We start from the raw sequence: 53,924 nt of genomic DNA, 5'->3' as shown, positions 1-53,924 counted from the left end.
CGGCCTGCCTGTCATCGGCCCGAGGCACAACACCATCGACGTCACCAGCGCCGTCTGCCAAGTGCTCATCGAGGCCCGCACGGACCTGGTCCTGGTCGACGAGATCCATCTGCTCAACCACGCCACCATCGCCGGTGAAGACCTCTCCGACCACCTGAAGTACTTCACCGAGCACCTGCCCGCGACCTTTGTCTATGCCGGGATCAACGTCGAGCAGTCCGGGTTGTTCACCGGCATTCGCGGCAAGCAGCTCGCCGGCCGCTGCGTCCTCATCCGCACGGGCCCCTTCCCTCTCAACACCGAGTGGCGGTCCCTGATCGCCTCCATGGAGTACACCCTCCGCCTCCACCGGCACGAGCCCAACACCCTGGTGAAGATGGTGAAATACCTGCACCAGCGCACGGGCGGCATGATCGGAAGTCTCTCCCACCTTGTCCGGGCTGCGGCGATCTCCGCGATCCTGGACGGGACCGAACGCATCACCCGGACCACGATCAAGAACATCCGCATCGACCACAGCAGCGAATCCTCCGGCCACAGCCGTCCCTCATCCCTGCCCCACACGGGATGAACGTGTTCCGTCCGGCCCTGATCCGTCCTCTGCCCATCCCGCTGCCGCCGTTTCCCGGCGAGTGCGAGTCGTCCTACTGGTCCCGACTGGCCCTGGCCAACCATGTCCCTCTGGCCCGACTGCGAGCACCGTCACGCTGGCTGGAATCTCGCCTGACCAGCGTCGATGTCCTCTGCATCCTCAGCGGCCAGACTCGACAACACCTGGTCCGCACACTCCCTGACCTTCAGACCGACGAGCGCCCTGCAGATCCGCCCGCCATCCCGGATAACCACGTCCTTCGCTGGGCCTGCCGCCGTTGCGTCGTCGCGCGCACAGGCGCGACACTTCCCGCCCAGATCTGGGCACCCATCCACGACAACGTCTGCATCCGCCACAGACTATGGGTCGGTCAGCACGTCCACGCGCCCGAGGAGCAGCTCGATCTGTCCCGCACCCCCGATGTCGTTCGAGCACAGCAGAAGTACTGGCGCCTTCGCCGACATCACGGCACAGCCCTCATCGACCTCTGCGAGGAACTCACCGCAGGGCTCTGGGCCGGGCTCGCCCACCGCCACTACCGGCTCGTCCACCGAGCCGAGACCCTTCACGACCTGGTCCGAGTCAAAGGGCCCGAAGTCGAGCCGGACAGGAAGGCACCCTGGCTGACAGCAGCCGGATTCCCCGAACGCGTCGCGCTGATCCACATGTTCACGTCTCCCCACTGGAGGAAACTGGCGATGAGCGACGACTTCTACGTCTCTCTCAGCAGCATCGTCCAGTTCCATCAGCGCTTCCCCACCGAGAGCCCGATTCGCGGGACCAGCCGCATCTGGCTCACGAAGACTGTGAAGTCGTCAGCCGCGGAGATCGAGTATCGGCTCGGCAACCCCGAAGGCGTCCCCACACTCATCGCCAACTGAGCCAGCTCAGCCGCGACGGAACTATGCACAACGAGCTCAGCGTCCATCCCGACATACAAGATCACGGATGGCAACGGAGACCCGGGACATGACAGACACAGCCACTCGATACCTCTACCTCGCCCGGCACGGTGAAGCGTCAGCAGACGAGACAACCCTGACGGAAAGCGGCCGGCGCCAAGCCGTTCTGCTCGGAGAACGACTCCAGAGCACCCCACTTTCGGCGATATATCACGGGCCGCTGCCTCGGGCGCAGCAGACGGCCCAGCTGATCAGCGCACAACTTGACGCCGTCCCACTGCACCAGTCGGAACTGGCCGGCGACTACATCCCCTACCTGCCTGCGAAGGAGGAGCTTCCGCCGGATTCGGCCGAAGCCATGCTCAACTTCCTCGCTCAGGTTCCCGAAGAAGAGCGCAACCGCGGTCCTGCAATGGCCCGGGAGGCACTCGCAGAATTCACAGGCCCGGTCGACGGCGATCGCCCCCGCCATGAACTGGTTGTCACGCACAACTTCCTCATCGGCTGGCTCATCCGGGCTGCCCTCGACGCGCCCGAGTGGCGCTGGATGGGCCTCAACCACGGCAACGCAGCACTGACGGCCATCCGATACGCACCCGGCAGGCCGTCCTCCGTGCTGTTCCACAACGACATGCGGCACCTGCCCGCAGAACTGCGCTGGACCGGCTTCCCGCCCGAACTCCACATCTGACCAAGAAGGCCGTTTGCCCGGACTTGAGCGAGACGACCTTACGAAATGCGTCTCACTCAAGTCCGGGCACCGCAGGTCAGGGGCTCGCCTCGCCCGGACTTATCTGAGACCGGACATCTGCGGACTTGAGCGCAAGGACGCGTTGGGCGTCAGCGCCTGCACGCAGCGCTGCGCGACAACGTCCGCAGGCGGTTGAGCGCTTGCCGGGTGACGACCCGGACGAGGTGCGCCCGCGGGTCACGCACCTGCGGGCGGTCGACGCCGGCCCACCGCAGCCAGGACTCCTGCGGCACGTCCTCCGCGTCGGCCGCAGACCCGAGCATCTCGTAGGCGACCGTGAACAGCACCAGCTGCAGCCGACCCGTGCCGCGACGGGGTCCGTTCCTGCCCGACCCCCAACAAGGACGACCAACAAGGGCGACCAGCACGGCCGTTACCCCCCGTGACCCCGATCAGCCCACCCGCTCCGCGAGGAACTCCTCCCCTGCCCGTGCCGCCGGTGACCATCACCGCTGCCCGAAGCCGATCTGGCCCGGCGCCACCGGGTCGTCGACGCGTTCCTCGCGGCCACCCGGGGCGGGAACTTCGACGCGCTCGTCGCCCTCCTCCACCCCGACGTGGTCCTGCGCGCCGACAAGGCCGTCATCCCCACCCTCGAACCGATCGTGGTCCGCGGGGCCCAGACCGTGGCCAAGGGCGCGATGGCCGCGACCGGACGCGCCGCGTTCACCGGGGTCGCGCTCATCGACGGGACGGTCGGGCTGGCGATGGCCCCGCGCGGCCGCCTCTCCGTGGTGCTCGCTTTCACGATCAGCGGACGGTCTGGTCACCGAAATCGATGTGATCGCGGAGCCGGAACGACTGGGCGGACTCGAAATCGCCGTTCTCGACAACTGAGGGCCAGAAAATCCGTCGAGGCAATCCCGTATTTCCCTTCATACGGGATTGCCTCGACGCGCGTACGGCATTACCGTTGCGCCCATGACTGCCGGGTCGGCCCTGCGCCGTGAGCGAGTTGGTTGCCCGGCCTCCGAGTGAGGCCGAGGCGGGGTAGAGCCCCGCCCACCCCGACCACCCCCTTCTTCACGTCACCGCGCGTCTCCACCTCACCGCGCGTCTCCACCTCACCGCGCGTCCGCTTCTTCCGGAATTCCGCGCGCTCTCCAGCATCCCCTCACCGCGCCGCGCCCCAAAACGCGCCGCGGCAATTCACCCTGCCCGAAAACAAAAGAAAGCAACGCATGCCCAACCCCTTCAACCAGCAAGTCATCGACGAGTTCCGTGCCCACCACGGGAAAGTCGGCGGATATTTCGAAGGAGCCCGACTCCTTCTCCTCACCACCACCGGCGCCCGTACCAAAACCCCGCACACCACCCCCGTCGGCTACTACCCCGACGGCGGCGACCGGGTCATCGTGATCGCCTCGGCCGGGGGCGCGCCCCAGCACCCGGACTGGTACCGCAACCTCGTCGCCCACCCGCGCGTGCGGGTGGAGAGCGGCGTCTTCACGTACGACGCGCAGGCCGTCGTCCTCGAGGGCGCCGAGCGCGACCGGCTCTTCGCGCGGGCGGTGGAAGCCGATCAGGGATGGGCGGAGTACCAGGCGAAGACGGACCGTGTGATCCCCGTCGTCGCGCTTCGCGAGATCCCGCAGGACGGTCCGCCGCACATCGAAGCGGGCTCAATGGGCAAGGCGCTGAGGCTCGTTCACGACGGCTTCCGGCGCGAACTCGCGATCATCCGCGAGGAGTTCGCCTCCTCGGGCAGCTCCCTCGGCGCCCAGCTCCGGGTCAACTGCCTCACCATCTGCCAGGGCTTGCACCGGCATCACGCCGGCGAGGACCTCGGCCTGTTCCGCGCCCTCGCCGGCCGCCGCCCCGACCTCACCCCGGTCCTGGACCGGCTGCGCGTCGAGCACGAGCGGATCGCCGTGCTGGTCGAGGAGTTGCGCCGGGTCGTCGGCGAGCGGCACGCGGACCCGACCCTTGTACTCCCCGAGGTGGTGCGCCTCACGGAGGAGCTGGAGGCCCATCTCGCCTACGAGGAGGAGCGGTTGATCCCGGTCCTGGAGGCGGCGGCCGCCCCCTGACCCTCGCCCGAGCGGCGTGGCCGGTGACCGGACCCCTGCCCTGGTAGCCGCCGGGTCACCAGGGCAGGGGACGCGCGTGCACGACGTCCAGCCGCGACACGGCCCGGGTCAGCACCACGTACAGCCGGTGCGGTCCCCGCTCCTCCGCCTCGGCGACGGCCGCCGGTCGACGGCCACCACATGGTCGTACTCGAGCCTCTTGGCGAGGGCGGCGGGCACCACCGCGACACGTGCGCCCAGTTCCTCGGGCCCGGCGGCCTCGATCCCGGCGGCGCCGAGCGCCTCCCGCACCCCTTCGACGTCCGGGTCTGCCGCGACGTCACCCGACCGAGGATACCGAATGACGTTACCTAGTAACATTATTTACTTGGTAACTCACCTCGATGAGGTTACGCGTATCGCGGGAGACCCGCCCCCAGCTGCGTGAACGCCTCCTCGGCCGCGGCGACCGCATCGGGGCGCACCTGCTCGACGGTCTCACCAGCGGCGATCCGCCGCCAGTTCTCCAGAGCGAGGATGCGCTGTACGGCGATGATCTGACCTGCGGCGAGCCGGGCCCCGAGGTCGTCGCCGAGCGCCTCGGCGAGGGCGGCCTCGGACCGCTCCAGGTATCCGGACAGCCGGGCGGCCAGAGAGGGCGTCCCGTAGAGCAGGCGGTGGTAGGCCAGGACCTGCGGGGCGTCGTTGAGGCCGGTGATGGGATCGGAGCGCTCCAGCCCGTCGAGGAAGTGGCGCCGCAGCGCCGCCACCGGGGACGGGCCCCCTACGGCCACGCGCGCGGCTTCGTCCTCGTGATCGGCGAACCGGTGCAGGACCAGGTCCTCCTTGGTCGGGAAGTACCGGAAGAGGGTCGGCTTGGAGATCTCGGCGGCGGCGGCCACCTCCGCGACGGACACGGCGTCGAACCCCTTCTCGAGGAACAGTCCGATCGCGATGTCGGAGACAGCCCCGTACATCCGCTGCTTCTTGCGCTCGCGCAGTCCGATCTCACCCATGCCCCGAGCCTACGCACGTCCCGGCAGCACCTTGACCTCAACCGAGGTTCAGGTCGAAGACTGTCCGGCGTTCGGCGACACCTCTCTTCGGCTTTGAGGAGCATGCGATGCGAGCAGTGCAGGCGAAGGAGTTCGGCGGCCCCGAGGTCCTCGTCTCCGTGGAGCTTCCCGATCCGGTTCCGGGGCCGGGCGAGGTCGTGATCGACGTGGCATACGTGGACACGATCTTCGTGGAGACGCAGGTGCGGGCGGGGTGGGGGAGTGACTGGTTCCAGGTGACCCCGCCGTACGTCCCCGGAGGTGGCGTGTCCGGTGTCGTCGGCGCCCTGGGTGCGGGCGTTCCCGCCGAGTGGCTTGGCCGCCGGGTGACGTCCCTCGTGTCGGACGGTTACGCGGAGCGCGCGGTGGCACCGGTGTCCGCCCTGACCGTCGTACCCGATTCCGTGGACCTCCTCACCGCGGCGGCCCTGGTCCACGACGGTCTCACCGCCGTCGGCCTGCTGGAAGTGACCTCCGTGGGCCCCACCGACCGTGTCCTGATCCTGGGCGCCTCCGGTGGCATGGGCACGCTGCTCGTCCAGCTGGCCCACGAGCGCGGGGCACGGGTGGTCGCGGTGGCGCGCGGAGACGCCAAGCTCTCCCTGGTGCGGGACCTGGGGGCGGACGCCGTGGTGGACGCCGCCCTGGACGACTGGGTGGCCGCCGCCCGCCGGGCGCTCGGCGGGACCGCCGAGGGGGCGGACGTCGTCCTGGACGGTGTGGGCGGCGACCTGGGCGCCGCCGCCCTGCCGTTGACGGCCGACGGAGGCCGGTTCTCCGCCCACGGGGCGGCGTCGGGCGGCTTCTCGCCCCTCGACACGGAGGAGGCTGCCCGCCGGGGGATCGAGGTCTTCGGCATCGGCGACATCCAGTTCGCCCCCGCCGACCTGCGCCGCTTCACGTCCGCCGCCCACAGTGAGGCCGCGGCGGGGCTGCTACGGCCGGTGATCGGGGAGGTGTTCGCGCTGGAGCGGGCGGGGGATGCGCATACGGCGGTCGAGGGGCGGGGGCTGGTGGGGAAGGTGGTGCTGAAGGTGTGACGGGGGCGGACCGCCGGGGGCGGACGCTCAGGCCGTCGGCCCCCGTCGCCGGCTCGGCGGCGCGAACAGACTCCACAGGTCTTCCAGAAGCGGAAAGGTCACGCGTCCGCGGAGCCTCCGGCTGTCCGTTGACCGCCATGGTCTCCCTGCGGCAGCGCACGGGCAAGATAGGGGTTGGCCGTCAGTTTGCCCGGGAGCCCCAGCGCCGCTGTCGCTTCCGCCAGAGTCATCGCGTAGGCATCCACCGCACGGCGGACGTTGGGGGCATCGAGGCTGTCACCGGTCACCAGGCGGTCGAGGTCCACGAAGGCCGAACGGATGACCTCCATGGAGCGATAGACGCGCCAGTCCTCCAGCCAGCCCTTGGTGCAGTCCTCCGGCAGCAGACGGGACCAGCGGGAGAACAGCCGCGCACGGATCTCGGGCCGCGTCGGGGTGAGATGCATATGGCGGACCAGGTCGTGCAGCGGATCACCGACCGTCGCCATCTCCCAGTCGATCAGCGTCAGACCGCCGTCCTCCCGGCGCACGAGATTCCACGGATTGAGGTCGCCGTGCAGGAGTACGGACCTACGGGGGACCAGGGTGTGGCGGTCGAGGAGCTCACCCAGCCGGTAGCCGCTGGGCAGCCCGAGCTCCCGCGCCAGATCCCGGGTGGCCTTGGGGAGTTCGGTCACCATGTGGACCAGCTCGTCCCGTAGCCCAAGGTAGTAGTCGTGCCCTCGCATCTCGGGGGCCAGCTCGTCGCAGTCGACGTGGGTCAGCGCCCCGAGCTGGTTCACGAGATCGTCCGCCTCGTGCGGCAGAAGTCCCTCCTCCGGGTGCTCCGGGGGACGGAATCCGGCGCCCGGGCCCTCGTAGGAGTGGATCGTGAACTGCTCCTTGAGGCCGCTGCTGCCCAGGGCCAGCACTTTCGGCGCCCGTACCGCGACCCCCGACCGCTCGATCGCTCCCAGCACCGAGTGCTCGTTCAGGAACCGGCGTTCCCTGGGGTTCACCGACCCCACCTTCCGGCGCACCATCACCGGGAACGGGACCCCCGAGACCCGCACCGCCGTACTGAGATGAGCCGTTCCCTTGAACACCCGGTCCGCCGCGGCGGCACCCTCCTCGAACAGCGCTTCTCGCACCGCCCGTTCGGGGAACCTGGGGTGCTCGGCCACCCGCGTGTCACGCTGCCAGACGATCTGCGAGACGGACCTGTCGCGGCTGTGCCGGCCCCCGTGGGACTCGTTCCATCGAAAGAGAATGCGTTCGATGGCGTGCTCCCCCGGCACGCTCTTGAGCCGCAGCGGCTCCTCGGCCGCCACCAGCGCCCGGTGCACCGACCGCGTCGCGGCGTCCAGGTCCCGCTGGTCGAAGGAGTCGCCCAACGAATTCGCGGCGCGCATGACATCGGGATAGACCGACTGGGCCCTCTCGAAGGCGACGTAGTGCTTCAGGTCCCGGTCCATGCCGTAGACGGCCTTGCTGCGCCGGGCGCTCATGGCCTCACGCCAGGCCTCGACCACCTCGTGCCACTGATGGTCGGGGTACTGCATCCGCACCAGATGGGTGGCGAGGTCGTGCAGCGGGTCCCCGTAGCTCGCGAGCTCCCAGTCGACGCAGATCAGGGGCGGGGCGCCGTGGTAGGAGACGATCACGTTGTCCCGGTGCAGGTCCGTGTGGAGCAGACCGAAGGGACGGCTGATGAGGTTCGGCACCCGCTCCGCGAACCGCACCATCGCGTCCTCGGGAATGCCCAGCATCGCGAACAACCCGCCGAACAGCCCCCAGTTGGGCTGTCTGATCTGTTCCTCTGCGGCGAACGCCAAGGCCCGCAGAAAGGCCCGGCTGTCCCGGCTCGACCGGGGCCAGGACATCGGCAGGGGCGGCAGTTGCTGCCTGCGCACCTGCGTCATGTCCGCGAGGAGACCCGCCAGAGCGGTGATCAGGTCGGAGTCCACCGGCTTGCCGTTCGGGCAGATGCTGGAGAGGGGCACACCGTCCACATAGCTCAGGACGGCCGTCCCCCGGCGCTTGACCAGACAACGCGGGACGTGCGGAAGAACACCACAGATCGCGTTGAGGATCTCCGACTCGTCCTGCCAGGTCCTGATGACCACGGGCAACACCGATCGAATCCGCTCCCGCACCGTGACCGGCTGCCCGTCGTCGCAGGCCACGAGACGGGCATCGCCCTCGGTGAGCGGCCGCACCATGTAGTTGAGATTGTGGTGCCCACGACTGAACGACCCCAGCATCCGGGCATAGCGCACGAATCTGTCGTACGCCTCGTCGTCCGCCCTTGGCAGAGCGGGCTTACCGAGATTTAGCGGACCGCCCACGGGTCACTCCTGAATAACTGTGCGTCGCAGCTGATGCTCATGCGCCGCTAGAGAGGTGAGCACACCTTAGTGCCCGCACACGAAGGCCGCCGTGCGGACCGGGGCAATCGGTGGTCACCTGAGAGAGATACCACTCGTGGGCGTCAGGACTTCTCGGCGAGGAGGTTCCAGCACGAGTCGAACCAGGCCTGCATGCTCTCCATGAACACCGAGCCCGTGGAGTCCGGGTCGCCCTCGTCATTGACGTGCCGCGTCAGCGTGGATCCGAGGCCGAGCACGTCAATGGCATCGACCTCCGTCTCGTCGTCCAGGAGGATGGTGCGCTCCAGGACCTCGTAGGGCCCGAACAGCGCCTCGACACCCGGCCGCAGATAGAGCTTGAACGGCGGGGCCAGCGGTACGTACCGGATGTCCACCCGCACCTCGGGCACCAGGCCCTCGGTCTTCAGGTCACGCAGAGCCGTGCGCAACGAAATCGTGTGCCGGCCGGTGATGGAGCGGAACCGCTCCCGGAGCTGCTCCTGCAACTGGTCCAATTGTCCTGGATGCTGCTCCGGGTCCGGCTTCCGCTCCTGCTCATGCCCCGGTTGCGGCTCCTGCCCCTGCTCCCGCCCGACGTCCTCGTCCGGCTGCTTCGCGCGGGGATACGGAAGCTCGAGCGACCTCGAGGGCAGCAGCATGCGCAGCTCGATGCGCTCGGGCTGCACCTCGCCGAGGCGGATGCGCTCGGCCTGCAACCGGATGTGGGCGTTCAGGGACTCAGAAGTCAGGGTGAACACGTCCAGCTTCACGACCTTTTGAGCGAAGGCCCGGGCGATGAAGGTGCCCAGCGCCGCGCGCACCCGGGGCTCCTCCTTCTTCGGCGCCCTCAGATGGATCGGGGTGACGACCCGTGTTCCGCTGCCCTGACGGGACTTGACCCAACCCTCGCTGTTCAGCTCCCGTATCACACGCTGCACGGTGTCGCGGGAGACCTCGAACTCCTCCGCCAGTTCACGCTGCGGCGGCAGATGGGAGTCCGGTGCATAGGTGCCGTCGGCGATACGGGAGCGCAACTGTTCCAGGACACGCGCGAACTCGGTACCACCTCCGTCACCGCGTTCCTCGCTCACATCGCGACCGTACCTCGCCCGGTCCACCGGCAAACCGTTTCCCGTCGGATTGGCGGCGGATTCCGAAATTGACAGGACTGGAAGTTGACTGGCCGTTAAGGGATCAACCAGGCAGGGGATACCTACCTCAAGTCAACCAGTCCAATTGGACAGCAAGTTGATCGATTCACGGAAGTGGACGGGTGAGAATCATGATCATCTACCAACCGGTCCAGGCGAACGCCGAGTTACGGACAGCAAGGATCACAAGGGCGACCCGTACGACCAAGACGACCAAGACGACCCGTACGACCAGGACGGCGCCACGAACCTCGGCGCTACCCCCGAAGCACCCGCAGAACCGGCTCGAGCGACCCCACCACAACCTCGGCTCCCGCCTCCCGCAGCAGCTTTTCCTTGTAGCCGTTACGCGCGTAACCGAGGAACGGAACGCCGGCCTGCCGGGCGGCTTCGTAGTCCGAAGGAGCGTCGCCGATCATCAGGGCGGTCGAGGGGGCGGCGCCCAGGGCGTTCAGGGCCCGGTTGAGGCAGTGCGGGTCCGGCTTGAGCTGGTGCAGGTTCTCGGTGCGGCCGTAGACGTTGGGGGCGAAGCAGCCGATGAGGTCGCGGCCGGCCAGGTAGCCGGCTGCGGTGCGCGCGGAGTTGTTGGTCGCGATCGCCAGTCGCGCGCCCACGGCGCTCCAGGTCCGGATCAGCGGATCCGCGTACGCGGTGGGCCAGGCGGACGGCACCGCCTTGAGCTCCTGCTGGGTGAGCCGTTCCTCCAACTCGGTCACCAGGTCGCTGTGCGGATGGCGCCGGTGGACGGCGTACAGGACGACCATCGGGTCCGGATGGACCTGCTCCTCCTCGGTCAGCAGCCCTCGCAGCCCCTGCCGCTCCAGCCACTCCACCAGGTCCTTCGCCACGTCCTCCGCGGAATGCCCCGCGAACAGCCGACAGATCGGCCCGTCGAAGTCGAAGAGCACGAAGCGAGCGCGTTCGATCACTTCCCGCAAGTTCTCGGTCTCTGCTGCCACCAGTTCAGTCTGCGCCGTATCAGAAGTCACTAGGAGAGTGTCAGGTCCGTGGTGATGGTTTCCCAGAGGGCGTCGAACCACTTCTGGGATTGATCCACGAACGCGGCGTCCCGCTGACCGGTCCGTCTGTCGAAGGAGAAGAGGAGGGACTCGGATCCGAGAGCGTCGTACATGTCCAACGTGCCGTTGCCCACCTCCTCCTCACGCCGCTGAACCATGTAGTAGGCGATTAAGGCCTCGACACCGTTGAGCAGGTACAGCTTCACGGGCGGGGTGAAGGGCAGGGCCCGGAAGGCCACCCGTACGTCGATGCCGTGCGAGGAACGCAGGGCGCGCAGGTTGTGCTGGAGGACGTGGACCTGGGCGTTGCGCTGGGCGAGCCAGCGCTCATGGACCGGGTCGTCGTCACCGCGGCCGTCGACGGGGACCGGGAAGGCGAGGTTGATGTCCCGGGACGGGAGCAGGATGCGGACGTCGATCGACTCCGGGCGGATGCGGCCCTCGTGGATCTGGCGGACGGGTTCACCGAGCGCGAGCATCAGGGTCTCGGCGGTCAGGCAGGCCGCGTCGACCCGGACGTGCGGCGCGGAGAACGCGTCCGCCAGCCGGGGGGCCAGTCCGACCATCGTCGTCTGCGGCTCGTCCCGGGTCGGGGCCGGCTCCGCGATCCGTGGTGGGCTGCCCTTGCTGACGTTGCTGAGCAGTCCGTCGTCCTGGAGCGCGCGCAGGGCCTGGCGGACGGTTCCTCGCTCGACACCGAACTCCTCTGCCAACTCCGCCTGAGTCGGCAGGCGGTCGCCCGCCTTGAGGTCTCCAGCGCGGATCCGGTCCCGCAGGGCGTCGGCGATCTCCTGGGGCGAGAGCCTTCTGCTGCCGTTCACTGCAACGTTCTCCTGGGTCACGACCAAACGCTACAACTCGCATCCATCTACGGGGAGTTGTTTGAAAGTTGTTTATGACTACTAGCCAAGTGGGGACAACTTAATCAGAGTTGGCGACCAACTTGGCCAAGTTGGCGGAAGTTTTGCCTCCCCCACCCGAGTCCCGTCGCCGACTCACCCGGGCTCGCCCTCGCACACCCCAGAGGAACCACCACGCCACAGTAGAAGCAGGAGAACCGCCCATGCCCGCCATCGCCCTTCTCTCCGCCCTCTTCGTCGTCGGCTTCGACCAGTTCGTGCAGTGGCAGTACGGCACGACAGGCGTCGTCGGCCTGCTGCTCCTCACCATCGGCATCAAGGCGAAGAGCCCCACCTGCAGCTCCATCGGCGCGGTCGTCCTCGCCCTGATGGTCGCGGGTCCTGCCCTGTGACGTGCAGGGGAGAGTCGGTCAGCTCGAGAGCAGCAGCTTGGAGCTGATGGTCTCCCACAGCGCGTCGAACCAGAGGTGGGACTGCTCCACGAACGTGGTGTCCCGCAGCCCGGCCCCGTGCGCGAAGGGGAACAGCATGGACTGGGTGCCCTGGACGTCGTACATCTCCAGGTACTCGTGGTCCACTTCCTCCTCGCGCTTGGTCAGCGTGTAGTACGCGAAGAGCGCCTCGACCCCGTTGAGCAGGTACAACTTCACCGGCGGGGTGAAGGGGAGCGCACGGAAGGTGACGTTGACGTCGATGCCGTGCGTGGCACGCAGGGCGAGCAGGTTGTGGCGCAGCACCTGGCCCTGGGCGTTGCGGTTGGTCAGCCAGTTGCGCTGGAGCCGGCCCGCCGCCGACGCGTCCACGGGCGCGGGAAAGGCGAGGTCGATGTCACTGCTGGGAAGCAGCACACGGACGTCCACCCTGGCCGGTTTTATTCGGCCTGCGTGAATTTGCCGGAGGGGTTCGCCCATGGCAAGCGTGAGCGATATCGATGTCAGGCACAACGCGTCGATCTGCACGTGCGGGGCTTCGAAGGCGGCCGTGATCCGGCCGCCGAGCGCCACCGTGGTGGGCTGCGGCGGGGCTTCCGGGCCGGTCAGGCCCCGTTCCAGGGTGTCGGCGACGGTCGCCGGGCTTCCCTTGGACACATTGACGAGCAGACGTTCCGACTGCAGGATGCGCAGCGCCTGCCGGACCGCCCCGCGTTCGACGCCGAACTCGTCGGCCAGCTTGGCCTGTGTGGGCATGCGCTCGCCCGGCCGCAGCTGGCCGGACCTGATCCGGCTGCGCAGCTCGTCGGCCACCTCGCGGTGTGACCTCTGTGGCCGTGGTGACCTGTTCCGCCCATTGACGGAGGCGTGTTCCGGTTCCACGGCCAAACACTACAACTTCGCGCCATCTTTGGGCAGTTGCCGGATAGGTGGTTATGAGTCGTCCCAACGCGGAGATAACTACCAGTGAGTTGGTTGCCAACTTACACAACATGGTCACACTTCCGGAGGGTTGGCCGCCAGAGTCGTCCTCCCCAGGACCCCAAGGAGGGAACGTCATGCCGCTCATCGCCCTCGCCGTCGCCGCCCTCGCCCTCGGATTCGAGCAACTCATCCAGTGGAAGTACGGGCCGCTGGGCATCATCGCGTTCGTCGCGCTGTCCGTCGGCCTCAAGGCCAAGAACACCACCATCAGCGGCATCGGAGCCGTCCTGCTCGTGATGCTGCTCGCCCAGTCCGGCTGATCGGACGCCACCGTCCGGCAGTCCGGCTGACCGGGCTCCCCTCCGGAGGGGAGCCGGGAGCTCGGTCAGTCCGTGTCACCGCACCACCGCACGGCTACGGATGCAGTACACCACCACTATCCGACGCGACCGGAGGGAGCGCCCGCAGTACACCGAGCACCACCACACCACCCGTACAGACCACACCATCCAGAATCAGAATCGGAATCGGAATCGATCGGAATCAGAAGAGGTCCGGGCACCACGGTCGCCTGGACGTACGGAGCAGGGCGTCGGCGACGATGGCGGCGCCCTCTCGTTCTTCCCGCACCCGCCCGAGCGCGGCCAGCCGCACCGCCGACTCGTCGCCCAGCCACAGGGCCGCCAACTCACCCACGTCCAGGGTGAGATCGGCGGTCGTCGTGGTCTGTGCACAGGTCGCCCCGTCGGGTCCGGCCTCCAGGCGGTAGCGCCCGGCGGACAGTCCGTCCCCGTCGGTGACGTCCAGGACCAGGGTCCCGGACCCCGCGTACGTCCGCGCCTCCAGAGCCCGTACGACGTCCAGGATCCGTACCCACAGCCAGTCCGCCTGGGTGGTGATACGGGCGGCGCGCGGATCGGGGAGGAAGCCCGGCAGCAGGTCGTCCGGGGCGCGCCAGCCGGTCTTGACGTGGGCGATCCAGTCGATCGAGCAGAGGTACTGCCACAGGGCGCGTTCGGCCGTCGGGGTCACCGTGATCAGCCAGTTCACTTCCGCCGTGTTCAGCGGTTGCTTGGCGTCGCCCCAGTTGTCGTCCGACTCGTAGGAGACCAGGCCCTCGACCTGACCGTTCGCCGCGCGGTACACGGCGTAGAAGGGCTCCTTCCAGGAGTCGCCGCTCAGGCTCAGTACGCCGGTGTTGATCTGCCACCAGCGCTCGTCGCGGCTGACCGCGCCCGGCTGGGTGCGCCTGAGCCGCTCGTGCAGCTCCGGGCCGAGCTTGCGTACGTCGTCGCCGTCCACCAGGTCGATACGTGCGCCGTCGGGCGGGCCCGACCAGCGGGGGTCCAGGCCCGACCTGGAGACGTCGATGGTCCACTCGGTGGCGGTGGTGGCCTGGCCGAAGCCGTACCGCCCGTAGATCGCGTACTCCGCGGCGATGAGGGTGGCGACCACGTCACCGCGGTCCTTCGCGGCCGTGAGGTCGGTGGCCATCATGCGGGTGAGGATGCCTCGACGGCGGTGGGTGGCGGTGACGCTGACGTTGGTGATGGCATCGGCGGGGACGGGGGTGCCGCCGACGGTGGTGAGCCACTGCGGGAACGATCGGAAGGTGGCGACGATGGGGGTCCCCCCGCTCGAGCGAAGTCGGGAGTGGGCGAGGTCGGTGTCGAATGCGCCGAGGGTTCGGTGCGGCAGGATGTTCGCACCGCGGTTGGTGATCTCCTGTTCCGACGCGGCCGGGGAGCGGAGGAACCCCGTGTTCAGCGCGCGGATCCAGTCCGGGATCTCGGTCTCCGTGATCGTTCGTATGTCGATTTCCTCGCGACGGCTCATGGGCTCACGCTAGGGCGACGACTACTCCCCTGTCGCACCTTTTTCGCCCCCGCCGCCCCTACCCGTCCCATCCCCGGGGGCTCCGCCCCCGGACCCCCGGGGTGCGTTCTTCGGCTGCGAGCGGCGGGGGGCTGGGCGCGCAGTTCCCCGCGCCCCTTAGGAGCGCTGGCGCGCATCCTTCAGCCCGTCCGGCGTTTGAGGACGAGGCCGTTCAGGCCGAAGGGGGGTCTGGGGCGCAGCCCCCAGGTAGGGATGGGACGGGTAGGGGCGGCGGGGGCGAGGGACGTGCGGTCGCTTAGAACACGGCCCGGATCTCGCCCACCTCAACGCCTCCGCCCGTCAGTGGAGCGTGACCGATTCTCGAGATCACCGGGGATCGCATGCCCAGGAGGGACAGGGCGCGGGCGAGGACGGGACCGAGCGCTCGGGTGGCGCCGTCGTCGATCTTGAAGGCGAGGGCCCGGCCGTCGGGGAGGGCGACCGCCTGGACGCCCTCCGCACCCATTTTGGAGAGCGCGCCCGGGATCTCCCGCATGAGCCACGTGTCGGGCCGGCGCGTACCGGCGACGTACTCGGGGTGGGCGCGCATGGCGTCGGCGACACGGCGTTCGGCGGAACCGGGTACGGCGAGGACGAAGGAGCGGAAGGCACGGGCGAGGCCCGTGAGGCTGATCGCCATCAACGGCGCACCGCACCCGTCCGTACCGACCGCCGCCACCGACTCCCCCGCCGCCTCCTCGACCACCGTGTGGATGAGCCGCTGGAGCGGATGGCCGGGGTCCAGGTAGGAGTCCAGGGGCCAGTCCCGTAGCGCGCACACCGCGAGCATCGCCGCGTGCTTGCCCGAGCAGTTCATGGTGACCCGGTCACGGACCGCGCCCCCGGCGAGATACGTCTCCGCCTCCGCCGGGTCCAGCGGCAGATCCGGCGGGCACTGCAACTGTCCGGCGTTCAACCCGTGCTCGGCCAGCATCTTCTGGACGAGATCGCGGTGGAAGGTCTCCCCGGAGTGGCTGGCGGCGGCGAGAGCCAGCCGTTCGCCGGCCAGCTCCAGCCCCGCCCGCAACACACCCGCCGCCTGCATCGGCTTGTTGGACGAGCGCGGAAAGACCGGCGTGGTCACCTCGCCCAGCGCCAGTTCGACCGACCCGTCCGCGGCCAGCAGCACCAGGCTGCCCCGATGACGCCCCTCGACGAATCCCGAACGGACGACCTCGGCCAGAACCGGGGGTATGGAGGGGTCTGCGGCGGTGGCAGGGGCGGCGGCGGACATCGGCGGTGGCCTTCCATGACGGGGACCGGCCTGGTGATCGAACCGCGGCCCCGTACGGGAGGTTCCCCGTCGGCGTGGCCCCGGCCGAGCCCCGCGACCGCATGCCCGGGCCAACCCCGGACGCGGCCGCCGCGACCGCGGAACCGGGCGGAGCCATGGGGCCCGGCCCCGGATGTCCCGGGCCGCCGGCGCCGCCGCAGCGTCGCACGTGCCCCGGGATCGCCGGGGCCACCGCGTCACATGAGCAGGTCGTCTACTTGTGCTTCCCCATCACGGTACCTGCGGGCGATCTCGGCGCTGCAATCGTCGGCGGTGCGCTGCAGGTGCTGGCGCCGCCGGGAGACCTGCCGCTCGTAGCGCACGAGCCGCCCCATCCCCGCGCCGAGCTCGTCGTCCGTACGTGCTTCCAGGTCCGACAGCTCCACCTCGGCGAGCATGTCCGAGGCCAGCCGCCGGTACTCCTCGCCGTACGGTGTGCCCACTGTCACATGGCGGGCCGAGGAACGGTGCCGGGCCGGCGCGTCCGTCAGGATCTCGGCGAGCCGGTCGACGACCGACGTCGCGCCGACACCCGCTCCCCTCCCCCCGGCCGGACGCAGGCCCGGACTCGTCCCCAGGCCCGAGACCAGCGGCGATCCCGACGTCGCGGAGGGCGCCCGCAGTCCCCCGCGGCGCGCCAGCTCCGCCCGCAGGATGTCGATCCGCCCCTGGAGCAGGCGCCGCACATAGCTGAGGTCGGCCTCGTCGCGCTGTGCGTCGCGCCGCAGTGTCCGCAGTTCGGGCAGCCGCAGCAGGGTCAGATCGGGTGCGGGCGGGTCCGGGTGCAGCGGGCTGTCGGTGCGCTGCACGGGAGGACGATGAACCCCCGTACGACCGCCTCCTGCCCGCGGACTCGTACGGGTCAACGACACAGCCCCGGGCGGCTGCTGCCCGGTACTCGGTGTGCTCATGTGCCTCTACCGTCCCCTCGACCGGCGCGGTCCACCCCACGGTTGCACCGCAACACACGCATCGTGCCACCCCAAGTGGCCGCTATGTGACCGAGTGCCCCTGATACGCCCCAGATGGGGGGTAAGGAGCAAAAAGAAACCCTCGAAGGACCCCTCGATAGAGGTCCGGGGATCACCTGCGGAGGCCTTGGGCCCCCTGAGGGTGGGCTACTCCGCGCACGGCATGATGGTCCCCATGCGTGCGGTGGTGCAGAGGGTGGACGGCGCGAGCGTCGTCGTGAACGGCGAACACGGTCCGGAAACGGTCGGGGCGATCGACGGCGAGGGGCTGTGCGTCCTCGTGGGCGTCACGCACGACGACACCAAGGAGAAGGCGGCCGGGCTCGCCCGCAAACTCTGGTCCATCCGGATGCTGGCGGACGAGAAGTCGTGCTCCGACATCGACGCGCCGCTGCTCGTCATCAGCCAGTTCACCCTGTACGGCGACGCCCGCAAGGGTCGCCGCCCCACCTGGAACGCGGCCGCCCCCGGCGATGTCGCCGAACCCCTCGTCGACGAGGTCGTGGCCCAGCTCCGCGCGCTGGGTGCCACGGTGGCGACGGGCCGGTTCGGCGCGCAGATGCGCGTCTCGCTGACGAACGACGGCCCGTTCACCGTGCTCCTGGAGATTTGAACCCTCCCCTCGTAAACGAAGGGGATTCCTGGCTCACGCCGCTCGGTCGCTCAGCGAACGATCGAGTCTTACGCGATCAGCACCAGCCGGGTTGGAACCAGCCCGGACAGCTCACCCGCTGCAAGGTCACGCAACAGCAAAGAGACTCCACGTGCTTGGCTCTCGCAACGCTTCATCTGCGTTTTACGCTACCAGCACGCCGGTTCGCTCCAGGGGCGAACCGACTTTTACGGCTCGACCACGACCTCCTGCGCCGCCGCCGTCGTGTCCGCCAGCAGCCGCGCGTCCAGCGGCACGTTCCGCTTCACCAGGGCGAGCGCGATCGGGCCGAGCTCGTGGTGGCGTACGGAGGTGGTGATGAAGCCGATCTTCCGGCCGTCGGGGCCGTCGTCCGCGAGGCGGAGTTCGGTGCCGTGCGGCGGCAGATGGACCTCGCTGCCGTCCAGGTGCAGAAAGACCAGCCGACGCGGGGGCTTGCCCAGGTTCTGTACACGGGCCACGGTCTCCTGGCCCCGGTAGCAGCCCTTCTGCAGGTGCACCGCGCTGCCGATCCAGCCCAACTCGTGCGGGATGGTGCGGTGGTCGGTCTCGAAGCCGAGCCGCGGACGGTGGTGCTCGACGCGCAGCGCCTCGTAGGCCAGCAGCCCGGCCGGCGGACCGGCCTTCTCGGCGTACGACTCCAGGTCCGCACGCGGCAGGAAGAGATCACGCCCGTGCGGCGTCTCGCGTACGACCACGCCCTCGGGCACCTCGGCGATCGAACCGGCCGGCAGGTGCACGACCGCGAAGTCGTCCGTGCGGTCGGCGGTCTCGACGCGGTAGAAGAACTTCATGGACTCCAGGTACGCGAGCAGCGCGTCCTGGGTGCCGGGTTCGACGTGGGCCCAGGTCGTGGTGCCGTCGTCGACGAGGTACAGCGCGTGCTCGATGTGGCCGTGCGCGGAGAGGATCAGCGCCTCGGTGGCGCGGCCCGCCGGGAGGTCCGTGACGTGCTGGGTGAGCAGCAGGTGCAACCAGCTCAGCCGGTCCTCCCCGGTGACGGTGACGACACCGCGGTGCGAGAGGTCCACGAAGCCGGTGCCGTCGGCGAGGGTGCGCTGCTCGCGGAACAGGTCGCCGTAGTGCGCCGCGACCTGTTCGTCCACGCCTTCGGCGGGGACGGCGCCGGGCAGGGACAGGAGAGGGCTCTTCATACGCCTAGCCTACGACTTGGTAGTTGAACTCTTGAGAGAGCAGTCCTTGCACCGGCCGAAGATCGCGAAGTGCTTCATGTCCGTCTCGAAGCCGAAGGTGTCCCGCAGCTTCGCGGTGAACTCCGCGGCGACCGAGACATCCGCCTCGATGACGTTCGTACAGTCCCGGCAGACCAGGTGGATGTGATGGTGCCGGTCGGCCAGGTGGTAAGTCGGCGCGCCGTGCCCGAGGTGCGCGTGACTGACCAGACCGAGCTCCTCCAGAAGCTCCAGGGTTCGGTAGACGGTGGAAATGTTGACCCCCGACGCCGTCTTCCTCACCTCGATGAGGATGTCGTCGGGGGTCGCGTGCTCCAGGGTGTCCACAGCTTCGAGGACAAGCTGGCGCTGCGGCGTCAGCCGGTAGCCGCGCTGCCTCAGGTCGCTCTTCCAGTCGGTGCTCACCACACTGGAAGTCTAGGACCATTCCGGGATGTGACGACCTGAGGAGAGCCGCCGAACCGGCCGGACCACTTTTCACCTACGTGCCGGATCACTTTCCGACTACGTGCCGGACCGCTCTCCGACTACTTGAAGAACGCGATCCCGTCGTCCGGCATGTCGTCCGGCAGGGCCTTGGCCCAGCGTTCGACGTCCTCAGGGGTGACGACCTTCTTCAGGTGCGCGGACATGTAAGGGCGCAGTTCGACCTCGGGGGTCTGCTTCTCGCCGACCCACATGAGGTCGCTCTTCACATAGCCGTAGAGGCGCTTGCCGCCGGTGTGGGGACCCGAGGCCGCCGTCCGTGCCACGGCGTCGGTGACCAGGTCGATCTGCGGCGTCTTGGCCGCCAGGTCGCCGTACCAGATCTCGACGACGCCGTCGTCGCGGGTCATAACGACCTCGACCTTGCGGTCGGAGTCGACGCGCCAGAAGCCGGACTCGGTCTCCAGCGGCCGGACCTTGTTCCCGTCGGCGTCGAGCACCCAGGTGTGCGAGTGGTACTCCAGGAAGTCACGCCCGTCGTGGGTGAAGGTGACCTCCTGCCCGAAGTTGCACTTCTCGGAGCCGGGGAAGTCGTGAACGCCCGCACCGGCCCAGTCGCCGAGCAGGAAGGCAAGAGGGAGCAGGTCCTTGTGCAGGTCGGACGGGATCTCGATCATGAGCTCGGCAGTTCCTCGATGGGGGTCAGCGCTGGCCCTGGTACAGCTTCTTCACGCTCAGCCCGGCGAAGGCGAGCACGCCGACGCAGACCAGGACCAGCAGGGTTTCGAAGAAGATCTCCACGGGGTGCTCCTCGGATGAGCGGGGTGGGCGGTACAAGAGCCGAGCCCCACTCTAGTCGGGTGGGGCTCGGGACTCGCTGCGAGGTACTCCCCCTGGGTCAGCCGAGCAGTAGACTCTGCAGGACCACCGCCTGCTGGAACGGGACGGCCTTCGCGGTGCCCTTGCGGGACTGCACGATCACGGCGAGGGTGTCCCCGGCCGAGAGGTACGCCTGGCGGACCTGCTCAGCGCCGTACGGCTTGGTCTCGTCGTACGCGTGACGGGTCACGTCGTCGACCGCGGCGCGGCCCGGGAACCGGTCGTCGGCCATCATCCGCTCGGCGCCGCGCACCGCGTAGTTCGGCATGTTGTAGCTGGTCAGCCCAGGCGAGTTCACCTCGTCCGCGACGGTGACCGAGTCGAACTGCAACAGGTAGATCCGCGTGTGCGTACCGTCCGGCGTCGTCCAGCCGCGCGCCGCGATGTGCCGCAGACCGTTGTCGGTCAGCTGCTGCCCGACCGTCTCCCGGTCGTCCCGCGTGGCGTACTCCGCCAGGAACGTCTTCGTCGCCAGCCAGCCGTCCGCCCCGCGCAGCGCCGGGTCGATGTGCGCGCCCTTCGGGGCGGGCAGTACGAGCCGCCGCAGGTCGGCGTAGTGGGTGCCGGTCCTGTTCGACTCGGCGAGCGCGCGCGGGCTGCCGGAGGGCAGCGGCGGCCGGGTGATCGTCGGGTAGTCCCAGCGCCCGTCCGACTCCGTCGCCAGACCGGGTACGTCGGTGCGGTCCATGCGGGTGATGCCGTACGCGACCGATGTGCCGACCACCGCGAAGACCACCGTGGCGGCGGTCCAGCGCAGCACGGCCCGCAGCACCCGACGGTCCTTGCGCACCGGGACCGGCGGCACCTCGGGCCCTACGGTCGTGGACGGTACCTCGGGGTCGGCGACCGCGGCCGGCACCTCGGGCACGGCGACCGCGGCCGGCACCTCGGGCACGGCGACCGCGGCCGGCGCCTCGGGCACGGCGACCGCGGCCGGCACCTCGGGCACGGCGACCGCGGCCGGCACCTCGGGCACGGCGACCGCTGGCCGCTCCTCGACCGGCGCCGCGGTCCCGTCCTCCACGGAGCTCGTCCGCTCGGTCATACCGCCTCCCCCGGCTCGGCGATGCGGTCGAGCTGCTCGCGCAGCAGCATCGCGACACCCTTGGTGTCCAACGGCTTGGCCCCGTAGGCGGTCGCGCTGACCAGCACGTCACCCTGGTAGGCGGAGCAGACCATCATGTCGAGCTTCTCGTCCTTGTCCTTGGTCGGCAGGAAGCACTTCGCGTTCTTGTGACCCTTGATCTCCGGCCCCTTGCGGAAGATCTTGAGGGCGTCGAGGAACTCGTTCTGGAACGTCGACATGCCCTTCACCGCCGCCTTGTCCTCGATCTGGGCCAGCTCGACGCTCATGGTGAAGGCGCCGTTGGCGTACAGCGTGGAGTTGATCCCGCTGGAGGTGCTGAGGTAGCTGCGCATCGCGATGCCCTTGGTGTGCTGCTCGTCGATCCGCTTCTCCAGGTCCCGCCGCTGCGAACGCGGCAGGTCGCGCAGCGCCTCCTTGCGCAGAGCGGTGGCCTCGGGCCCGCTGAGCGAGGCGTCGGAGCCGAACTCGCCGATGTCCGGGCCCCGGCTCCAGCCCTCGGTGCCGTACGGCACGAGCATCGCGGCGAGCCCCGAGGGGGCCTTCGCCGTCTTCGTGTCGTCGGGGGCGGGAACCGGGAAGGTCCAGGAGGGCGCGCCGGGGTCCCGGTCGGCGTCCTGGACGGTCACGACGGTGTAGCCGGCACCGCCGACGACGGCCGCGACGAGGAGCACGGAACCGGCGACGGCGGCGATGCGCCCCCGGCGGCGGGGCTTCTTGAAGGGGGCGGCGGTTTCGGGCGCGACGGTTTCGGGCGCGACGGTTTCGGGCGCGACGGCTTCGGGCGCGGCGGCTTCGGACGCGGGCTCCTGAACGGACTCCTCCACGCGCTCCGGCACAGGCTCCTGAACGGACTGCTCGCTCATCGGTCGCTCATCGGTCACAGCCGCTCCATCTGCCGCTCGGCCAGGTCCATGATCTTGGCCTTGGGGATCGGCTTGGTGTCGTAGATCCAGATCTCCATCGCGATGTCACCGCGCCAGGCGTGTGCCTCGGCCCCGTACACCGGGACGTAACCAGGCTTCGTGTCGGGCTTGGTGTGGACGTAGGCCATGCCGTCGCCCGTACCCGGGATCGCCCAGACATGGGTGCCGCTCTTCGTGTTCGCCCAGTAACGGCCGTCGGCGGCCGCGTCGGAGGCACCGAGCTTCTCCTCCTGCCGGTACTGGATCAGGCGGACCTCCACGCTGTACGCGCCCACCGTCCAGCCGGTGGCAGCCGCACGCCGGAACTCGGCGCCGATCAGGTCGCCGAAGGCACCAGCCGGCTTGTTGTACTCCTCCGCGTAGTCCGCGATGCCCATCCAGCCCTTGTCGCCGGCCACGTACTCGGCCTCCTGCGTCCCCTTCGGCCGCTTGATCAGCAGCTTGCGCAGGTCGCCGTCGGTCTTCACGCGGCGGTCCTGCGCGGCGGACAGGGGTTCGGGCCCGGCACCCTTGGCCTGGGCGACCACGGGCTGCGAGAGCGACGGCAGTTTGGTCGGCTCCCGGTCGGCCTGGATCAGATAGCCGGCGCAGGTGCCCCCGGCGAGCCCCAGCACGGCGGCCGTGGCGATCAACAGGGCCGTACGACCTCGCCGACGTACGCGAGGCGTTTCCTCGCGTGTCTCCTCGTCCGTCCCCTCGCCCATCTCCCCGCGCGTCTCCCCACCCGTCACCTCGGGTCCTGGCACGGGTACTTGCTCGACTTCCACGACATCCCCCCACGGAACGCGACGCACGGATTCCGTATCCGCGCGCACAGGAGACCCATGGGAATCTCATGAGGTTGTAAGGGACATGATCACGATTCGGACTCTCCCCGAATTCCCCCGGACTACCATGCGGCCATGGCGAAGAAGCTCGTGATCAAGGTGACGGCGGGGGCCGATGCCCCCGAACGCTGCTCGCAGGCGTTCACGGTCGCGGCGGTGGCCGTGGCCAGCGGGGTCGAGGTCTCCCTGTGGCTGACCGGCGAGTCCGCGTGGTTCGCGCTGCCGGGCCGGGCCGCCGAGTTCGAGCTGCCGCACGCGGCGCCGTTGCCCGATCTGATCGACTCGGTCCTGGCCGCGGGCCGGCTCACCCTGTGCACCCAGTGCGCGGCACGCCGGGACATCACGGAGAAGGACGTCATCGAGGGCGTACGCATCGCGGGCGCCCAGGTGTTCGTCCAGGAGGCGATGGCGGACGAGACGCAGGCGCTCGTCTACTGAAGGTGCCGCGCGTACCGAAGGTAGCCGCGCGCCCTCCTACGAGCGGGGCTTCTTGCCGTCGAGCTCGTCCCACCACTCGTCGGACTTCTGGTCCCCGGACGGGTCGTCCCACCAGCGGTCCTCGGGCCCCCGCCGGTTGGCGACCATCGCGGCGAACGGCGGAATCACCATCGCCACCACACACATCCCCACGGCCACGGGAATCGACCAGATCCGTACGACTCCCCAGGCCAGGACGAAAAGACCGATGCACGTCCCCATCATGGCGAAGTAGACGTGTCGCCGTCGTGCGTACATACCTCCAGCGTAGGCCCGTACACGCCGAAGGGCCGCACCCCGAGCGTCCAACCCGGAAGTGCGGCCCTTCGGCCACTCAGAGGTGCCGTCAGACGGCGATCGCGACCTCGGCGAGGCCGCCCGTCTGGGCGACGACCGTGCGGTCCGCGGTGCCACCGGGGACCAGGGCGCGTACGGTCCAGGTGCCCTCGGCCGCGTAGAAGCGGAACTGGCCCGTCGCGGAGGTGGGGACCTCCGCCGTGAACTCGCCGGTCGAGTCCAGCAGACGCACGTAACCGGTGACGGGCTCGCCGTCGCGGGTCACCTGGCCCTGGATGGTGGTCTCACCGGGCTTGATCGTCGAGGCGTCGGGGCCGCCGGCCTTCGCTCCACACATATTTCGATTCCGTCCTTCAGGCCTTGAGGGTTACTTGTTGGCGCCGAGCTCGATCGGGACGCCGACCAGGCTGCCGTACTCGGTCCAGGAGCCGTCGTAGTTCTTGACGTTCTCCACGCCGAGCAGCTCGTGCAGCACGAACCAGGTGAGCGCGGAACGCTCACCGATGCGGCAGTACGCGATGGTGTCCTTGGCGAGGTCGACCCTCTCCTCGACGTAGAGCTCCTTGAGCTCGTCGTCCGACTTGAAGGTGCCGTCGTCGTTGGCGTTCTTCGACCACGGGATGTTGCGGGCGCTCGGGACGTGGCCCGGACGCTGCGACTGCTCCTGCGGAAGGTGCGCCGGGGCGAGCAGCTTGCCGCTGAACTCGTCGGGCGAGCGGACGTCGACCAGGTTCTGCGAACCGATGGCCGCCACGACATCGTCGCGGAAGGCGCGGATCGCGGTGTTCTGGGCCTTGGCCTTGTAGTCGGTCGTGGCGCGGGTGGGCACCTCGGCGACCAGGTCGCGGGAGTCGAGCTCCCACTTCTTGCGGCCACCGTCGAGGAGCTTGACGTTCTCGTGGCCGTACAGCTTGAAGTACCAGTAGGCGTAGGACGCGAACCAGTTGTTGTTGCCGCCGTAGAGAACCACCAGCGTGTCGTTGGCGATGCCCTTCTCCGACAGGAGCTTCTCGAAGCCCTCCTGGTCGATGAAGTCACGGCGGACCGGGTCCTGGAGGTCCTTGGTCCAGTCGATCCGGATCGCGTTCTTGATGTGGTTCTTCTCGTACGCGGACGTGTCCTCGTCGACCTCGACGATGGCCACGCTCGGGTCGTCCAGGTGGTCCTGGACCCAGTCGGCGTCGACCAGGACGTCGCTGCGGCTCATGCTGTTTCTCCTCCGGGGCAGTTGCGGCGGGGCTGTGCGTTAGACAGAGAGTGCGCGGTCATGCCTGTCGAGGCTGCGCGGCGCGCACGGGGATCCTGGCGAAGAGAGGCCAGGGAGGGCGGACGGACGAATGTCCCGCTCAGAAGGTGCGACAGAGCATGGCGGCGACGCGGCACAGGTCTACTGCCCGCCGCTTCGTGAGATCCGCCTGTCGCTTCATGGGTCCGATCGTAGGGACGGACAGGCGGGCATGTCACCGGTGTGTCGGATGTTGAGATGCGATCGTCCGGCATGTGGGACAGGTTGACCGGCGCGGCCGCCCCGGCGCGGATTCCGGGCAGCGGCGTCCGGCACCGCATGACATCGCGTCGACCGCGCATCTGCGGTACGGACGGGCTCGTCTCGCCCCTCGGACAGCCCTCCGGCGCCTGCCGTCGACGTCGCCCGGCCGCTACCCCTTTTACCCGACCAGCTTGACGTTCGAACCCTTCACCGAGATGTCCACGCCGTTCGCGGCCGCCTGGACCGTGTCCAGCTGGATGCCGCCCGGCAGCTTGTCGATCTTCTGCTCGAAGTCGGTGATCGCGCGCACTCGGTTCTCGGCGAGGTCGACGCCCAGCTTGGGCAGGGAGTCGGCGTGCACCTTGACCGTGTTGCCGCCGACGACCGTGACCGAGCCGAACACGGAGACCGGCTGGGGCACCTTGGTGCCGCCGACGCTGACCTCGATCGCCACCTTGATCTTGCCGTCGCCGCCGTCGGAGAGACCCACGACCCGGGCGGTGACCTTGGGGCCAACCTGCGTGGCCTGGGACTTGGCCGTCTTGAGCAGCTCGGCGTACCCGATGGACGCGGAGCCGGTGGCGCTGTCGGCGGTGGCGGAGGTGTAGTCGCCGTTGAAGACGACGCCGTGCATCTCGGCGTTCAGACCGTCGATACGAACGGTGCTGGTGCCGCTCGTGCCGCCCGTCGACGCCTCGTAGTCCTTGATACCGATCTTCACGTCGTCGAGTTCGCCGCCGACGACCTGGGTGAGGAAGGGAAAGCCCTCGATGGACACGTCCGGCGTGCCGGCCAGGCCCTCGGTGCTCTTGATCCGGTCCGCCGCCTTGTCCTCCGCGAAACCGACCGCCACCCGGTCCGCGATCACGAACAGGCCGCCCAGGATGACGGTGACGATCAGGATTATTCGCAGTGCTCGCATGCTCGGTGTTCCCCCACCTCGAACGGGCCGGGTCGACCCGCATGGCCGTCCCCCCGCGAACCTAACTCTGAAGGGCCCCACAACGGGGGCCCTTCAGAGAACGGAGTGGTTGTAGATCACCTTTGAACCCTCCCCCCGCCGAAGGGGCAACGGCGACGAACGCGGCGAGCCCCTAGCCGAGCGCGCGTCCCAGCAGGTACACCGCCGGGGCCGCGGCGGCCAGCGGCAGCGACACGCCCGCGGTGAAATGGACGAAACGGGACGGGTAGTCGTAGCTCGCGACCCGGTGGCCGATCAGTGCGCAGACCCCGGCGCCGAGGCCGAGGAAGGCGCCCTTGCCGCCCAGGTCCGTCATCCCGCCGACCGCGATACCGGCGCCCGCGGCGGCCAGCAGCGCCACCACCACGGAGGCCGCGGTGGGCAGCGGCAGGGCACGGGCGAGGACCGCGACGGCGACCGCGGCGGCGCCCACCGTGACGGCGTCCGGCTCGGCCGCGAGGTGCCCGGTCGCGACGATCGCGAGCGCCGCCGAGGTGACGGTCGCCATCAGGCCGTACATCCGGGTGTCCGGGTCGGCGTGGCTGCGCAGTTGCAGGACGAGGGTGAGCAGGACCCACACACCGAGGGTGCCGAGGATCGCGGCGGGCGCGTTCTCCCGGCCGGCCGCGAGCAGCGCCACGTCCGCGGTGACCGCGCCGAGGAACGCCAGCGCGATGCCCTGGCGGGCCGGCCACATCCCGTTCAGCCGGAACCAGCCCGCCGCGGTGACGGCCTGCAGAAGGACGAGGGGGACGACGAGGGCGTACTGCCCGATCGCCGCCGTACCGGAGAGCAGCAGCCCGAGCACCGCGGTGAGTGCGGCGGGCTGGATGCCGGGTTCGATGATCGGGGAACGGCCCTCGGCGCGGGCGCGCTGGGCGTCGGTGACGCGGGTGTTGCCGGTGACGGTCGGGGGGCCGTAGCCGGAGGCGGCCTCAGGGGCGACCGCGCCGCCGGTGCCGGTGCCGGGGGCCTGCTGGGCGGGGGGCCGGTACGCGGGCGCCCACTCCCGGGCCGGTGCCGACGCCGGTGCCTCCTGCGGCAGCGGCTGCCCGGCCGTGCCGTACGTCTGCGGCTCCGGGTACGCCTGGTAGCCCTGCGGCGGCAGGTACCTCGGGTCCGTAGTCGGCGTCGAGGGCTGCGCCTGGGTCTCCCAGGTCTGCCCCTCCCACTGCTGGGTGTGCTGCTGCCACTCGGGCGGTTGCTGCTGAGGCGGTTGCTGCGGCGACTGCCGCTGCGGCGGTCGCTGCTGCGGTTGTGCATACGGGTCGTATCCCTCGTACTGACCCTCGTACGGCTGGTTGCTCATCGTCTCGCTCACCCTCCTGCGAACGGCGGGAGCACCTCGACCGTGCCGCCCTCGGCCAGCCGTACCGTCTCATGTTCGCGGGTGCCCACGGGGTCACCGTCGATGAGGAAGGAGCATCGCCGCAGGACGCGGACGAGTTCGCCGGGGTGCCGCTCGCGAGCCGCGTCGAGCGCCTCGGAGAGCGTGCCCGCGTCGTACGGCTCCTCCGCGACACCCGCCGCGGCCTTGGCGGCGGCCCAGTAACGCACCGTGCCCTTTGCCATCTCGTTCCTCAATCGGTGTGCTCCGTGAACACGGATCGGTCGTCAGTGGTTTCTGTGAACACGGTCAGGCTAGCCCGCCGCCGCGACGGCCCACGCCCCGATACGGCCGAGCAGCTCGTCGTCCGCCGCGTGCTCGGCGTGGCCCATGCCGGGCTCGATCCACAGTTCGGCGTGGCCTCCGGAGGCGGCGGCGAGCATCTTCGGGTGGTCAACCGGGAAGTAGCCGTCCTGGTCGCCGTGGACGATCAGCAGCGGGGTGGGCGCGATGCGCGGCACCGACTCGACCGGGGAGACCGGCACCGGGTCCCAGTCACGGTGGTGGATCCGGGTGCGCAGGCCGTAGCGGCCGACCGCGCGGCCCACCGGCCGGGTTACCAGCCAGTGCAGGCGCCGCATAGGGGCCGTACCCCGGTAGTACCAACGGGCGGGTGCGCTCACCGAAACCACGGCGTCCGTACGCGCCTCGGTGCGCCCCTCGTGCTCCATCTGCGCGCCCCGGTCCGCGCCCCCGGCCGGGCCACGGTGCAGCGCCGCGTGCCGCAGCACCACCGACCCGCCCATCGAGAAGCCGACGGTGGCCACACGCGTGTGCCCGAGTTCACGGGCCCAGGCCACCGCGGCGGCCAGATCGTGGACCTCCCGGTCCCCGACCGTGGAACTGCCACCGGAGGCGCCGTGACCACGGAAGGAGAAGGTGACCACCGCGGCGTGCCGGCCGAGGACGGCCGCCGCGTGGCGCACGTGCGGACGGTTCAGATCGCCGGTGAAGCCGTGCGCGACGACAATGACCACATCGTTCGAGCCAGTGGCCGAGTCACCAGAAGGCCGTGTTCCGGGGTCGTACGCCGCATCGATCGTCACCCCGTCGACCGTGCGCAGAAACCTCCGCAAAGGGGTGCGCGAGGGCGTCTCAAGGGGTGGACGATCGTAAGATCCCGTCGCTTGACCTGCCGGACCTGAGCTCATGTGGGCTATTCTGCTGGGCAGAGGACTCGGGCAGCGTAGCCCCCGGGTCCTTTTGTGCTTTCTGAAGCGTTGTATACGAAACGGGAAACCGCAGGTGTACGAAGCCTACGAACGCATAGAACGTGTGGCGGCCCCCAGCGGGCCGCCCGGCGACTCCCAGGGGCGAGGGAGCCGCACCGTAGGAAGCAGTGCCGCAAACGTCCTCGCAGGGACCGAGGAGGAACCAGACGTTATGGGCGAGCGAACCTTGCATGACCGTAGGACGACCCAGGCAGGTGGGGCGCGATGAGTTCTCTGCTGCTCTTGACCAATGCCCTTCAGCCGTCGACGGAGGTGCTTCCCGCTCTCGGCCTGCTCCTGCACAACGTGCGAGTGGCTCCGGCGGAAGGCCCCGCTCTCGTCGACACCCCCGGTGCCGACGTCATCCTGATCGACGGCCGGCGCGACCTCCCGCAGGTGCGCAGCCTGTGCCAGCTGCTGCGCTCGACCGGGCCCGGCTGTCCGCTGATCCTGGTCGTGACGGAGGGCGGTCTCGCGGCCGTCACCGCCGACTGGGGCATCGACGACGTGCTCCTGGACACCGCGGGACCGGCGGAGGTCGAGGCGCGACTGCGGCTGGCCATGGGCCGCCAGCAGATCGTCAACGACGACTCCCCGATGGAGATCCGCAACGGCGACCTCTCGGTCGACGAGGCGACGTACAGCGCCAAGCTCAAGGGCCGGGTCCTCGACCTGACCTTCAAGGAGTTCGAGCTCCTCAAGTACCTCGCGCAGCACCCGGGCCGTGTCTTCACGCGCGCCCAGCTGCTCCAGGAGGTCTGGGGCTACGACTACTTCGGCGGCACGCGGACGGTCGACGTCCACGTACGACGGCTGCGCGCGAAGCTCGGACCCGAGCACGAGTCGCTGATCGGTACCGTCCGGAACGTCGGTTATCGATTCGTTACACCTGAGAAGGTGGACCGCGCCGCGGACGAGGCGAAGGCCAAGGCGGCCCAGCCAAAGCCGGAGGATGCGGACGAGACGGCGCACCTGGACGCCGTCGAGGCGGTCGAGGCGGCGGCGGAGGCGCAGTAGGCGGTAACGGAGGCGCAGTAGGCGGTAACGGAGGCGCGGCAAGCCTCCGTACGCCCTGCCCAGCGGCGGGTCCATCCGCGTAGACTCCGCGCGTGGCCAAGGTGACGAGGGACGATGTAGCGCGACTGGCGGGTACGTCCACCGCCGTTGTCAGCTATGTCATCAACAACGGACCGAGGCCGGTTGCCCCGGCCACGCGCGAGCGCGTTCTCGCCGCGATCAAGGAACTGGGGTACCGGCCCGACCGGGTCGCCCAGGCCATGGCGTCGCGGCGGACCGAGCTCATAGGCCTGATCGTGCCGGACGCGCGCCAGCCCTTCTTCGGGGAGATGGCGCACGCGGTCGAGCAGGCCGCCGCCGAGCGCGGGAAAATGGTGCTCGTCGGCAACTCCGACTACATCGCCGAGCGCGAGGTCCACTACCTGCGCGCCTTTCTTGGCATGCGGGTCTCCGGCCTGATCCTGGTCAGCCACGCGCTCAATGACAACGCTGCCGCGGAGATCGACGCGTGGGACGCCCGCGTGGTGCTGCTGCACGAGCGCCCCGAGGCCATCGACGATGTCGCCGTCGTCACGGACGACATCGGCGGCGCCCAGCTCGCCACCCGTCACCTCATCGAACACGGCTACGAATACGTGGCCTGTCTCGGCGGTATCGCGGAGACCCCGACCGTCGGCGACCCGGTCTCCGACCACGTCGAGGGCTGGCGGCGCGCCATGCAGGAGGCCGGGATCCCCACCGAGGGCCGCCTCTTCGAAGCGCCGTACAACCGCTACGACGCGTATCAGGTCGGCCTCCAGCTGCTCGGCGGCCCCGACCGCCCGCCCGCCATCTTCTGCTCCACCGACGACCAGGCGATCGGCGTGCTGCGCGCCGCGCGTGAGCTGCGCATCGACGTTCCGGGGGAGCTGGCCGTGGCCGGTTTCGACGACGTCAAGGAAGCCGCGCTGACGGATCCGCCGATGACGACGATCGCCTCCGACCGGTCGGCGATGGCGCGTGCCGCGGTGGATCTCGTCCTGGACGACGGGTTGCGGGTCGCGGGGTCGCGGCGCGAGCGGTTGAAGGTGTTTCCGTCAAGGTTGGTCGTCCGGCGTTCTTGTGGGTGTGAGTAGCTCAAAGACAGAACGCGCCGACCCCGCGGGATCGCAGGGCCGGCGCGTCTTGGTCATGCGCTAGAACAGCAGGTTGTACTGGTTGAAGCCGCTGCCCAGAGCGATCCGTGAGCCGAAGAGGCTGCTGGAGGCCTTGTTGGTGCCGGGGTAGAGCCAGAGCTTGCCGGCGGAGTCGCGGGTGATGACGTCGGCGATGCCGTCGCCGGTGACATCGCCGTTGGAGACGTACGAGGTGAAGTTGAAGCCCGTACGCGCCTGGATCCGCGCCGCGAACGGGGTCTTCTCGACCTGCGTGCCCCGGTAGAGGTACAGGACGCCGGAGCTGTTGCGGACCAGCAGGTCGGCCCTGCCGTCGCCGGACAGGTCGCCGTGGCCGAAGATCTTCACGTTCTTCCAGGCCTTGTCGACGACCTTGACCTTGCCGTAGAACTGGCCGTTGCCCTTGCCCGGGTAGAGGTAGACCGAGCCGTCGGCGTCCACCGCGACCAGGTCGGGGCGGGCGTCACCCGTCATGTCGCCGGGGACGGCGTACGACTTGTAGCCACCCCACACCGAGCTGATCTGCATCCACTCGAACTCGCCGGAGCTGTGGTTCAGGTAGCTGCGGTACAGCTTGCCGTCGCCCTTGTCGCGGACGATCAGGTCCTGGTAGAAGTCTCGGTCCAGGTCGGCCTGGAGGACCCAGCTGGCGTTCTGCCAGCCGTTGCTCTGGTAGGCGCGGGTGGCGAGCGAGGTGCCCTTGCTGGCCTGCTGGAAGAGGCCGCCGGACGGCGTGCGCTCCAGCAGGTCGGCCTTGCCGTCGAAGGTCATGTCCGCGTCGTCGATGCGCGGCTGGGCCGCCCAGGTGTACGAGGACACCTTGGTGAACACCGGGTAGGCGCCCTTCGCGGTGCAGCCCGCGACGCCCCACGAGACGATGCCGACGACCTTGCCGTCGACGATGACGGGGCCGCCGGAGTCACCGTTGCAGGGGCTCTTGGTGCCCTCGTCGGTGCCGGTCGCCGGGGTGCCCGCGCAGAACATCGAGCCCTCGACGAAGTCGTCTTCGCCGAGGACCGACTGCATCGCGGAGTTGCAGGTGGAGTCGGCGACCAGCGGCAGGGTCACCGTGCGCAGGGTCGCCGACAGGTCGGCGCCGTCGGCGCCCGAGGTCAGCCCCCAGCCGTAGACGGTGGCGGATTTGCCGGCCTTGTAGGAGGCGCTGTCACTGGCGGCCACCAGCCGCTGCCACTGCTGGTCCAGCGGGCGGTCGAGCGTGAGGACCGCGATGTCGTTCTGGACGGTCGTGGAGTTGTAGCGCGGGTGGTTCCACTGGCGGTAGACGCCCGCGACCGTGCCGGTCGTGTCGTCCAGCAGACCGGTGGCGCCGGCCAGCACCGCGCCGTTCTTCACCCAGTCCAGGCCCGCGACACAGTGGGCCGCCGTCAGGACCTTGTTCGGGGCGACGAGGGTGCCACCGCAGAAGTAGCCGACTCCGGCCGTGCTGTCGTAGTAGGAGAGCTGGACCATCCACGGTGCGGAGGAGATCGTCGTCTCGCTGCCGCCGATGATGAACGGTGTCTTCTTGGGGGCCGTGTCCGGGGTCGCCCGGTCCTTGACGGCCGCGGCGACCCGGCCGCGCAGTTCCTTGTCGGAGACGGTCGGCTTCGCGGGCTGGGACTGGTTCACCTCCGGCAGCGAGGGTCCGTCCGCCGCGGTGGCGGGCTGCGCCGCGAAGGCGCCGGCGCAGGTCAGCGCCAGCGCGAGAGCGGCCGTGGGCAACGCCGTGACGGGGCGTCTCCAGCGGTCGCGCAGAGCACGTATCACTCAGGGCTCCTGGTGTGGGTGCGTGTGGTGTCCATGACGTAGGAGGCCCGAGAAGGGCGTACGACGCACCGGCCCGACCGACAACAGCGGTCACTGGCCGTGGCCGAACAACCGCCTGCATCGATTCAGGCACCGCGGAGCCCCCCTCCGGCGCGGTGATCGTAGGTCTCATCCGCCCCAGAACACATGTACTGCACAGCAGACAGACAAGTATTCGTCCGTCGCCTTCCGTGACATCACCCTCACGCAACCCGCCGTTTCCCTTGTCTGAGCGGACCCCGGGCGGGTTCGGGGTGGTTCCTGAGTGACTCCTGAGCGTCTTTATATCGGGCATACGAGGTTCTGTCGGGCTTCTCAGCGGGCACTCAGGGAGCTCTCATGATCGGGGGACAAGCTTTTTCCATGACCGAGAGCTTCCGCCGCAGCGGCGAGTACCCCCAGGGCGACGACCACCGGGCGACCGACCCCATGCGGGCGGCGTACCCCCAGCAGCAGCCTGTCTCTTCCTCTCCCGTCAACCCCGAGTGGCCCCCGCCGCCGGCGTACGAGCCGGTCGCTCCGGTCGCCGTCGAGCCGGGTACCACCGTGTGGCCGGGCTCCGGTCAGGGTGGCGACGGCGGTGCGGGCGGTTACGGCGGGGGCGGCGCCTACGCCGGTTACCCCGAGCCGGACGCCGTCTCCTCCACCGCGGTTCTCCACACGCAGCCGGTGGCTGCCGCCCCGGCCCCCGCTCCGAAGAAGCGTGCGAAGGGCACGATCGCCCTGCTCGCCGCCGTGGCAATAGTCGCGGCCGCCATCGGAGGCGGCACCGCGTACGGCATCCAGGAGCTGACCGCCAAGAACACCGCGTCGAGCAGCACCAGCACCACCGTGGTGCCCGCCGCCAAGAAGGGCACCGTCGCCGGTGTCGCCCAGGCGGTCAGCCCGAGTATCGTCGAGATCGGCGCGACCTCGAACGCGGGTTCGTCCACCGGCTCGGGCGTGATCATCTCGTCCAGCGGCGAGATCATCACCAACAACCACGTCGTGTCGGGCGCCTCCCAGATCAAGGTGCAGCTGAGCAGCGGCAAGTCGTACACCGCGCAGGTGGTCGGCACCGACAGCAAGAAGGACCTCGCGCTCATCAAGCTCGAGGACGCGCCCTCCGGCCTGAAGGTCGCCACGCTCGGCAACTCCGACGGCGTCCAGGTCGGTGACGACGTCGTCGCGATCGGCTCCCCCGAGGGCCTGACCGGCACCGTCACCAGCGGCATCGTCTCGGCGCTCAGCCGTGACGTGACCGTCTCCACGGACGAGAGCCAGGGCCAGCAGCAACAGCAGGGCGGCGGCAGCGGTCAGTGGCCGTTCTCCTTCGGCGGCCAGCAGTTCAACGGCGACACCGGTTCCTCGACGACCACGTACAAGGCGATCCAGACCGACGCCTCCTTGAACCCCGGCAACTCCGGCGGCGCCCTCATCGACATGAACGGCAACATCGTCGGCATCAACTCCGCGATGTACTCGGCAGCCGACTCCTCGTCCACCTCGTCGAGCGCGGGCAGCGTCGGTCTCGGTTTCGCCATCCCGATCAACACCGTCAAGTCGGACCTCGCCGACCTGCGGGCCGGCGGCTCCGACAGCTGAGTCCTTCTCGGCCCAGTCCTTCTCGGCCCAGTCCCTCGGAGGTTGAAATGATCACTCGCATCTCCCACAGCATCGAAGGCACCGACCCCGCCGGCCTCGACCTGGCCCTCTCCGTCGCCCTTGAACTGCACAAGCCGGTGCCCCGGGCTCCGGAAGTGATCGTCCCGCAGCCGCAGATGATGGGCCTGCGCACCTCCGCCGAGCACCCCCACCGTCGCAAGGTCCCGCTGAGCCGACTGAGCCGCCTGAGCCAGCTGACCACGATAGGGGCCTGAGCCGGCGAAGCGACCCCCGCCGGTCCCCGCTGATCCTTTCTGCTCCGGCCGGAACGTGCGAGGCTGAATGCGTCCGGCCTCGTCCCACCGCACCCCGAGGAACCCACGCCCATGAGCCCCGCCGAAGGCGACCGTGAAACCCAGCGCATCCTGATCGTCGACGACGAGCCGGCCGTGCGCGAAGCACTTCAGCGCAGCCTCGCCTTCGAGGGATACGACACCCAGGTCGCGGTCGACGGAGCGGACGCGCTGGAGAAGACGACCGCGTACCAGCCCGACCTGGTCGTCCTGGACATCCAGATGCCCCGGATGGACGGCCTGACGGCCGCCCGCCGGATGCGCGGCGCCGGCACGACGACCCCCATCCTCATGCTGACGGCCCGCGACACCGTGGGCGACCGCGTGACCGGCCTCGACGCGGGCGCGGACGACTACCTGGTCAAGCCGTTCGAGCTGGACGAGCTGTTCGCCCGGGTCCGGGCACTGCTGCGGCGCAGTTCCTACGCGACCGCGACGGTCGGCACCCCGGACGACGACGCGCTCACCTTCGGCGACCTGCGGATGGACCTCGCGACGCGCGAGGTCACCCGGGCGGGCCGGGCGGTCGAACTGACCCGCACCGAGTTCACGCTGCTGGAGATGTTCCTGGCCCACCCGCGCCAGGTCCTCACCCGCGAGCAGATCCTCAAGGCGGTCTGGGGCTTCGACTTCGAGCCCTCCTCCAACTCCCTCGACGTCTACGTCATGTACCTGCGCCGCAAGACCGAGGCGGCCGGCGAGCCGCGCCTCGTGCACACGGTGCGGGGCGTGGGGTACGTCCTGCGGTCGGGCGGCGCGGAGTGATGCGGGTCCTGCACCGGTTCAAATCCCTGCCGATCCGCTCCCGGCTGGCCATGCTGGTCGCCGCGGCGGTGGCGTTCGGGGTGGCGGCGGTCTCGGTGACCTGCTGGTTCATAGTGCGGGGGAAGTTGTACGACGAGATCGACGGCGGCCTGAAGAGCACAGCTCGCATGCCCGTGTCTGCCACCAACATCACCAACCTCATCAACAACTGCACACAGACCCCCGACGCTCAGACTGGGCGCAACGGTTTCGGTCCACGGCCCAGATCCCTGTACTTCGAAGTCATCAACAGCGACGGGACCGTGTGTGTCTTCTCGGACTCCGCGGGCCTGGTGAAGGCCAGCGAAAGCGACAAGTCCATCGCCAAGAAACCGACGTACGGTCAGGGATCTTTCCGCAACGGAACTGACAGCCAGGGCAATTCCGTGCGGGTTCTGACCGTGCCGCTGATAGTCGGTGCGGGCCTCCCCAATGATCGAACCCTGTTCCAAGGCTATGCCCTTGCCATCGCCAGCCCGCTCAAGGGCACTCAATCCACCCTGGACGACCTCTCCCTCGTCCTCCTCCTCGTCTCCGGAATCGGAGTCGTCGGCGCCGGAGCCGCCGGCCTGGCGGTCGCCCGCGCGGGCCTGCGCCCGGTCGACAAGCTCACCGAGGCGGTCGAACACGTGGCGCGCACGGAGGACCTCTCCATCCGCATCCCCGTCGAGGACGACAGTGAGGACGAGGTCGCCCGTCTCTCCCGCTCCTTCAACTCGATGACGTCCGCCCTCGCCAACTCCCGCGAACTGCAACAGCAGCTCATCGCCGACGCGGGCCACGAACTCCGTACGCCGCTCACGTCGCTGCGTACGAACATAGAGCTCCTCACCCGCAGCGAGGAGACGGGCCGCCCGATCCCCCCGGCGGACCGCAAGGCACTGCTGGCGTCGGTGAAGGCGCAGATGACGGAGCTGGCGGTGCTGATCGGCGACCTGCAGACGCTGTCGCGTTCGGACGCGGGCCAGTCGGGCGACCGCATCCAGGTCGTCGACCTCCAGGAAACAGTGGAAGCGGCCCTGCACCGCGCACGTCTCCGTGGCCCCGAGCTGACGATCACGGCGGACCTCCAGCCCTGGTTCGTACGGGCGGAGCCGTCCGCGCTGGAGAGGGCGATCGTGAACATCCTCGACAACGCGGTGAAGTTCAGCCCCGAGGGCGAGGCCATCGACGTCATCCTCAAGGCCGGCGAACTGACCGTCCGCGACCACGGCCCCGGCATCCCCTCCGAGGAACTCCCCCACGTCTTCGACCGCTTCTGGCGCTCCCCGAGCGCGAGGGCCCTCCCGGGCTCGGGTCTGGGCCTGTCCATCGTGGCCAGGACCGTGCAGCAGTCCGGCGGCGAGGTGTCCCTCCAGCCGGCGCAGGGCGGCGGAACGGTGGCGACGCTGCGACTGCCGGGCGCGCCCACGCCGCCACCCGAGCTGGGTCAGGACGGGGTCAGGGATCAGTAGAAGCCGAGCATTCCTGGTGAGTCGATGTCCACGGTGACCACGCCGGGCGGATACGCGTTGTCATCGCCGGTGAGCAGGATCGACATCCCGGTGAACTCCGGACGTGGCAGCGCGCAGTACAGGGCGTGACAGGTGTCCGCACCACCGTAGCCGTCGCGGATCATGGTGCCGACGGTGACGGAGGCGACCGTGTCGAGGGTGTCGACGACGACCGAGGAAAAGGCCAGCACCCGGCGGGAGAGGTCCTCGTCCCCCGCCTCGGCCTGCATCAGGCACAGGGCGGGCACGTTGAGGCGGTCGCCAGGGGTGCGCGCCATGTTCCCGGCCAGCAGGTTCAACGTCTTGTGGCCGTCCGCGAGCGCCCTGACCGCGCTGGTGTCGAGGATGATCACGCGGCGGCGCCCCGAGCGGCTCGGACCTTCTCAGCGGCGATCTTGTAGATGTTCGCGAGCACGTCGGGGGCCCGGTCGAACTCCTCGTCGCCGATGTCCACACCGATCATGCCGCGCACAACCTCCCGGTCGGCCAGGAGCCGCTCGGCCCGCTGCTCGGCGGTCAGCTGCCCAGCCGCGAGCTGCTCGACGAGTTGCCCCAAGGTCACCCCACGATCCTTGGCGACCTGGGCGAGGTGATCGCGGACTTCCTTGGTCACCTGGATGGTGGTGTGCTGTGCCATAGAGAAACCGTAGCCCGACCAGCGTCAGTCCGGGAGGCGTCTCACACGAAGGAGTCGCCGCCGAACACCTCTCCGTTTTTGACCGCCCCCACGAAGGGCGCCCACGCCCCGGCCGAGAGCACCAGCGCGGGACCCTGCGGGGCTTTGCTGTCACGGACGGGTACGAGGCCGGGGTAGCCGTCGGCGACCTCGACGCAGTTGTTGTCTCCCCCGTCGCTGTAGCTCGACTTGCGCCAGGCGACGGTGGTGGGATCGGGGTGTGGCAACACATCGCTCACTGCCAGAAGATCTCTTCCACCACGATCTGAGGATCTTCGGTTCGGCGTACGAAGGTGTACTTCAACCATCCCTTGCCGCTGTCGAAGAAGCAGAGGTGGCGGCCCTTCGGAACAGTGGACTGGTCCGGCATGGCCCTCATGCCGTCGGGAAGCCCGGCATCAGTATCGATGCCTCGAAAGTACGGGTCTTTCGCCGTGACCAGTTCGGCGCGCGCGGCGAGGACCATCTCACGAGCGTGGTCGGGCAGTGCCTCGAAGGCAACGAGAGCATCGATCCGCCAGTCCGCTTGCCAAGGCGGCCCCATGAACCCATCAGTCACTCGCCGGGCTCCAGTTCTCGGACCCGGTAGTGAATCTTCGCCGCCTCTTCAAGGAGGGCTTTGGCTTCGGTGATGTCGGTGCACTCGTACCCGGCTCGGTGTTCGAGATCAAGTACGTGCGCGTTCAGTTTGGGGTCGCGGGCGATGGCGTACTGACCCCACCAGCGGGCCATGAACGCCGGCACCGGACCGAGGTCGTAGGCGTCGGCGATCGCCCACTTCCAGTGCTCGTCGAAGTCGGGGAGGAGCTGGGGGGCATGCTCGGCGATGGCCTCGCGCAGCGCCTTCGGGGTCCGCTCGGGCATGGGAGGGACGACCGCATCGGGTTCCGCAGCGTGGGCAGCCATGATCGATGTCCTCCTTCGACGCGCCATGTCTACGACCATAGCCGCGCTCACCGTCCCCGCACGGATTGTCCGCGCACCGGCTCCGGCCGAGACAGCAGGCCCTGGGCGCGGATCTTCTCGGCGGCCAGCGCGTACAGGTTGGCCACTGCGTCCGCCACGGGGTCGATGGTCATGTTCTCTGCCATGACGTCACCGTGGCCGGATCCCACCCCTTCCCGTCCCGGTTACCCGCACGCTTCACCCGACCGTGTTCACACCCGCCCCACCCTTGACGCCCTCCATGAACGCGGACCAGGACACCGCCGAGAAGGCCAGCGGGCGGCCCGTCGGGGTCTTGCTGTCACGGACAGGGACTATGCCGGGGTAGCCGTCGGCGACCTCGACGCAGTTCGATGCTCCCCCGTCGCTGTAAGACGACTTACGCCACACAACGGTACCGAGGTCCAGGGTTCGGTTCATGATCTGCACTCCTCCAGAAGGCGCTTGATGAACGCCGTCGACTCCACCGGAGGCAGAGCCGCGTCCCTGACGAGATCGTAGGACAAGCGGAAGGCCAAAACCTTGTCCGGGTTGTCGATCAGTTCGCCGAAGCCGTTGCCTTCCACGTATGCAACGGGATTGCCGACTCGCTGCCACAGCAGGATGAGGTCGCTGCTCATGAGGTCATGCACGCCGACGGTGAAGGGCAGCACCTGAAGGGCGACCGACCGCAGTTCCGCCGCCTCCACCAGGTGCGACAACTGGTCCGTCCATACCTTCGCGTCAGGAACCGGGCGCCGCAGCGCCCCCTCGTCCAGGATCACGCGCACCCGCGGCGCCGGTTCGCGGTACAGCAGCTCCTGCCGTCCCATGCGCAAGGCCACCTGCTCCTCGACGTCCTCGTCGTTGCCAGCCGTTGTCTGAGCTCCAGACAACCCTGACAACACCGCTCGGGCATAGTCCTCGGTCTGCAACAGGCCCGGCACTCGCAGTTGGAACATCAACATGACCCGCGCGGTCGACTCCAGCTCCATGAACGCCTTGTATTTGTCCTTGATGACGTCCTTGCGCGCATCCCGCCACAACCGAACCAGCAGGTCACCGGAGTCGTAATACCTGTCCAGGTCCTCCATGACCGCCTGCTTGGAGAGCCGCTGCCCCACCTCCAAGCGGTACAGATAGCTCTTGTCGTACGACGTCTCCTCGGCCAACTGCCCCAGCGTCTTTCCGGTCTTCTCCCGCAGAAGCCGCAGCGTCCGCCCGAGCGCGGCACGCCCCGATTCCCCTTCTGCGTCAACCCGTTCGGCCATGTCACCCCTCCCCGTTGCCTGGCGCCCAGACAACACCGGCCCTCTTCCGCAGCGTACGACGAAGCAGTGACGATCGAGACACGAACGGTAATCACCGCTCGTCAGGACGGCACCCACGACAAACCCCCGCAGCCGATAGCAGGTCGGCCCGGGGGCGTGGCCAACGCTGCAAAGGAGCGCCGACATGGCCGAACCTATCGCGAGGTTCTGCGAGTTACTACTGCTCGCACTCGTGCACGTATTGCTTCCCGCCCGGGGCCGCCACCGAGCGGTTCCGACCCAACTGCCGGACGCAGGCAGGGCTCCGGCACCCTCCACCCCCGTGCACCGCCCCGTGGACGTATGGCCCTTCGAGCGGGACACCCACCTCGTACGCCCGTACCTCCTCACCCCAGACGAACGCCGCGAGCGTCGGTCGCAGCGGCAACGGCGCCACGCCCTCTGGCTGGCCGTGCACGGAATCGACGTCGGACCTCGCCACATTCACGGAGTGGAGGTGTCCGCGTGAACAGCGCCGCCGGAACGCCCGAGCGACTGCGACTACTGCCGTGGACAACACCCGACGGCAAGCCCTGCTACCTGAGCACCGACAGCGGCGGCAGTCGTCTCTCCCTGCTCGCCGACGACATCGAAGCGGCTCAGCTGGACTCCGGCGAACAGGTACTGGCCGGAGCCAAGGCCGTACTCGCCGACCCCAAGGCCGGCGAAGGAGCGGTGCGTTTCGCGCTCACCAGGGCGACGGAGTCACTCGCCGATGTGCTGCGTGTCGCGGTCAGCCGAGGCGAACGCATCCTCGGAGACGAACGGTGACCGTGACAACAACACACCGTGACCACCCCACCCCGCCAACACGGCAACCTTTCCCGCCCCGGTGACAACTGCCTTGTGACGGACCCCCTCCACAGCACTCGAACTCCCCTGGAGGCCGGGGGGCCTCCCGGGGATGGCCGGGTCTTCCCGGCCGGGGAGGCTGGGCGCGGACACCGCCCAGCCTCCCCACACCCCACTCCAAGCCCTCCCACAGCGCCCCGTTACACGTTGGGGAGATGGCGCGGAAGATCCTGCTGGCCGATGACGACGAGGCCGTACGTGAGGGGCTCGACCGGCTGCTCAGGTTCGAGGGGTACGAGACCGTCCTCACCGGGGACGGCCGCGAGGCCCTCGAACTGGTGGCCGGGGTGGACGAGCGGCCCGACCTGGTACTGATGGACGTCACCATGCCCGGCCTCGACGGGCTGGCCGCGACACGCCGGATCAGAGCCTCCGGGTCCACCGTCCCCATCCTCATGATCACCGGCCGGGGCGCGGTCGGCGACCGAATCGTCGCCCTCGACAACGGCGCCGACGACTACCTCATGAAGCCCTTCGCCGCCGAGGAACTCCTCGCCCGGGTCAGGGCCCTGCTGCGCCGCAGCCCACAGCCGAAACAGTGCGCTCCCCGTCTCGACGACCGGCTCGCCTTCGGGGACCTCGCCATGGACCGGCCCACCCGCATCGTCACCCGCGCCGACCGCGCCCTCGACCTGACCAGGACCGAGTACGCCCTGCTGGAGTTTCTGCTCCGGCATCCGGCCAGGGTCCTCAGCCGTGCCCAGATCCTCAAGGAGGTCTGGGGCTATGACTTCGAGCCGACGTCGAACACGCTGGACGTGTACGTGATGTACCTGCGCCGGAAACTGGAGAGCCGCGGCGAACCACGGCTCATCCACACCGTGCGGGGGCTCGGCTACACGCTCCGCGCCGCCAAGTAGACGTAAGTAGCCGCCAAGTAGCCGCCAAGTGGTCGGGGACCACCGGCCGGGCTACAGGCTCCGCGCCGCCAGGTGGTCGAGTTCCGGCGTCGCGAGTCGGGCGTACGCCCCGCCCCACGCCATCAGCTCGTCGTGCGTGCCCGCCTCCACCAGCCGGCCGCCGTCCACCACCAGGATCCGGTCGGCGTCGGGGGCGAGGCTCAGATCGTGCGTGATCATGATGGTCGTACGGCCCGCCATCAGGCGCCGCAGCGGCTGTACCACCCGGCGCGCGGCGATCGAGTCGAGCCCGGCGGTCGGCTCGTCGAGAACCAGGACGGGCGCGGCGCGCAGCATCGCGCGGGCGATCGCGATCCGCTGGAGCTGGCCGCCGGACAGGGTGGCCGTGCCGGGCGCGATCTCGGTGTCGTATCCGTCAGGCAGTGCGCTGATGAAGTCGTGCGCGACCGCGTCCGTCGCCGCCCGCTCGATGTCCGCCTGGGACGCTCCCGGCCTGCCGCACTCGACGTTCTCGCGGATCGTGCCGTGCAGGATCAGTGTCTCCTGGGGCAGCAGCGCCACGTTCTCGCGCAGGAACTCCAGGGACACGTCCGGCAGCGGGACGCCGTCCAGGCAGACCACGCCGGCCGTGGGGTCGTAGAAGCGGGTGAGGAGTTTGGAGAGCGTCGACTTTCCGGCGCCGCTCGGGCCGGTGACGATGACGAGTTCGCCGGGTCCCGCGGTGAAGGACACGTCGTGCAGGGACTCGCGCTCGGCGCCGGGGTAGCGGAACGACGCGCCGTGGAAGCTGACCCAGCCGCGCACGGGCCAGTCCGGGACGGGCTCGGCGGGGTCGGTGACGGCGGGTTCGGTGTCCAGGATCTCCTGGATGCGTTCCGCACCGGCGGTCGCGGCGGTGAGGGTGAGGCCGAGCTGGCCCAGATTGCGGATCGGCGGGTACAGGTACCCGAGGAACGCGGCGAAGGCGAGCAACTGGCCCAGCGACATGCGCCCCTGCGAGATCTCCCAGGCGCCGAGGCCGATCACCGCGAGCACGCAGAGCGTCTCGACGACCTCGACGAACTGCTCGTACATCTCGCTCGCCCGTGCCCCGCGCACCGACGCCCGCATCCAGGCGCGCGCCTCGCGGTCGAGCCGCTTCTCCTCGGCGCGGCGCCGGTTGTAGGCCTGGGTCAGCACCACGTTGCCGAGGGACTCCTCGACGACCGAGGTGATCGCGCCGTCGGCGGCCCGCTCCTCCTGGGAGGCGGTCTTGATGCGGCCTGCGAACCGGCGGGCGGAGACGAGGAAGAGAGGGGCGAGGAGGAAGGTGACGAGGGCGAGATCCCAGCGCAGCCAGAGCGCGGCCGCGGCGTAGAACACGGCGGAGAAGGCGGCGGAGACCGTGCCGACCACACCCGACACGACCATCTGCTCGATGGCCTCGACATCACCGGTGAGCCGTTCGACCAGGTCGCCCTGGCGGTGCTTCTGGAAGAAGTCGGGCGGCAGGTCCTGGACGTGCCGGAAGATACTCGCGCGCAGGCGAAGGACGAATCTCTCCGCGGTCCACACGGCCAGGGAGTTGCCGAGGTAGCCGACGATCGCGCCGATCACGGCGACGCCCAGCCAGGCTCCGGCCGGCCCCCAGAACGCGGAGAGCGAACCGGCCTCCAGGGCGTGGTCCGTGAGCTGTGCGAAGAGCAGGATCGAGGCTGTCTCGGCGAGCGCGGCCACGACCACGCAGCCGATGATCAGAAGCAGCCATTTGCGGTCGCCGCGCGTCAGCGGCCAGAAGCGTGCGAATGCCTCCCGTACTTCCCGCATATCAAATCAACTTCCCTTTCCGGTCCGGAACATGGCCGAGGCGGGGCCACCGGAAACCTCTAATTCCCGGGGACCCCGCCTCGCGCGGGCTGCTACTGGCCCTGTCGGCTGACCGGGCGCTTCTTCGGGGCGGCGACCTTCTTCGCGGCAGGCTTCGGCGCGGGCTGGGCGACGCGCCTCGCGACCGGGGCGGCCTTGTGGTGCTTCTTGACGGGGGCGATCTTGTGGAAGCTCATGAGTGTCCCTCTCGTTGCTGGGATTGGTCCGCTGAGTGCGGGTTGATCTGGCGATTTCGGGTGGATCTTGCTTACTTGTTGCCGACAGGGCGGCGCCCGGGCTTCTTCGCCACCGGCGCCGGCTCGGCGGGCCGGCGCTGCGCGGGCTGCTTCGGGGCCGGAGCGGGCTTGTGGTGCTTCTTGACCGGGGCGATCTTGTGGAAGCTCATGGGTGTCTCCTTGTTCCCTGCGGGTGAATTCCCTTTGTCGTTCGCGCTGTTCGCTTTCGACATGGAAAACACTACGGGGCCCCGGAACCTGAAATCGCCAATTCGGATAAGACCTCAATGAATTGCGCCTGAAGCAAATTTTCAGATGAACCCTGGAACCAATCCACTACTCACACAGAATTTAGGTCGAAAAAAGTGGGGCCGGTACGCATCCGCGTAACAGCCCCACCCGTTCCCTAAGGAACTGAGGAACTACTGTCCGTGAAGAACTACTGCACGACCGTGATCCGGTCCGCCGTCGGCACCGGGTACGGCGCCGTGGCCGAGGAGTTGGCCGTCAGGTAGGACTCGAAGGCCGCCAGGTCGTCGCCGCCGACCAGGACGTCTCCGCCCTTGCCGAGTTCGGTGAAGCCGTCACCGCCGCCCGCGAGGAAGGAGTTCATCGCGACGCGGTAGGTGGCGGTCGGGTCGATCGCCGTGCCATTGAGCTTGACCGAACCGGTGACCACCCGGTCCGCGCCCGACTTCGTCAGGTCCAGGGTGTAGGTCAGGCCCTTGGAGATCTGCAGGATCTTCGGCGCGGCCCCGTTCGCCCCGCTGACCTGCTGCTGGAGTGCCGTGATCACCTGGGCGCCGGTGAGGTTCACCAGGTTGACGGTGTTGGCGAACGGCTGGACCGTGTACGCCTCCCCGTACGTCACCACCCCGTCGCCCTCACCGCCGCTCGCGGCGTAGGTGAGCCCGGCGCGGATGCCACCCGGGTTCATCACCGCGAGGTCGGCCTCCGGGTCGACGGACTTGGCGTACGCGAGCTGCGCGTCGGCGATCATGTCGCCGAGCGGGGACTCGTTACCGGCGTTGCCGATCTCGCCCGCGATGTAGCCGATGGGGCGCGAGGCGATCGGGGCGGAGAGCGTCTTCCACTTGCTGATCAGAGACGTCATGTCGGTGGCCTTCGCCACGTCACGGGTGACCACGTGGTTCGCGGACTTCACCGCCGTACGCGCGATGTCGCCGGTCCAGCGGTCGTACGTCAGCGTCGTGTCCGTGTAGAGGCGGCCGAAGGACGAGGCCGACGTCACCATGCGCGGGTTGCCCGACGGGTCGGGGATGGTGCACGCGTACGCCTGGTGGGTGTGACCGGTGACCAGGGCGTCCACGGCCGGCGTGACGTTCTTGGCGATGTCGACGATCGGCCCGGAGATGCCGTCACCGACGCCGGGGCTGTCGCAGTCGTAGTTGTACGCCGTCGACGCGGGCGCGCCGCCCTCGTGGATCAGCGCGACGATCGACTTCACGCCCTGGCGCTGGAGCACCTTGGCGTACTTGTTGATCGTCTCGACCTCGTCGCCGAACTTCAGTCCCTTGACGCCGTCGGCCGACACGATGTTCGGCGTGCCTTCCAACGTCACGCCGATGAAGCCGACCTTGACGCCGTTCTTCTTCCACACCCAGTAGGGCTTGAGGATCGGCTTGCCGGTCTTCTCGTCGGTGACGTTCGCCGCGAGGTACGGGAAGTCGGCGCCCCGGAACTTCGCCTTCTTGTCGTAGCAGCCGTCCGTGGGGTGGCAGCCGCCGTTCTGCAGGCGGGCCAGCTCCTTGGCGCCCTCGTCGAACTCGTGGTTGCCGACGCTCGTCACATCCAGGTCGAGCTTGTTCAGCGCGTCGATCGTGGGCTCGTCGTGGAAGAGCCCGGAGATCAGCGGGGAGGCGCCGACCATGTCTCCGGCGGCGGCCGTGATCGAGTACTTGTTGCCCTTGCGGGCCTCGCGCAGATGCGTGGCGAGGTACTCGACACCGCCCGCGTCGATCGACTTCGTCGTGCCGTCCGCCTGGAGCTCCGCGACCCGGCCGGACGACCCGGTCGGCGGCTCCAGGTTGCCGTGCAGGTCGTTGAAGGACAGCAGCTGTACGTCCTGGTAGCGGCCGCTGCCGGGGTGGTGGTGCGGGGTCGACCTGTCCTGCCCTGCGCTCGCGGGCATCGCGGCCGCCAGGGCACCGACGGTGGCCAGTCCAGCGGCGGCGGCGAGGATGCGATGGGGTACGTCTGTGCCGGGGCGTCGGCGGCATGGGTTCCCCCCTGGGAGCTGTCGGAGCCGTCGGAACTGTCTGAGCCGTGGGTGCTGCATGAGCTGCGAGAACTGTGGGACGGCTGTGGTTTTACGCGCACTTTAGAATCAACGCGCGTAGCGCAACAGGGGGTTAGTACTGCAACCGCATCTGCCGTGACAGGTGCTGGGTTGGCTCGTTGTTCCGACTGTGCGATGAATCGTTGACGGTTGAGCAGGTCGAGTCGTGGTCCGAGGGGATAGCCGGGTTCCATGCCCGGTTCGCCCACCGTTTCGGCAGGTCGGAGCCCCGCGAGCGGGCGTCGGACTACCTGAACGGGTTGCTCGCGCCGCTTGAGAAGAAGAACGGGTGGACGCTGTCGGAGCAGGTCGGGCAGTTGCGCCCCGACGGCGTCCAGCGCCTGCTCAACCACTCCGACTGGGACGAGAACGCGGTCCGCGACGATGTCCGGGACTTCGTCGTGGAGACCATCGGCGCCAAGGACGCGGTGCTGATCGGCGACGACACCGGCTTCCTGAAGAAGGGCACCAAGTCCGCCGGCGTCCAGCGGCAGTACACCGGCACAGCCGGCCGCACGGAGAACAGCCAGATCGGAACATTCCTGGCCTACGCCTCCGCCAGGGGGCGGGCGTTGATCGACCGCGAGCTCTACATCCCCGTCTCCTGGACGGATGACCGTGACCGCTGCCGCGCGGCCGGGATCGACGACGAGGTCCCCTTCGCGACCAAGAACGAGCACTTCAAGTGGATGCTGCAACGCGCCATCGACGCGGGTGTCCCGTTCGCGTGGGTCACCGCTGACGAGGCATACGGGCAGGTCAAGCACCTGCGAGTGTGGCTGGAGGAACGTCGGGTCGCGCACGTGCTGGCTACGAAGGTCAACGACACTGTGATCACCACGCACGGGGCGGACACGCGGGTGGACCAGTTGGTCGCCGCGCTGCCCCGCCAGCGGTGGAAACGAATCTCCGGCGGGGCCGGCGCGCACGGTGAGCGGATCTACGACTGGGCGCGTGTCGCGATCCGCCCGTCCTGGGAAAACGGCTTCGGGCACTGGGTGCTGGCCCGACGCAGCGTCAGCGACCCGAGCGAGATCGCCTACTACGTCTGCTACGGCCCGGTCGCCTCCCGACTGAAAGACCTGGTCAAAGTAGCTGCCGCGAGGTGGGCGGTCGAGGAGTGCTTCCAGACCGCGAAGGGAGAGTGCGGTCTGGACCACTACCAGGTGCGGCTCTACCGGGCCTGGTACCGCCACATCACCCTGGCCATGGCCGCCCTTGCCTACCTGACCGCCGTCCGCGCCGCAGAAGCCACAAAGGGGCACTCTCGACGACGAGCAAGACCTCATACCCCTCAGCGTCCCGGAGATCCGCCGGTTGATGGGCCACGTCGTCGTCACGCGCCACTGTCACAGCAACGAGCACCATCTGCACTGGTCACGCTTCCGACGACGCAGCCAAGCCCGAGCCCGCCGCTCCCACTATAAACGCCGAGGCCACATTCTCCAGATGCGGTTGCAGTATTAGGGGTTACAGACTGGTTGCCATCGCCTCACCACCACCTGACAAAAACCCCTCCGCACCCCGCCACGCCCCACATCGACTCGGCGCAACTCCTTGTCCGCAAAACACCGCGCCGTACCCTCGTATCCATGACCAGCGACGACACCGCGCCCCACGCCCTCACCCGCTCCATCGAGACACACACCGCGCTCTCCCCGGCCCAGGCCGAGGACGTGCTCCGGCTGCTCGCGGAGGCCGCCCGGGCCGACGGGCAGCAGGCGGTCTCCGAGCAGGGCCGGCTCCAGCTGAAGGGCGGCGCCCGCGAGGGCGTGCGCCATCTGCTGCTGACCCTCGGCGACGAGCTGGTCGGGTACGCGCAGTTGGAGGACACCGACCCGGTGGAGGCCCCGGCCGCCGAACTGGTCGTGCACCCGGCGTACCGCGGCCACGGCCACGGTCGGGCCCTGGGCTCGGCCCTGCTCGCCGAGTCCGGCAAGCGGCTGCGCGTGTGGGCACACGGCGGCCACTCCGCCGCCCGTCATCTCGCCCAGGTCCTCGGCCTCACCCTCTTCCGCGAACTGCGCCAGCTGCGGCGGTCGTTGACCGACCTCGACCTGCCCGAGCCGAAGCTCGCGGACGGCGTGAGCGTCCGCACCTTCGTGCCCGGCCGGGACGACGCGGCCTGGCTCGCCCTGAACGCCGAGGCCTTCGCCCACCACCCCGAGCAGGGCTCCCTCACCCAGCGCGACCTGGACGACCGCAAGGCCGAGGCGTGGTTCGACCCCGCCGGGTTCTTCCTCGCCTTCCGCGGCGACGAACTCATCGGCTTCCACTGGACGAAGGTCCACGCCGAGGAGGGCCTAGGCGAGGTGTACGTCCTCGGGGTCCGCCCCGGCGCCCAGGGCGGTGGCCTCGGCAAGGCCCTCACCACGATCGGGCTCCGTCACCTCGCCCGGCAGGGCCTTCCGACCGCCATGCTCTACGTCGATGCCGACAACAAGGCGGCCGTGACCGTGTACGAGCGGCTCGGCTTCCGCACGCACGAGACGGACCTGATGTACCGAAGCGAGTCCTGACCGTCGGTCCGCAGTCTGTGGCGGTCCGCAGTCCTCGTCGGTCCGGAGTCCTCGTCGTCCGCTGTCCCTGCCCGCCCGGTGTCCCTGCCCGTCCGCGCCCGCGTCTTCGTGTCACCGGTGAGCGAAGGCTGCGGGCCGCCACCTCCGTAGGGGTTCCACGCAGGACCACGCCCCGGCCAGCGCCGCGGCGACCAGGACTACCGCCCATGTCTCGTGGGCGCCGTCCCAGCGCGGGTCGGACGGCACGGGGAAGAGCGTCCACCGGTCAGGGAGCAGCAGGGGCGCAGCCACCGCCGTGGCCAGTAGTCCGACGCACACCACGCCCCCCGGCTCGGCCCGATCGCTGAACCGCACCATGACCGCCGCGGCCGCCGGCGCGAGCACCGCCGTGGCGGTGGCCTCCAAGGTCATGGCGCCCACCGGCGGCCGGGCCTGCTCCGGTATGAGGAACAGCGCGGCCGTCCACCAGAGCACGGCCGACGGGGCGACGAGCGCCACCCGCAGGCCGACCCGCACCGGACGCCGGGTCGGCACCGCCGTGGTGATGTGGCGGGCCGGATCGTCCAGCAGGAAGGCCAGGCCCAGAGCGAAGGTGAGCGCGGCGGCCCGCAGGAGGTTGAGGCCGGCCCACCCGTCGATCGGGAGGGCGAACAACCGCGGGATCCCGGTGAACAGCAGCCCCAGTACGGCACCGGCCACCAGGGTGCGCCGGGGGAGCGCACGGAAGAGGGGACGGAGAAGGGCGCGGACCACGTCGTAGGGGCGCCCTCGGGACGGGATGCCATCCGCGGTCCTCCCGCTTCCCACAGTCACCCCGCTTTCCGCGGTTCCCACGCTCCCGGCACTCTCCGCACCGCCGGCCGTACCTGCGTTGTCGAGCACGGTCACTCCTCGCATGTCTTGACGTTCAGCGCGCCCGGGCCGGTCGGCGCCCGCACGCCCAGCAGCTGAGCCACCTGGGCCGTCGTCGTCCTGGGAGACGTGAGCTCCGCCCAGTGGGCCTTCACCCTGGGGATGACGCTGTAGCGGGGCTTCTGCAGCAACTCCTTGATCACCTCTGTCTGTGCGGCGTTCATGGAGACCGGGTTCGTGGGCGCGAGGGCGACCCCTCCGCCGCTGATGGAGTCGTCGATACGGACATGGCGCAGCACGGTCAGCGGGTGGGACTCCGAGGCCAGCGCCAGCCACATGATGATCACCGCGCGGGCGTCACACACTTCGCCGCTGGACGTCTCGTCCCCCGTCACCAGAACAGAGGCCACCCCCACGGCGAACTCCGGGATCCGGTTGCCACCCCAGCGTGTGGTGACGGTCACCACCCCCGGCGCTTTGGCCGGGTCGAGCGCGGCGTCGCCCTCCAGGCCGTAGCCGGCGTCGACCCGCTGCCGTACGGTCAGCCGCTCGGCCGCGGCCGGCCCGCCCGCGAGGGACTGGACACGCTGGACCACCTCGGCCCAGTCGGCGGTCTGGCCGGCCCACTCGGGGTAGGCGCAGTACGTCGACCTTTCGTGCGCGACGCAGGTCTGCACCTTCTCCGGGGTGACCGACGCCTTCACGCGTGCCTCGGTCAGCGCGGCCGAGTCACCCGGGGCCTGCCCGGCGATGCCCAGGGCCATGGCAGCGAGGGCGAGAGCTGTGACCACCTTGATCCTGAGCGTACGACCGCCGTTGATGAGCAGCGCGATGCACAGCAGCAGCACGATGAGCCCCACCAGATACAGCACGTGCCAGGCGGCCGGGCGGCCCAGCAGGTCGGAGGGGAACGGGTGGGCGCCTTCCTCGGTGACCACCGGCGCCAGCCATCGCACCCAGTGCGTGCCCTGTGTGCTCGCGGACACGAGGGCCGTGAGGACGTACACACCGAGGAGGAAGGGCGGGACGACGAACGCGAAGGGGATCGACCGCGCGAGAAGGACGCCGAGGACTCCGGCGAGGAGTATCGACAGCGGGCCCACGAGCAGTTCGGCGAGCGAGCCGTGGCCGACCGCGCCGGGCTTCAGGGCCGCCCAGGTGAACTCGAGCCCCACGACCAGCGCGGTGAACACCGCGTACGGCACCGCCGACAGGGCGTGTGCCAGCGAGCGCCGCCACGGCTCCATGACCAGCACGTCGAAGTGCCGGTCGGTGCCGTGTCTGCGGGAGCGGAGCACGGCGCGGTTGACGCTGACGAACAGCACGAGGGCGAGGAGCAGGGGGGCGGTCTGGGTGGACCGGTCGACATCCTGGAGGACCGGATAGCCGTCCATGCCCTCCCCGCCGAAGAACATCCTCCGGCCGATGTAGACGATGTACAGGAGGAGAAAGACGAGCACCGGGATCTGCATCAGCAGTTCGCGTGCCTCGAAGCGGGCGAGGGCGATGACGGCCCTCGTCCTGTTCGGGTGCGGGTCCTGGGTGGGCGGCTCCACCCCCGTGGGGGCCGCCTCCTCCACGACCGTGCGGGTCACCAGCTCGCTCATGCCGCCACCTCCGCCGGCTCGCCGTCGAGAGTGAGCAAGTAGCCGTCCTCCAGGGTTGGTTCGAGGAGTTCGGCGCCCTTGGGCGGGTCGCCGACATTGCGGAAGGAACCCGTGCCCGTACGCCAGCCGGCTCTCGCGCCAGGGTCGCGGGCCGTACTGCTCCACACCCGCCCCGCCGCCCGCGCGGTCAGCTCGGCCGGGGTGCCCTCGAAGCGGATGCCGCCGCGGACCATGACGATCACGCGGTGGCAGAGCATCGCGACGTCCTCGGTCTGGTGGGTGGAGAGCAGGACCGTGCGTCCCTCGCCGGCCTCGGCGATCATTTCCCTGAACCGCATGCGCTGTTCGGGGTCCAGGCCGACGGTCGGCTCGTCCAGGACGAGGAAGCCGGGGTCGCCGACCAGCGCTGCGGCCAGCCCGACCCGCTGGCGCATACCGCCGGAGAGCCTCTTGATGCGCTTGCCCCGTACGTCGGACAGGTCGACGGTCTCCAGCACGCGCCGCACCTCCCGGTGCCGGGCGGAGCGGTCGGTCAGCTCCTTCAGGATCGCCACGTAGTCGACGAACTCGAAGGCCGAGAAGTCCGGGTGGAATGCCGGGGTCTGCGGCAGATAGCCCAGCGCGCGCCGCACGTTCAGGCGCCCGGTGGGCGTGCCGGGGTCGTGCCCGAGCACCGTGAAGGCTCCCCGGTCGGCGGGCACGGCGGTGGCGAGCACCCGCAACAGGGTGGTCTTGCCCGCGCCGTTGGGCCCGAGCAGCCCGGTGACGCCCTCGCTCAGGCGCAGGGAGACGTCGTCGAGGGCGACGGTCCCGCCGTACCGAAGGGTGAGCCCGGAGGCGGAGACGGTGGGGGTCATGCGGCGCTCCTGTCGGAGAAGTCGGTGTAGTCGGCGAAGGGGGCGTGCGCGGGGGAGAAGTCGAACCGGTCCCGTACGAGATAGAGCAGCCCGGCGGCCAGTGCCGCGACCGCGCCGGCGACGCCCTGGCCGAGTGCCGTGAACGGCGCGAGGGTGCCGCCGTGGGCCTTCGCCTGGGCCACCAGCAGCAGCGTGACCCACGCTCCGCCGACCAGGCAGGGCGGGAGGACCGGCCCCCAGCGGGCCGTCAGGGCGAGCCCCGTCCCGGTGAGGGCGAGGGCGGGCAGCAGCCAGGCCAGCGCGCGCAGCCCGTACGCGGGGAGTGCGAGGCTCGCGAGTCCGTTCAGGACGAGGCCGGTGGTGAGCACGGCCACCGTGCGGATCATCAGCAGCCGGAATCCGTGCAGCGGTGACACCACGGCCATCTCGTACGTCGGGTCGAGCACCGGTCCGTACGACAGCGCGACCCCGGCGAGCGGGAGCAGCGGGGCGAGGGCCAGGAAGAGCGTGGGTGAGGCCGAGACCCGTCCGGCGTCGGTCGCCACCACCGTCATGAGGAGGACGAGGGCGACCGCGGCCAGCCAGGAACGACGCAGCACGGGCGTGGCGGCCAGCAGCCGTGCCGTGTGGTCGGCGACACCGATCCGCACCAGCAGCGACTCGAACAGCCGTGGTCGGGGCGCGTCCAGCTCGGCGTCGAGCCGCTCCCATCCGGCGTCCAGCACGACCGGATCGCTCACGGTGGCGAGCACCTCCCGGCAGGGCGCGCACGCCATGAGGTGGGTGTCGACGGACCAGAGCCGGGGTGCCGCCAGCCCGCCCCGCGCATAAGCCCGGAGATCCTCGGCATCCGCGTGCCACCGCCCGTCCGAGGAACCGTCGACCGTGTCCTCGCCCAACCCGCTCACGTTCTCTCCACCTCCACCCCTGTCCTCGCGGTCTCCGCCGATGCCCTCGCCGTCGTTGCCGCTCATGCCAGCTCCTCCCGCAACTGCTTGCGCGCCCGCAGGGCCCGCGTCTTGACCGTGCCGGGCGGAATGCCGAGCAGGACGGCCGCTTCCCGGGTCGTGAGTCCGTCGATCACCGTGGCCTGGAGGACCGCGCGCAGCTCGGGCGAGAGCCGTATCAACGCGCCCGCGAGGTCGCCGTGTTCGACCCCGGCCAGGACGCGCTCCTCGGCGGAGGCCTCGTGCCGGTGGCGGAAGCGGGCCAGTGTCTGGCGCAACCGGCCGCGTGCGCCGTCGCCGCGCAGTGTGTCGATCAGGCGTCGCGAGCCGATGCGCCACAGCCAGCCCGCCGCGTCCCCCTCCTCCCGGTAACTCGCGGTGCCGCGCCAGATGGCGAGGAAGGTCTCCTGCACGACGTCGTCGACGACCCCGGCATCGGCGCACCGACCGCGCAGCCGCGCGGTCAGCCACGGCGCATACCGCCGGTACAGCTCCTCGAAGGCGCGGCGGTCCGCGTCCGCCGCGATGGCCCGCAGCAGCTCCCCGTCGCTTCTCGTTTCCCTCACATCCCCTCATCGGACGAGCCCCGCCGATCGGTTCACACATCCGGCATCGAATTTTCTGGCGTGCCTCCGCACCCCTCAGGCCTGCCCTCGCACCCTTCGGACTTGACTCCGGACACCCCCTTACACCACCCTTTCACTACTCAATTAGTGAAAGGGTGGTTGTCCGAGTGGTCGAGTACCGCATCGACCGGCGCAGCGGTGTCGCCACCTACGTCCAGATCGTCCAGCAGACCAAACAGGCCCTGCGCCTGGGCCTGCTCGAACCGGGCGACAAGCTCCCCACGGCCCGCGAGGTCGTCGAGGCCACGGCGATCAATCCGAACACCGTCCTGAAGGCCTACCGCGAGCTGGAG

At 69.4% G+C, this 53,924-nt stretch carries 61 protein-coding genes and 4 pseudogenes (2 of these 65 only partly in view); 22 read left to right on the top strand and 43 right to left on the bottom strand.

Annotated elements, in window-relative coordinates; genetic code table 11:
* The 3 genes from OG819_RS15240 to OG819_RS15230 all read left to right on the top strand — a co-directional run.
* Window positions 1-571, top strand: partial view of an ATP-binding protein gene (locus OG819_RS15240; protein ID WP_266649863.1) — the 3' portion only. It extends 485 nt beyond the left edge of the window; 571 of the gene's 1,056 nt are visible here — the last part of the coding sequence; its start codon lies beyond the left edge, outside the window; its stop codon occupies window positions 569-571.
* On the top strand, window positions 568-1,473 hold the full coding sequence (locus tag OG819_RS15235) for a hypothetical protein (protein ID WP_266649861.1): 906 nt from the start codon (window positions 568-570) through the stop codon (window positions 1,471-1,473). Before OG819_RS15240 ends, OG819_RS15235 begins: the two co-directional genes overlap by 4 nt.
* A gap of 88 nt (window positions 1,474-1,561) precedes the next feature.
* Entirely contained in the window at window positions 1,562-2,185 is a 624-nt protein-coding gene (locus OG819_RS15230; protein ID WP_266649859.1) for a histidine phosphatase family protein, read from the top strand.
* A 167-nt stretch (window positions 2,186-2,352) separates the two neighbouring features.
* Here the strand turns inward: OG819_RS15230 and OG819_RS15225 are convergent.
* Window positions 2,353-2,541, bottom strand: a pseudogene (locus OG819_RS15225) (sigma factor); the annotation flags it as partial.
* 153 nt (window positions 2,542-2,694) lie between these two features.
* Here OG819_RS15225 and OG819_RS15220 point away from each other — a divergent pair.
* Together OG819_RS15220 and OG819_RS15215 are read left to right on the top strand one after the other, a co-directional pair.
* A pseudogene (locus OG819_RS15220) lies at window positions 2,695-3,082 on the top strand (RNA polymerase subunit sigma-70); the annotation flags it as partial.
* Between the two features lie 344 nt (window positions 3,083-3,426).
* Entirely contained in the window at window positions 3,427-4,275 is an 849-nt protein-coding gene (locus OG819_RS15215) for a nitroreductase/quinone reductase family protein (protein ID WP_266625931.1), read from the top strand.
* A gap of 55 nt (window positions 4,276-4,330) precedes the next feature.
* Here OG819_RS15215 and OG819_RS15210 read toward each other — a convergent pair.
* A pseudogene (locus OG819_RS15210) lies at window positions 4,331-4,599 on the bottom strand (AAA family ATPase); the annotation flags it as partial.
* A 65-nt stretch (window positions 4,600-4,664) separates the two neighbouring features.
* Window positions 4,665-5,270, bottom strand: coding sequence for a TetR family transcriptional regulator (locus tag OG819_RS15205; RefSeq protein WP_266649857.1), 606 nt, complete (start codon window positions 5,268-5,270; stop codon window positions 4,665-4,667).
* Window positions 5,271-5,377: 107 nt separating this feature from the next.
* On the opposite strand from OG819_RS15205, the gene OG819_RS15200 reads away from it, so the two are divergent.
* Window positions 5,378-6,349, top strand: a complete 972-nt coding sequence (locus OG819_RS15200) for a zinc-binding dehydrogenase (RefSeq protein ID WP_266649855.1) — start codon at window positions 5,378-5,380, stop codon at window positions 6,347-6,349.
* 98 nt (window positions 6,350-6,447) lie between these two features.
* Here OG819_RS15200 and OG819_RS15195 read toward each other — a convergent pair whose 3' ends face one another.
* The 4 genes from OG819_RS15195 to OG819_RS15180 form a co-directional block, all read right to left on the bottom strand.
* Entirely contained in the window at window positions 6,448-8,550 is a 2,103-nt protein-coding gene (locus OG819_RS15195; RefSeq protein ID WP_323137159.1) for an aminoglycoside phosphotransferase family protein, read from the bottom strand.
* A 269-nt stretch (window positions 8,551-8,819) separates the two neighbouring features.
* Entirely contained in the window at window positions 8,820-9,788 is a 969-nt protein-coding gene (locus OG819_RS15190; protein ID WP_266649853.1) for a GntR family transcriptional regulator, read from the bottom strand.
* Window positions 9,789-10,105: 317 nt separating this feature from the next.
* Window positions 10,106-10,888, bottom strand: coding sequence for an HAD family hydrolase (locus OG819_RS15185; RefSeq protein WP_266433186.1), 783 nt, complete (start codon window positions 10,886-10,888; stop codon window positions 10,106-10,108).
* Window positions 10,837-11,715: a GntR family transcriptional regulator gene (locus tag OG819_RS15180; RefSeq protein ID WP_266649851.1), complete on the bottom strand. Its 879-nt coding sequence runs from the start codon at window positions 11,713-11,715 to the stop codon at window positions 10,837-10,839. The genes OG819_RS15185 and OG819_RS15180 overlap by 52 nt, the downstream gene beginning before the upstream one ends.
* Window positions 11,716-11,930: 215 nt before the next feature.
* Here OG819_RS15180 and OG819_RS15175 point away from each other — a divergent pair, with 215 nt between their 5' ends.
* Complete coding sequence (locus OG819_RS15175; protein ID WP_266433181.1) at window positions 11,931-12,119, top strand: hypothetical protein; 189 nt, start codon at window positions 11,931-11,933, stop codon at window positions 12,117-12,119.
* A gap of 18 nt (window positions 12,120-12,137) precedes the next feature.
* Here OG819_RS15175 and OG819_RS15170 read toward each other — a convergent pair whose 3' ends face one another.
* On the bottom strand, window positions 12,138-13,046 hold the full coding sequence (locus OG819_RS15170) for a GntR family transcriptional regulator (RefSeq protein WP_266649849.1): 909 nt from the start codon (window positions 13,044-13,046) through the stop codon (window positions 12,138-12,140).
* 170 nt (window positions 13,047-13,216) lie between these two features.
* Here OG819_RS15170 and OG819_RS15165 point away from each other — a divergent pair, with 170 nt between their 5' ends.
* The gene (locus tag OG819_RS15165; RefSeq protein ID WP_266433176.1) at window positions 13,217-13,402 is read left to right on the top strand and encodes a hypothetical protein; all 186 of its coding nucleotides are present in this window, start codon (window positions 13,217-13,219) and stop codon (window positions 13,400-13,402) included.
* A gap of 223 nt (window positions 13,403-13,625) precedes the next feature.
* On the opposite strand, the gene OG819_RS15160 is transcribed toward OG819_RS15165, so the two are convergent.
* The 3 genes from OG819_RS15160 to OG819_RS15150 all read right to left on the bottom strand — a co-directional run bounded on the left by OG819_RS15160 (window position 13,626) and on the right by OG819_RS15150 (window position 17,141).
* A complete protein-coding gene (locus tag OG819_RS15160) occupies window positions 13,626-14,918 on the bottom strand; it encodes a GNAT family N-acetyltransferase (protein WP_266649846.1) in 1,293 nt (430 codons plus the stop codon).
* A gap of 295 nt (window positions 14,919-15,213) precedes the next feature.
* A complete protein-coding gene (locus OG819_RS15155) occupies window positions 15,214-16,191 on the bottom strand; it encodes an asparaginase (RefSeq protein WP_266433172.1) in 978 nt (325 codons plus the stop codon).
* Window positions 16,192-16,427: 236 nt separating this feature from the next.
* Window positions 16,428-17,141: an AmfC protein gene (locus OG819_RS15150; protein WP_266625947.1), complete on the bottom strand. Its 714-nt coding sequence runs from the start codon at window positions 17,139-17,141 to the stop codon at window positions 16,428-16,430.
* Window positions 17,142-17,376: 235 nt separating this feature from the next.
* On the opposite strand from OG819_RS15150, the gene dtd reads away from it, so the two are divergent.
* Window positions 17,377-17,814, top strand: coding sequence for a D-aminoacyl-tRNA deacylase (gene dtd / locus OG819_RS15145; RefSeq protein ID WP_266625949.1), 438 nt, complete (start codon window positions 17,377-17,379; stop codon window positions 17,812-17,814).
* A 227-nt stretch (window positions 17,815-18,041) separates the two neighbouring features.
* Here the strand turns inward: dtd and OG819_RS15140 are convergent, their stop codons facing one another.
* From OG819_RS15140 to OG819_RS15115, 6 genes are all read right to left on the bottom strand, one after another.
* Entirely contained in the window at window positions 18,042-19,007 is a 966-nt protein-coding gene (locus OG819_RS15140) for a folate-binding protein YgfZ (protein WP_266625951.1), read from the bottom strand.
* A gap of 9 nt (window positions 19,008-19,016) precedes the next feature.
* A complete protein-coding gene (locus tag OG819_RS15135; RefSeq protein WP_099921901.1) occupies window positions 19,017-19,454 on the bottom strand; it encodes a Fur family transcriptional regulator in 438 nt (145 codons plus the stop codon).
* A gap of 119 nt (window positions 19,455-19,573) precedes the next feature.
* Window positions 19,574-20,149, bottom strand: coding sequence for an FABP family protein (locus tag OG819_RS15130; protein WP_266625953.1), 576 nt, complete (start codon window positions 20,147-20,149; stop codon window positions 19,574-19,576).
* A gap of 221 nt (window positions 20,150-20,370) precedes the next feature.
* Window positions 20,371-21,396 carry a hypothetical protein gene (locus tag OG819_RS15125; protein WP_266649844.1) on the bottom strand — a complete coding sequence of 342 codons (1,026 nt, stop codon included), beginning with the start codon at window positions 21,394-21,396 and terminating at the stop codon, window positions 20,371-20,373.
* A complete protein-coding gene (locus OG819_RS15120; protein ID WP_266649842.1) occupies window positions 21,393-22,301 on the bottom strand; it encodes a hypothetical protein in 909 nt (302 codons plus the stop codon). Before OG819_RS15120 ends, OG819_RS15125 begins: the two co-directional genes overlap by 4 nt.
* 14 nt (window positions 22,302-22,315) lie before the next feature.
* On the bottom strand, window positions 22,316-23,065 hold the full coding sequence (locus tag OG819_RS15115; RefSeq protein WP_266652695.1) for a hypothetical protein: 750 nt from the start codon (window positions 23,063-23,065) through the stop codon (window positions 22,316-22,318).
* A gap of 198 nt (window positions 23,066-23,263) precedes the next feature.
* Here OG819_RS15115 and OG819_RS15110 point away from each other — a divergent pair, with 198 nt between their 5' ends.
* Window positions 23,264-23,626, top strand: a complete 363-nt coding sequence (locus OG819_RS15110) for a DsrE family protein (RefSeq protein WP_266433156.1) — start codon at window positions 23,264-23,266, stop codon at window positions 23,624-23,626.
* A 36-nt stretch (window positions 23,627-23,662) separates the two neighbouring features.
* Here the strand turns inward: OG819_RS15110 and OG819_RS15105 are convergent, their stop codons facing one another.
* The 8 genes from OG819_RS15105 to OG819_RS15075 all read right to left on the bottom strand — a co-directional run bounded on the left by OG819_RS15105 (window position 23,663) and on the right by OG819_RS15075 (window position 28,950).
* Window positions 23,663-23,923, bottom strand: coding sequence for a DUF3099 domain-containing protein (locus OG819_RS15105; protein ID WP_266625960.1), 261 nt, complete (start codon window positions 23,921-23,923; stop codon window positions 23,663-23,665).
* An 88-nt stretch (window positions 23,924-24,011) separates the two neighbouring features.
* Complete coding sequence (locus OG819_RS15100) at window positions 24,012-24,299, bottom strand: DUF1416 domain-containing protein (protein ID WP_054232391.1); 288 nt, start codon at window positions 24,297-24,299, stop codon at window positions 24,012-24,014.
* A gap of 30 nt (window positions 24,300-24,329) precedes the next feature.
* Window positions 24,330-25,169: a sulfurtransferase gene (locus tag OG819_RS15095; protein ID WP_266649840.1), complete on the bottom strand. Its 840-nt coding sequence runs from the start codon at window positions 25,167-25,169 to the stop codon at window positions 24,330-24,332.
* A 139-nt stretch (window positions 25,170-25,308) separates the two neighbouring features.
* The gene (locus OG819_RS59085; RefSeq protein ID WP_350310325.1) at window positions 25,309-25,389 is read right to left on the bottom strand and encodes a putative leader peptide; all 81 of its coding nucleotides are present in this window, start codon (window positions 25,387-25,389) and stop codon (window positions 25,309-25,311) included.
* A gap of 240 nt (window positions 25,390-25,629) precedes the next feature.
* A complete protein-coding gene (locus OG819_RS15090) occupies window positions 25,630-26,373 on the bottom strand; it encodes a DUF2993 domain-containing protein (protein WP_266649838.1) in 744 nt (247 codons plus the stop codon).
* A 172-nt stretch (window positions 26,374-26,545) separates the two neighbouring features.
* Window positions 26,546-27,721 (bottom strand): hypothetical protein, encoded by a 1,176-nt coding sequence (locus OG819_RS15085; protein WP_266649836.1) that lies wholly within the window; start codon window positions 27,719-27,721, stop codon window positions 26,546-26,548.
* 8 nt (window positions 27,722-27,729) lie between these two features.
* The gene (locus OG819_RS15080; RefSeq protein ID WP_266433145.1) at window positions 27,730-27,984 is read right to left on the bottom strand and encodes a MoaD/ThiS family protein; all 255 of its coding nucleotides are present in this window, start codon (window positions 27,982-27,984) and stop codon (window positions 27,730-27,732) included.
* A gap of 69 nt (window positions 27,985-28,053) precedes the next feature.
* The gene (locus tag OG819_RS15075) at window positions 28,054-28,950 is read right to left on the bottom strand and encodes an alpha/beta fold hydrolase (RefSeq protein WP_266649834.1); all 897 of its coding nucleotides are present in this window, start codon (window positions 28,948-28,950) and stop codon (window positions 28,054-28,056) included.
* A 285-nt stretch (window positions 28,951-29,235) separates the two neighbouring features.
* Between OG819_RS15075 and OG819_RS15070 the strand changes: the two genes are divergently transcribed.
* Both OG819_RS15070 and OG819_RS15065 read left to right on the top strand, forming a co-directional pair.
* Window positions 29,236-30,027: a response regulator transcription factor gene (locus OG819_RS15070; protein ID WP_266433140.1), complete on the top strand. Its 792-nt coding sequence runs from the start codon at window positions 29,236-29,238 to the stop codon at window positions 30,025-30,027.
* 92 nt (window positions 30,028-30,119) lie between these two features.
* Complete coding sequence (locus OG819_RS15065) at window positions 30,120-31,142, top strand: LacI family DNA-binding transcriptional regulator (protein ID WP_266625971.1); 1,023 nt, start codon at window positions 30,120-30,122, stop codon at window positions 31,140-31,142.
* 60 nt (window positions 31,143-31,202) lie between these two features.
* On the opposite strand, the gene OG819_RS15060 is transcribed toward OG819_RS15065, so the two are convergent.
* Window positions 31,203-32,948, bottom strand: a complete 1,746-nt coding sequence (locus OG819_RS15060) for a trypsin-like serine protease (protein ID WP_266649832.1) — start codon at window positions 32,946-32,948, stop codon at window positions 31,203-31,205.
* Window positions 32,949-33,350: 402 nt separating this feature from the next.
* On the opposite strand from OG819_RS15060, the gene OG819_RS15055 reads away from it, so the two are divergent.
* The 4 genes from OG819_RS15055 (at window position 33,351) to OG819_RS15040 (ending at window position 37,182) form a co-directional block, all read left to right on the top strand.
* On the top strand, window positions 33,351-34,571 hold the full coding sequence (locus tag OG819_RS15055; RefSeq protein WP_266649830.1) for a trypsin-like peptidase domain-containing protein: 1,221 nt from the start codon (window positions 33,351-33,353) through the stop codon (window positions 34,569-34,571).
* 47 nt (window positions 34,572-34,618) lie between these two features.
* Window positions 34,619-34,846: a hypothetical protein gene (locus OG819_RS15050; RefSeq protein WP_266433131.1), complete on the top strand. Its 228-nt coding sequence runs from the start codon at window positions 34,619-34,621 to the stop codon at window positions 34,844-34,846.
* Window positions 34,847-34,957: 111 nt separating this feature from the next.
* The gene (locus OG819_RS15045) at window positions 34,958-35,689 is read left to right on the top strand and encodes a response regulator transcription factor (RefSeq protein WP_266649827.1); all 732 of its coding nucleotides are present in this window, start codon (window positions 34,958-34,960) and stop codon (window positions 35,687-35,689) included.
* Complete coding sequence (locus OG819_RS15040; RefSeq protein ID WP_266649825.1) at window positions 35,686-37,182, top strand: HAMP domain-containing sensor histidine kinase; 1,497 nt, start codon at window positions 35,686-35,688, stop codon at window positions 37,180-37,182. Before OG819_RS15045 ends, OG819_RS15040 begins: the two co-directional genes overlap by 4 nt.
* On the opposite strand, the gene OG819_RS15035 is transcribed toward OG819_RS15040, so the two are convergent.
* From OG819_RS15035 to OG819_RS15000, 8 genes are all read right to left on the bottom strand, one after another.
* Entirely contained in the window at window positions 37,176-37,574 is a 399-nt protein-coding gene (locus OG819_RS15035; protein ID WP_266649823.1) for a hypothetical protein, read from the bottom strand. The genes OG819_RS15040 and OG819_RS15035 overlap by 7 nt on opposite strands.
* Window positions 37,571-37,858: a hypothetical protein gene (locus OG819_RS15030; RefSeq protein WP_266649821.1), complete on the bottom strand. Its 288-nt coding sequence runs from the start codon at window positions 37,856-37,858 to the stop codon at window positions 37,571-37,573. Before OG819_RS15030 ends, OG819_RS15035 begins: the two co-directional genes overlap by 4 nt.
* 41 nt (window positions 37,859-37,899) lie before the next feature.
* On the bottom strand, window positions 37,900-38,136 hold the full coding sequence (locus OG819_RS15025; RefSeq protein ID WP_266649819.1) for a DUF397 domain-containing protein: 237 nt from the start codon (window positions 38,134-38,136) through the stop codon (window positions 37,900-37,902).
* Window positions 38,133-38,363 (bottom strand): hypothetical protein, encoded by a 231-nt coding sequence (locus tag OG819_RS15020; RefSeq protein WP_323139347.1) that lies wholly within the window; start codon window positions 38,361-38,363, stop codon window positions 38,133-38,135. The genes OG819_RS15025 and OG819_RS15020 overlap by 4 nt, the downstream gene beginning before the upstream one ends.
* Before the next feature lie 89 nt (window positions 38,364-38,452).
* Window positions 38,453-38,803 (bottom strand): DUF6247 family protein, encoded by a 351-nt coding sequence (locus OG819_RS15015; protein WP_266649815.1) that lies wholly within the window; start codon window positions 38,801-38,803, stop codon window positions 38,453-38,455.
* Between the two features lie 47 nt (window positions 38,804-38,850).
* Window positions 38,851-38,988, bottom strand: coding sequence for a hypothetical protein (locus tag OG819_RS15010; protein ID WP_266625990.1), 138 nt, complete (start codon window positions 38,986-38,988; stop codon window positions 38,851-38,853).
* Between the two features lie 52 nt (window positions 38,989-39,040).
* Window positions 39,041-39,262 (bottom strand): DUF397 domain-containing protein, encoded by a 222-nt coding sequence (locus OG819_RS15005; protein WP_266625992.1) that lies wholly within the window; start codon window positions 39,260-39,262, stop codon window positions 39,041-39,043.
* On the bottom strand, window positions 39,259-40,092 hold the full coding sequence (locus tag OG819_RS15000; RefSeq protein ID WP_266625994.1) for a helix-turn-helix transcriptional regulator: 834 nt from the start codon (window positions 40,090-40,092) through the stop codon (window positions 39,259-39,261). The genes OG819_RS15005 and OG819_RS15000 overlap by 4 nt, the downstream gene beginning before the upstream one ends.
* A 184-nt stretch (window positions 40,093-40,276) precedes the next feature.
* On the opposite strand from OG819_RS15000, the gene OG819_RS14995 reads away from it, so the two are divergent.
* The 3 genes from OG819_RS14995 (at window position 40,277) to OG819_RS14985 (ending at window position 41,843) form a co-directional block, all read left to right on the top strand.
* Window positions 40,277-40,600: a hypothetical protein gene (locus OG819_RS14995; RefSeq protein WP_266649813.1), complete on the top strand. Its 324-nt coding sequence runs from the start codon at window positions 40,277-40,279 to the stop codon at window positions 40,598-40,600.
* Window positions 40,597-40,902, top strand: a complete 306-nt coding sequence (locus tag OG819_RS14990; protein ID WP_266649811.1) for a hypothetical protein — start codon at window positions 40,597-40,599, stop codon at window positions 40,900-40,902. The genes OG819_RS14995 and OG819_RS14990 overlap by 4 nt, the downstream gene beginning before the upstream one ends.
* 236 nt (window positions 40,903-41,138) lie before the next feature.
* On the top strand, window positions 41,139-41,843 hold the full coding sequence (locus tag OG819_RS14985; protein WP_266626000.1) for a response regulator transcription factor: 705 nt from the start codon (window positions 41,139-41,141) through the stop codon (window positions 41,841-41,843).
* A 51-nt stretch (window positions 41,844-41,894) separates the two neighbouring features.
* On the opposite strand, the gene OG819_RS14980 is transcribed toward OG819_RS14985, so the two are convergent.
* The 4 genes from OG819_RS14980 to OG819_RS14965 form a co-directional block, all read right to left on the bottom strand.
* Complete coding sequence (locus OG819_RS14980; RefSeq protein ID WP_266649809.1) at window positions 41,895-43,649, bottom strand: ABC transporter ATP-binding protein; 1,755 nt, start codon at window positions 43,647-43,649, stop codon at window positions 41,895-41,897.
* A gap of 92 nt (window positions 43,650-43,741) precedes the next feature.
* Window positions 43,742-43,885, bottom strand: a complete 144-nt coding sequence (locus OG819_RS14975; RefSeq protein WP_266649807.1) for a hypothetical protein — start codon at window positions 43,883-43,885, stop codon at window positions 43,742-43,744.
* A 71-nt stretch (window positions 43,886-43,956) separates the two neighbouring features.
* A complete protein-coding gene (locus OG819_RS14970; protein ID WP_266649805.1) occupies window positions 43,957-44,094 on the bottom strand; it encodes a hypothetical protein in 138 nt (45 codons plus the stop codon).
* Window positions 44,095-44,363: 269 nt separating this feature from the next.
* Window positions 44,364-46,076, bottom strand: a complete 1,713-nt coding sequence (locus tag OG819_RS14965; RefSeq protein WP_266649803.1) for a bifunctional metallophosphatase/5'-nucleotidase — start codon at window positions 46,074-46,076, stop codon at window positions 44,364-44,366.
* A 326-nt stretch (window positions 46,077-46,402) separates the two neighbouring features.
* Here OG819_RS14965 and OG819_RS14960 point away from each other — a divergent pair.
* Window positions 46,403-47,464 (top strand): annotated as a pseudogene (locus OG819_RS14960) (IS701 family transposase); the annotation flags it as partial.
* A gap of 351 nt (window positions 47,465-47,815) precedes the next feature.
* Window positions 47,816-48,742 carry a mycothiol synthase gene (gene mshD, locus OG819_RS14955; protein WP_266649801.1) on the top strand — a complete coding sequence of 309 codons (927 nt, stop codon included), beginning with the start codon at window positions 47,816-47,818 and terminating at the stop codon, window positions 48,740-48,742.
* A gap of 111 nt (window positions 48,743-48,853) precedes the next feature.
* Here the strand turns inward: mshD and OG819_RS14950 are convergent, their stop codons facing one another.
* The 5 genes from OG819_RS14950 to OG819_RS14930 are packed head-to-tail and all read right to left on the bottom strand — an operon-like array spanning window position 48,854 to window position 53,571.
* On the bottom strand, window positions 48,854-49,624 hold the full coding sequence (locus OG819_RS14950; protein ID WP_266649799.1) for an ABC transporter: 771 nt from the start codon (window positions 49,622-49,624) through the stop codon (window positions 48,854-48,856).
* Window positions 49,625-49,626: 2 nt separating this feature from the next.
* Complete coding sequence (locus OG819_RS14945; protein WP_266649797.1) at window positions 49,627-51,201, bottom strand: ABC transporter permease; 1,575 nt, start codon at window positions 51,199-51,201, stop codon at window positions 49,627-49,629.
* Entirely contained in the window at window positions 51,198-52,058 is an 861-nt protein-coding gene (locus tag OG819_RS14940) for an ABC transporter ATP-binding protein (RefSeq protein WP_266433107.1), read from the bottom strand. The genes OG819_RS14945 and OG819_RS14940 overlap by 4 nt, the downstream gene beginning before the upstream one ends.
* The gene (locus OG819_RS14935; RefSeq protein ID WP_266649795.1) at window positions 52,055-53,032 is read right to left on the bottom strand and encodes a zf-HC2 domain-containing protein; all 978 of its coding nucleotides are present in this window, start codon (window positions 53,030-53,032) and stop codon (window positions 52,055-52,057) included. Before OG819_RS14935 ends, OG819_RS14940 begins: the two co-directional genes overlap by 4 nt.
* On the bottom strand, window positions 53,029-53,571 hold the full coding sequence (locus OG819_RS14930) for an RNA polymerase sigma factor (RefSeq protein WP_266433103.1): 543 nt from the start codon (window positions 53,569-53,571) through the stop codon (window positions 53,029-53,031). The genes OG819_RS14935 and OG819_RS14930 overlap by 4 nt, the downstream gene beginning before the upstream one ends.
* 167 nt (window positions 53,572-53,738) lie before the next feature.
* Between OG819_RS14930 and OG819_RS14925 the strand changes: the two genes are divergently transcribed.
* Window positions 53,739-53,924 carry the start of a GntR family transcriptional regulator gene (locus tag OG819_RS14925; RefSeq protein WP_266634456.1) on the top strand. It continues 201 nt past the right edge of the window, so only the first 186 of its 387 coding nucleotides appear in the window; it begins with the start codon at window positions 53,739-53,741; the stop codon falls past the right edge of the window.

The organism is Streptomyces sp. NBC_01549 (assembly GCF_026339955.1).
Lineage (GTDB): Bacteria > Actinomycetota > Actinomycetes > Streptomycetales > Streptomycetaceae > Streptomyces.
The sequence above is the reverse complement of the archived record's forward strand: the minus strand, read 5'-3'. Positions and strand labels throughout refer to the sequence as shown.

Excerpts from the sequence above, each read along its gene's own strand:
- OG819_RS15230 (WP_266649859.1), top strand. The coding sequence starts at position 1,562 with ATGACAGACACAGCCACTCGATACCTCTACCTCGCCCGGCACGGTGAA.
- OG819_RS15215 (WP_266625931.1), top strand. The coding sequence starts at position 3,427 with ATGCCCAACCCCTTCAACCAGCAAGTCATCGACGAGTTCCGTGCCCAC.
- OG819_RS15080 (WP_266433145.1), bottom strand. The coding sequence starts at position 27,984 with ATGGCAAAGGGCACGGTGCGTTACTGGGCCGCCGCCAAGGCCGCGGCG.
- OG819_RS15090 (WP_266649838.1), bottom strand. The coding sequence starts at position 26,373 with ATGCGAGCACTGCGAATAATCCTGATCGTCACCGTCATCCTGGGCGGC.
- OG819_RS14940 (WP_266433107.1), bottom strand. The coding sequence starts at position 52,058 with ATGACCCCCACCGTCTCCGCCTCCGGGCTCACCCTTCGGTACGGCGGG.
- OG819_RS14945 (WP_266649797.1), bottom strand. The coding sequence starts at position 51,201 with ATGAGCGAGCTGGTGACCCGCACGGTCGTGGAGGAGGCGGCCCCCACG.
- OG819_RS15205 (WP_266649857.1), bottom strand. The coding sequence starts at position 5,270 with ATGGGTGAGATCGGACTGCGCGAGCGCAAGAAGCAGCGGATGTACGGG.
- OG819_RS14985 (WP_266626000.1), top strand. The coding sequence starts at position 41,139 with ATGGCGCGGAAGATCCTGCTGGCCGATGACGACGAGGCCGTACGTGAG.
- OG819_RS15030 (WP_266649821.1), bottom strand. The coding sequence starts at position 37,858 with ATGGCACAGCACACCACCATCCAGGTGACCAAGGAAGTCCGCGATCAC.
- OG819_RS14935 (WP_266649795.1), bottom strand. The coding sequence starts at position 53,032 with ATGAGCGGCAACGACGGCGAGGGCATCGGCGGAGACCGCGAGGACAGG.
- OG819_RS15140 (WP_266625951.1), bottom strand. The coding sequence starts at position 19,007 with ATGAAGAGCCCTCTCCTGTCCCTGCCCGGCGCCGTCCCCGCCGAAGGC.
- OG819_RS15095 (WP_266649840.1), bottom strand. The coding sequence starts at position 25,169 with ATGAGCCGCAGCGACGTCCTGGTCGACGCCGACTGGGTCCAGGACCAC.
- OG819_RS15005 (WP_266625992.1), bottom strand. The coding sequence starts at position 39,262 with ATGAACCGAACCCTGGACCTCGGTACCGTTGTGTGGCGTAAGTCGTCT.
- OG819_RS15165 (WP_266433176.1), top strand. The coding sequence starts at position 13,217 with ATGCCGCTCATCGCCCTCGCCGTCGCCGCCCTCGCCCTCGGATTCGAG.
- OG819_RS15155 (WP_266433172.1), bottom strand. The coding sequence starts at position 16,191 with ATGTCCGCCGCCGCCCCTGCCACCGCCGCAGACCCCTCCATACCCCCG.
- OG819_RS15055 (WP_266649830.1), top strand. The coding sequence starts at position 33,351 with ATGACCGAGAGCTTCCGCCGCAGCGGCGAGTACCCCCAGGGCGACGAC.
- OG819_RS15160 (WP_266649846.1), bottom strand. The coding sequence starts at position 14,918 with ATGAGCCGTCGCGAGGAAATCGACATACGAACGATCACGGAGACCGAG.
- OG819_RS15125 (WP_266649844.1), bottom strand. The coding sequence starts at position 21,396 with ATGACCGAGCGGACGAGCTCCGTGGAGGACGGGACCGCGGCGCCGGTC.
- OG819_RS14975 (WP_266649807.1), bottom strand. The coding sequence starts at position 43,885 with ATGAGCTTCCACAAGATCGCCCCCGTCAAGAAGCACCACAAGGCCGCC.
- OG819_RS15150 (WP_266625947.1), bottom strand. The coding sequence starts at position 17,141 with ATGAGCACACCGAGTACCGGGCAGCAGCCGCCCGGGGCTGTGTCGTTG.
- OG819_RS14965 (WP_266649803.1), bottom strand. The coding sequence starts at position 46,076 with ATGCCCGCGAGCGCAGGGCAGGACAGGTCGACCCCGCACCACCACCCC.
- OG819_RS14995 (WP_266649813.1), top strand. The coding sequence starts at position 40,277 with ATGGCCGAACCTATCGCGAGGTTCTGCGAGTTACTACTGCTCGCACTC.
- mshD (WP_266649801.1), top strand. The coding sequence starts at position 47,816 with ATGACCAGCGACGACACCGCGCCCCACGCCCTCACCCGCTCCATCGAG.
- OG819_RS15120 (WP_266649842.1), bottom strand. The coding sequence starts at position 22,301 with ATGAGCGAGCAGTCCGTTCAGGAGCCTGTGCCGGAGCGCGTGGAGGAG.
- OG819_RS15070 (WP_266433140.1), top strand. The coding sequence starts at position 29,236 with ATGAGTTCTCTGCTGCTCTTGACCAATGCCCTTCAGCCGTCGACGGAG.
- OG819_RS15085 (WP_266649836.1), bottom strand. The coding sequence starts at position 27,721 with ATGAGCAACCAGCCGTACGAGGGTCAGTACGAGGGATACGACCCGTAT.
- OG819_RS15045 (WP_266649827.1), top strand. The coding sequence starts at position 34,958 with ATGAGCCCCGCCGAAGGCGACCGTGAAACCCAGCGCATCCTGATCGTC.
- OG819_RS15100 (WP_054232391.1), bottom strand. The coding sequence starts at position 24,299 with ATGTGTGGAGCGAAGGCCGGCGGCCCCGACGCCTCGACGATCAAGCCC.
- OG819_RS15020 (WP_323139347.1), bottom strand. The coding sequence starts at position 38,363 with ATGGTCCTCGCCGCGCGCGCCGAACTGGTCACGGCGAAAGACCCGTAC.
- OG819_RS59085 (WP_350310325.1), bottom strand. The coding sequence starts at position 25,389 with ATGAAGCGACAGGCGGATCTCACGAAGCGGCGGGCAGTAGACCTGTGC.
- OG819_RS15105 (WP_266625960.1), bottom strand. The coding sequence starts at position 23,923 with ATGTACGCACGACGGCGACACGTCTACTTCGCCATGATGGGGACGTGC.
- OG819_RS15200 (WP_266649855.1), top strand. The coding sequence starts at position 5,378 with ATGCGAGCAGTGCAGGCGAAGGAGTTCGGCGGCCCCGAGGTCCTCGTC.
- OG819_RS15115 (WP_266652695.1), bottom strand. The coding sequence starts at position 23,065 with ATGGGCGAGGGGACGGACGAGGAGACACGCGAGGAAACGCCTCGCGTA.
- OG819_RS15050 (WP_266433131.1), top strand. The coding sequence starts at position 34,619 with ATGATCACTCGCATCTCCCACAGCATCGAAGGCACCGACCCCGCCGGC.
- OG819_RS15235 (WP_266649861.1), top strand. The coding sequence starts at position 568 with ATGAACGTGTTCCGTCCGGCCCTGATCCGTCCTCTGCCCATCCCGCTG.
- dtd (WP_266625949.1), top strand. The coding sequence starts at position 17,377 with ATGCGTGCGGTGGTGCAGAGGGTGGACGGCGCGAGCGTCGTCGTGAAC.
- OG819_RS15000 (WP_266625994.1), bottom strand. The coding sequence starts at position 40,092 with ATGGCCGAACGGGTTGACGCAGAAGGGGAATCGGGGCGTGCCGCGCTC.
- OG819_RS14970 (WP_266649805.1), bottom strand. The coding sequence starts at position 44,094 with ATGAGCTTCCACAAGATCGCCCCGGTCAAGAAGCACCACAAGCCCGCT.
- OG819_RS15110 (WP_266433156.1), top strand. The coding sequence starts at position 23,264 with ATGGCGAAGAAGCTCGTGATCAAGGTGACGGCGGGGGCCGATGCCCCC.
- OG819_RS15010 (WP_266625990.1), bottom strand. The coding sequence starts at position 38,988 with ATGGCAGAGAACATGACCATCGACCCCGTGGCGGACGCAGTGGCCAAC.
- OG819_RS15015 (WP_266649815.1), bottom strand. The coding sequence starts at position 38,803 with ATGGCTGCCCACGCTGCGGAACCCGATGCGGTCGTCCCTCCCATGCCC.
- OG819_RS14980 (WP_266649809.1), bottom strand. The coding sequence starts at position 43,649 with ATGCGGGAAGTACGGGAGGCATTCGCACGCTTCTGGCCGCTGACGCGC.
- OG819_RS15130 (WP_266625953.1), bottom strand. The coding sequence starts at position 20,149 with ATGATCGAGATCCCGTCCGACCTGCACAAGGACCTGCTCCCTCTTGCC.
- OG819_RS15195 (WP_323137159.1), bottom strand. The coding sequence starts at position 8,550 with ATGGTGCGGCCGCTCACCGAGGGCGATGCCCGTCTCGTGGCCTGCGAC.
- OG819_RS15075 (WP_266649834.1), bottom strand. The coding sequence starts at position 28,950 with ATGAGCTCAGGTCCGGCAGGTCAAGCGACGGGATCTTACGATCGTCCA.
- OG819_RS15175 (WP_266433181.1), top strand. The coding sequence starts at position 11,931 with ATGCCCGCCATCGCCCTTCTCTCCGCCCTCTTCGTCGTCGGCTTCGAC.